Consider the following 44,930-nt stretch of genomic DNA (forward strand, 5'->3'; position numbering starts at 1 on the left):
ATGGTGCCGCGGCTGATTCCAAGCATTCTAGCGGCTTGTAGTTGATTACCACGTCGTTTTTCCATAACAGCTTGCAAAAGAGGCGGTTCAACTTCTGAGAGAATCATGTCATAAAGATCATCAATGGGTTTATTTTTATTCTCAGCTAAAAAACGCGTTACCAAACTATAAACCAGGTCTTGAAGACCTTGATCTTGTTTCACACTTTGAGAAGAAGAGGCTTGTGTATCAATGACATTCATCATAACTTCCTTATTCTAGTTAAATCATTCTATCCAAAATACTTTCATCATCATATGAAAGCAAAATTTATTGTACATGAAGGTTAATTGATAATCTAGAAGTAATCAAAAAAAGGCGTCTTATCCTGTTAATTCCTGCTTCACCAACTGTGCTAAACTGCAATCGGCTTTCTCATGGGAAAGGGAAAGTTTAAGTTGTTTAAGACGTGCTACCATACGTGCAATGACTTCATCATCTGTAAGCAATTCAGTGACTATTCGACTTAATTCCCGGGGGCTACAGTCATACTGCAAAAGTTCGGGTACAACCATTTCATTTTTTAATAAATTACATAGTCCTAAATATTTAACTTTTAACACTTGCATCGCCGCTATATAACTAATGAGTGAAGCTTTATAAATAATACACATGGGCTTTTCCAGTAGAGCGCATTCTAATGAGGCTGTGCCGGAAGCGACTATAACACAATCACTGCAGGCTACTACCTCAGTTGCTCTGCCTATCACAAAGGAAATACTTAAATTCGTTTTATTTTTAAAATAAGACGGTATGAGACTGGGCTTTAAGCTTTGTGCAATAGGAATGACAAAATGTAAATCGGTGTGTTGCTGAGTTAATATTTCAGCGGTTTCAACTAAAACCGGCATATGCTTTTCAATTTCATTCCTTCTGCTACCAGGTAACATGGCAATAATGCGTTTATTAGTGGGTAAATTTAAGTGTATCCGCGCTGTTTCCACATTATTGCAATGTTGGATTTTTTCAACGAGCGGATGGCCTACAAAAGATACTGGAACACCGGCTTTTTGATAAAGCGCTTTTTCAAAAGGAAGAATCACGGCCATTCTATCAATAGTTGCGCGAATGGTTTTAATGCGATTTGCCTTCCATGCCCAAATTTGCGGACTAATATAGTATAAAATACGAATACCCAATTTTTGTTTGGCAAATTTAGCCAGGCGTAAATTGAAGCCGGGATAATCAACCAAAATCAATAAGTCTGGCTTTATTGTTTCAAGATGATGTTTAATCGCGTTGAAGGCCTTTTTTATCACTTTAAGATGACGGATTACTTCAGTTAAACCGGTGACACCAAAGCGGGCCAAGTCACTTATAAGATGAACGCCTGCATTTTCCATATGACGCCCACCAATGCCACTAATTTGTAACTCTGGTTGCCACGTCTTAAGTTGATTCACTAAATGGGCCGCATGAATATCACCAGATTCTTCGCCGGCGATAATTACAACTCGTCTAGCAGAAGGCATTTCTTAGATCTAAATTAGTGTGAATTAAAGAGGTAATTTTTGCAGCAACCTCCAAGGCGTCACGCCCTTCTTCACCAGTCACTAAGGGCGTGGTATTATTTTCAATGCAGACTAGAAATGCCTTTATCTCTTCTAGCAAGGCATCACCTTTCTCAAAGACAGATTGATGCCTTGTAATCTCAGGAATGCCGGGAAACATTTCTCCCTCACCTTTTTTAAAAACGGCAAATTGCTTATTCTGATAATCAATTGAAATATAGGAATTGGGTTGGAAAATTCTGGTTTTACGTTCAGTTTTAAAACTAATACGACTGGCGGTGACATTAGCAACGCAGTGATTTTCAAACGTTAATCGAGCATTCGCTATATCGATGGATTTTGACAGAATAGGTGCTCCTTGCGCATCAATACTAATAATAGGACTTTTGACGATTGCCTGAATTAGATCAATATCATGAATCATCAAATCAAGGATGACATTGACATCTGTGCCTCGGGGATTAAAAGGAGCCAATCGTTGAGATTCTATAAATAGCGGATGTTCCAGGTGAGTGTCTAAAGCCAGTCTGGCCGCATTAAAGCGTTCAAGATGGCCAACTTGCAATTTAACTTGATGTTGTGTCGCCAGCGCAATTAACTCATTGGCTTGTGCAACAGTTTCTGTAATTGGTTTTTCAATTAAAACGTGGATGCCTTGTGCAAGACATTCTTTGGCTATTTCATAGTGTTTGTTGGTAGTTGCAGCGATACTTACTGCCTCTACTTTACCAAAGAGTTCGTGATAATCAAAAAAGGCAGGAACATTCAGTTCCTGGGAAACCTGCTCGCAAACCTCTCGGTTTACATCACAAATGGCAACTAAATCAGCATTGGGTAATATTTGGTATTTTTGAGCGTGAAAACGGCCCAGATAACCGACACCGATAACGGCACATTTAACCTTCTTCATAAGCACAATATTGACAATAATTTGTGCGAATGATCGCATTTCCTTACTAATAAATCAACGAATTCATGTTACAGCGGCGAGAGTATATGGTAGATTAAACCACCAAAAGATCAATAATTGTCCTATAAGTATTAATTATGCCCTTTTACAATTTTTTGGATGCCAAATCGAACTGGAATAGGTATCATCGCTCTTTTATGAAGGAAGGAGCTTTGGGGTGGAAATGTATATTGCAGGTGTTGATGAAGTCGGGCGTGGTCCTTTAGCAGGCCCTGTAGTGACTGCTGCAGTTATTTTGCATAAACCCATTGAAGGGATCACTGACTCTAAGAAACTTACTCCATTAAAGCGGCGAGAATTAGCGCTTAAGATTAAGGAAGAAGCCTTCTGCTTTGCCTATGGCCGCGCTGAAGTTGAGGAAATCGAAAAGTTGAATATTCATTATGCAACGTTGCTGGCTATGAAGCGTGCTATTGAAACTCTACCAATACAACCTCATGAAATTTGGGTTGATGGATTGTTTGTTCCTCAAGTTAACATCCCCTGTAAAGCGATTGTTGACGGTGATGGCCTAATTCCATCGATTGGTGCTGCTTCTATTTTAGCGAAGGTCTTACGGGATGAGGAAATGGAAAAAATGGATTTAATGTATCCCGGTTATGGCTTTGCCTCGCATAAAGGATATGCCACAGAGATGCATCGTAATGCTCTACTTGAGTTGGGACCTTGTGCGATTCATCGCAAGAGTTTTGCGCCAGTTATGGAACTTTTAGTCAATAGTGAAAGTTAAAACATTTATAGTCTTTATCGATTAAAAGACATGCTATTGAACAAAATGCGATGTGAGCTAATTGACATAAGAATCCCAAAACTAGTTAAAAAAGTAACCATTGCAGTGCCACCATAACTGACCAAAGGTAAAGGAATGCCAACGACAGGTAGAATACCCATCACCATGCCAATGTTCACAAATGCTGAGAGAAAGAATGTCATTGATAAGCTTGCAGCCAAAAGGCGAGTAAAACTTGTTTGCGCATTTCTTGCGATATAAAGGCCACGCAGCGAAATTAAAACAATCAGAGTAATTAAAATACTACTACCGACAAAACCAAATTCTTCGCCACTGACTGCAAAGATAAAGTCAGTCGCATGTTCTGGTAAAAAATTAAGATGGGATTGACTGCCTTCAAGCCACCCTTTGCCAAAAGCACCACCAGAACCAATGGCAATTTTTGATTGAATAATGTGATAGCCAGCACCCAACGGATCCTGCTCTGGATTAAGCAGAGTAAAGACGCGCTGTTTTGGTAATCATGCATGAAATGCCACAATAAAGGCGCTGCTCCAGCTATCATTACGACAAGCATTAAAAGGATTTTCATACTAATACCAGCAAGAAAAATCACACTTAGGCCAGCTGCGGCTACCATAATTGCCGTACCCAAATCGGGTTGCTTGGCAATAAGCAGGGCAGGGAAAAAAATTATCATTCCCGCAATTATTAATGATTTAAAATTAACGGATTGTGACTTACTATCAAAATACCAAGCAGTCATCATAGGAATAGCAAGTTTCATAATTTCGGAGGGTTGGAAACGAAATAAACCTAAATCCAACCATCGTTGAGCGCCTTTCCCAATTTTTCCCATTAGCATTACAGCAATCAGTAAACCTAATCCTATACCATAAATCCAGGGAGTCCAGACTTTATATTTATGAGGTGGAATCATCGCAAAAATCATCATCATCCCCATAGCAAATGCAAGACGCATGGACTGACGAAAAACCATACTCATATTTTGATTCGAAGCACTGTAGAGAACTAACATTCCAAAAATTATCAACATTACAAGCAAGCCTAATAGAGGCAGATCAGTATGAATGGATTTGGTAGTAAATCGATAGACAGGGCGTACAGAATGTGCTTTCATGATTTCTCTTCATTTTTCTTCAATTCAAAATAAGCATCCAACACTTTGCGTGCAACATTCGAGGCAGCAAAATCATTTTCAACAACTACAGCCAATGCAATTTCTGGCTCTTCATAGGGAGCAAAGGCAATGAATAATGAGTTGTCTCTTAAATATTCAGGAATCTCTTCATAGCGAACTTTGTCATATTGACGTCCACCGAAGACTTGAGCCGTTCCTGTTTTAGCGGCGACAGAATAGGGTGCAGTACGACCAAAACGATAACCCGTTCCTTCATTGCTTGTAATTACAGCCAGCATACCCTCAGCAACAGTGGTCCAATAATTGTCATCCTTAAGATGCATGGGATATTCTTCAAGAATTTTATATTCCTCAATTTTGCCATCATCGCTCTGAACTGCTTTCTGTAACAAGTGAGGTCGAAAGCGTTTGCCTTTCTGACTTAAAGAAGCTGTTGCGTTAGCTAGTTGCAAGGGGGTGGCTAACATAAACCCTTGTCCAATTGAGGTGATGACGGTATCGCCCGGATACCAGGAAACCCCCTTGTTTTGCAATTTCCAATGTTTATTAGGTACTAATCCCGGTGCTTCCTCATTTAAATCGATGTGTGTTAATTGGCCAAAGCCAAATTGTACAAGCATATCTTCAATAGCAGCGATACCTATTTTATGCCCAAGCTGGTAGAAATAAGTATCACAAGAAACGGTTATTGCTCGCTTAAGGTTAATGATACCGTGCCCCGTTTTTTTCCAATCACGATAAGCATGACTAACCCCAGGCAATCGGAACCAACCTGGATCATAAATACTATAACGGGCATCCACTGCTCCTTTTTCTAAACCCGCCAACCCCATAAATGGTTTAATGGTTGAGGCTGGAGGATATAATCCTCTTACTGCTCGATTATAAAGAGGGCGGTCGTGTGCTGTTACCAATTCTTGATATTCTTTGGCGGTTATTCCATTGACGAAAATATTGGGATTATAGCTGGGAGAGCTGACCATAGCGAGAATTTCACCGTTTTTGGTGTTGATAGCAACAACAGCGCCCCGTTTGTCTTTCAATGCCTCAAAAGCTGCCTGTTGTAAACGCGAGTCGATAGTTAGATATAGTTTTTCACCAGAGACCGGATTTTTTTTATTTAAAACACGCACCGTTCTACCACTTACATCAATTTCAACCTGTTGGTAGCCCACCTCACCATGTAATATGTCTTCATAAAATTTTTCAATACCTGATTTGCCAATAAAATTGGTCGCGCGATAATTGGTGAAATCTACCTGACGCAATTCTTGCACATTAATGCGTCCTACATAGCCTAAAATATGCGCTGCTACTTCACCTAAAGGATAAAAACGCATAAGTCTTGCTTTGATATTGACCCCGGGAAATTGGTATTGATTACTTGCAAAAACAGCGACTTCTTCCTGACTTAATTTAAGTTTTAAAGGAATGGGAACAAAGGAGCGATTTTGTTTTCGCGTCTTGTGAAAATTATCAATATCTTCTTCAGTAATGGAAGGAAGTAAATTCTTAAGTTTTTCCAATGTCTGTGTCATGTTTTTAACGCGTTCCGGAATAATTTCCAACACATAGACGGGAATATTTTCTGCTAAAACAATGCCGTTTCTATCAAGGATAATGCCCCTCGGAGGAGCAATAGGAATTACATTCATTTGATTTTTTAGAGACAGAGTCTGATAGCGTTTGAATTGAGAAACTTGTAAGTAAGCGAGGCGAGCAAAGAGGATAAATGATAATAAAATCATAAGAATTAACAGCAAATTTAATCGAAAGCATTGTAGCTGAGCGTCCCTCCGATCATTTTTTACAGATTTATTTAAACGCATATTAAGTTGCTGTGAGATAAAGAAATAAAACAGCACATCTTAGCGCAAAATCTCATCGATGGTAAGGGTGATTATGAAGAATCGACCAAGCCCTATAGAGCGCTTCCAATAAAACAATACGGACTAAAGGATGAGGAAGTGTTAACTTTGATAAAGACCATCGTTCTTGACAGCGGTTAAGCACTTCAGGAACCAGTCCTTCAGGGCCTCCAATGACAAAACACACATGACTAGCAATGTTTTGAAGCTGTTCAAGTCTTTGAGCCAAATTTTCACTACTAAAGGTTTCGCCTTGCATATCTAAAGCAATAATTCGGGCATTAGAGGGAAGGGCTGCGATAATTAAAGAAGCTTCTTTGTCTAAGATTCGGGCTAAATCACTGGCCTTTCCACGCTTGGTTAAAGGAATTTCAATAAGGTTAAAATTGGAGTAGTCCTGTAGACGTTTTGAAAATTCGGAAACCGCTTCATTAACCCAGACAGGCATTTTATTCCCACAGGCAATTAATGTGATTTTTATCATAATTATTTTATTTCAGGGTTTTGCCAGAGGCCTTCCAGATTATAAAAAGATCGAACATCAGCCTGCATCACATGAAGTACAAAATCACCGAAATCCACTAATACCCATTCACCAGTTTCCAAACCATTCTGGCTCAGTGGTATTAAATTTTCTGCTTTCATTTTTTCAATAACCAATTCGGCAATGGCTTTAACATGTCTTGAAGAGCGACCACTGCAGATAATCATGTAATCAGTGACAGACGTTTGTTGAGTCACATCAATAGTTATAATATCAATCGCCTGATTATCATCCAGGGTTTTCACAAGTTTCTTTAACAGTAAGGGTTGCTCAGACATAGTGGGTAAAAAATTTCTTCAAAGGGGATGAATAATACCAGTAATTCAATAAAGTCTCAAAGAGATTCAGGGTAAAATTATACTTATTCTAAATAAACAACAAGGTGTCATTCTGAGCAAAGCGCAGGATTCAATAGGTATCGGAGGTTCTACTTGCAGAAGCTCCTTCATGCGGCTTTGCCGCATTCTGGATGACGAAATGCAAAATTGTATTATAGTAGAGCTATAACGAAATGACATAAAAATAATTTATAGAAATTATTTATACATTGCCTGCATACGCCGCGCTAATTCTTCTTCAGAAACATCCTCTACATGGGTGGCAATGTACCAGGAGTGTCCAAAAGGGTCTTCCAGGCAACCACTGCGATCACCATAGAACTGATTCTCAACTTTGCGAACAAGTTTGGCCCCGTGTTTAACTGCCAATTCAGCCACAGCATCCACATCTTTTACATAGAGATGAAGACCCACAGGAGAGCCTCCAAAAGCTTCAGGACTCTTTGCATTCATTTCAGGACAAGCGTCAGCGAGCATAAATTTTGAGTCACCAATAGTTAGCTCTGCATGACCTATTTTCTTGTCAGGTGTTTCCATGCACATTGCAACGGTGGCTCCGAATACCGTTTTGTAGAATTCAATCGCTTTAGTGGCATTATTCACAATTAAATAAGGAGTAATTGTTGCATAATCGTCTGGTTTATAAGTAGTCATAATCTTTCCTTTTACATTAATGGTTTACTTTATTACCCTATTGGAAGCCTCATCAGAGGCACGCCATCTTACAATTGCAAGAAGGATAGCGCTTCCGGCCAAGCCTATGACAGCCAACAGCATAGGTAGTATGGCGCCTACCTGCGCAATTACGCCGGTAAAAATGGAGGTTAATCCGAAGCAAAGCGCCATGATAGATCCTGTTACACCCATCACCCAACCTTGTTCATTTTCGCTCACTAAATTGGAGAATATTGTCAATAGCACAGAGTAAGCAACAGAAAGACTCATGCCAATTACTAATGTGGCTACCCAGGCAACCCATGCCACAGGAATTGCTACTGTGAAAAACACGCTAGTTGCTGTGATTAGCAAACTAATGATAACAATAACGTCATAAGAATAACGTTTTGTGCAATAATCAACAATATAGCCGCAGCCAATGCTAAATCCCAATCCCATCAGTGCGAGAAAAAAAGAGTTCTGCAAGGCAGAATACTGGTAAGTTTGAAATAAATAAAAAGAAATAAAAGAAAAATAGTTAGACCATCCGAAGATCATAACCAGTAGAACTAACGAATATTTTTCTATCGCTTTATGTTTAAATGCTGAAATAAAAATTTGAATGGCATGGTGCCATTTAATTTTAATATTGTCGTGTGCTTTAGTAAATGTTTCGTCAAAGAAGTAATAAAGTGCGATAGCATTTATAAATGCTAAAAGGGAGGCAAAATAGAGAGGAGTTTGAAAGCCAAACCAGCTTATTATGCGATTATCCGATAATAAACCGCCAAAAATCGGTCCAAATACAAAACCAAGGGAAACTGCCAAGAGAATGAAGCCTATGTTTCTCGCCTTATGTTCTTCGGTACTTACATCAACGATGGCTGCTTGCGCAATTGGTTGACTCCCTGCTGTAAAACCGGCAATGATTCGCCCTAAAATGATCAGCCAAAAACTGTGTATGAGAATCGCAATAGCCGAGATTAAATATCCTAAAAATGAACCGATTAGACAAATCATTAGCGATTTTTTTCTGCCAACGCTGTCTGATAAATCTCCCAAAATGGCGGCCCCAAAAAACCAGCAAATCATAAAAATTCCAATAGTAAGGCCGTAATAAAAGTCACGTAATCCCATACTTAGATTGGCGGGTAAAAAACCGGATTGAGGTTCAATTAAAATAGTATTCAATATTGGAAATAATAATCCTAATCCCATTCCATCAATAAATAATACTAAAAATAAAGGTAGAATAGATTTTAATGATTTTGCATGAGCCATAATTTTTAACCTGAAGGCAAGTTTGCGAATGATGTCATATCTCTATTTGAGCGTCAATTTGGCTGTCCAGGATAAAAACTTTAATTTTAAGCACAAAGGCCTTTTTTTGCCTGCTTGCTGTGCTGTATATTTTTAAGTTATACAGAAACTTCAGCAGATGCGTCATAATTATTTAATAATGTTTTAATCGTACGATTTAGAATAAAACAAAGACAAGTAGCTCCTAGCAGTATAAATAAAAGAAGAGTAAATGTATGACTATAATGCGCTTTTAATTGGAGTACTGAGAGTGTTTCCGGTTTTATTGCAGTTAAATTAGCAAGTTTTCCGGATAGAAATGCGCCAATCCCCAGGGATACGAAAAAAATTCCCATCATGGTACTCACTTTTTTCCGGCTGGCGAGTACGGTAATGGCTGCCAATCCTACCGGTGATAATAATAATTCCGCAATAGAGATTAATAAATAAGCTGGAATAAAATACAGTGGAGATAATAGAGCTGTTCCGTGGCTACTTTTGGAAACTAGTGTAATTAACAAATAAGCCAACGTAATGAAAATCATCGCCAGCATGAATTTATTGCCGGTGGTGATTCCGCTGTGAGTTGCATTGATCTGTGGTCGCCGTGAAATAAAATAACCAAATAGAATCATACCGATACTTTGGATGCTCACATAATAAGGAGGGGGAAATAATATTCCAAATAATTTTGGCTCTACGACCCTTGAAATAAAGAGAGTTAATGATAAAAACATTTGGAAATAAAATGCCCAAAACATGACTGAAATTACACATAACAATCCAATGACTATTGTTTGTTTTGCTTGTTTTGGTGATTCTCGTTTTACAACATCGATTAAGTAAAGAAGAGATAAAGCAATCACTGCACCGAATGCTGTATCAGCCAATACTGGATTATGGAGAATGACATAGGCAATTGACCATAGTCCAAATAAAAGAAAGAAGGCTTTGATAATTTTAGGAATAGTGAGTTCAGAGGGATGATAATCAGCAATCTGATACCGACGAATGCCATAAACAAAAACGGTAAATGCAATGACCATGCCGAAAGCAGCGCTTGCAAATGCAACTGACCATCCAAAATAATAGTACAATTGGCTGGGCAATGTTGTTCCCAAGATAATACCTGTAGTTATGCCCATATAAAAAATAGTAAAGCCACTTTCACGTCGAGAAGAATTATCAGGATATTCATTTCCCAACAATGATGAGATATTTGGTTTTAGTAACCCTGTCCCTACTGCAATGCCTGCAAGGGCTGCAGAAAGCGCATTATCCGAAGTTAATACAAAAAGTGATAAATAACTAACAAACAAGAAGACAGCGCCGGTTAAAATCGCCTTTTTTTGTCCGAGTAAATGGTCGGCTATCCAGCCGCCTATAACGGGTGAGAGATAGGTTAATGCAGTAAATGTTCCCACCAGAGTGTAAACTCGCTCATCTTTCCATTTAAAATAAAAGGCAAGGTAGAGTGCTAACAAAGTTTGGACGACATAAAAACCATATCTCTCCCACATTTCGGTGGCAAAAAAAATACCAAGAGAGGGTGGGTGTTTTATTTGTGCATTGGTCACGATGAAATCTAAAAAGCAGACATTTCGTCAGTTTATCATGGTGCCGCTTATTTTGACAGTATGGCTTGTCATTTGATTGTATATCCAAGTATTATTGTCACTTGGAAAAATTCCAGGATGGATAAAAATGAACAAAAGTAACAAACGCTCTATTTCAGCGAAAAAAGGACTGCAGTTGGAGGCAAAAAGTTGGCTTACTGAAGCTCCGTTACGCATGCTGTGCAATAACTTGGATCCAGACGTTGCCGAAGATCCTGATTCCCTGGTTGTTTATGGGGGCATCGGCCGCGCTGCACGCAATTGGCCTTCTTTTGACAAAATTGTAGCTGTTCTAAAACAACTTGAGGCGAATCAAACGCTTCTGATTCAATCGGGCAAGCCGGTAGGTGTGTTTACGACTCATGAAGACGCTCCTCGTGTACTCATTGCTAATTCCAATCTGGTGCCGCGTTGGGCCAGCTGGGAGCATTTTAATGAACTCGATAAAAAAGGCTTAATGATGTATGGCCAGATGACTGCTGGTAGTTGGATCTATATTGGTTCCCAAGGGATTATTCAAGGGACTTATGAAACGTTTGGTGCCTGTGCGAAAAAACATTATCAGGGAGAGTTGGCTGGAGAGTGGATATTAACTGCTGGCCTTGGAGGCATGGGAGGCGCTCAACCTCTGGCTGCGGTTATGGCTGGTGCAAGCATGCTTGCCGTAGAATGTGACAAAGCACGCATTGAGAAGCGTCTGAAAACACGATACCTCGATAAATATACCCAAAATCTTGATGAGGCCTTGAGCTGGATTGAGAAGTCTTGCCAGAAAAAAACACCGTTGTCGGTTGGGTTACTGGGCAATGCAGCTGAAATTTATCCTGAGTTAATTAAGCGCAATATAAAACCCTCTCTGGTGACTGATCAGACTAGCGCTCATGATCCTTTAAATGGCTATTTACCCTTGGGATGGACTTTAGAACAAGCCGAAGAGTTGCGAAAAACAGCACCAGAAAAGGTTGTTACTGCAGCAAAAAAATCGATGGCGGTGCAGGTCGAAGCAATGCTTGCTTTTCAAAAACTAGGTATTCCCGTGTTTGATTATGGGAATAATATTCGTCAAATGGCTTATGAAGAAGGTGTCAGTGAGGCGTTTACTATTCCAGGATTTGTACCCACGTACATTCGTCCACTATTTTGTGAGGGTATAGGTCCTTTCCGATGGGTGGCTTTGTCTGGGGATCCTGAGGACATTTATGCAACAGATGAGAAGGTAAAGCGCTTAATGCCAGAGGATAAGCACTTGCATCGTTGGCTTGAGATGGCTCGAAATAAAATTGCTTTTCAGGGGTTGCCCGCCAGAATTTGCTGGGTGGGCCTGAAAGATCGTGCTCGTTTGGCGTTAGCATTTAATGAAATGGTTAAAAATAAAGAAGTAAAAGCCCCTATTGTCATTGGTCGCGATCATTTGGATTCAGGGTCTGTCGCCAGTCCAAATCGAGAAACAGAGGCAATGTTGGATGGCAGTGATGCAGTTTCTGATTGGCCATTATTGAATGCCTTATTAAACTGTGCGAGCGGGGCTACCTGGGTCAGTATTCACCATGGAGGAGGGGTAGGTTTAGGGTTTTCCCAGCATGCTGGCATGGTGATCGTTGCTGATGGGACAGACAAAGCTGCCGAGAGGCTCAAACGCGTTTTACATAATGATCCTGCAACCGGTGTAATGCGACACGCGGATGCTGGATATGAATTAGCAAAGCAATGTGCTAAAGCGAATAATTTATGGTTGCCTATGGAGTCAATTGGAGGACCACTGTGACAGAAGCATTTACCCTTACTCCCGGACAGTTAACACTTAAAGAAATTAGGCAACTACTGGAAGAGCAGCAACCCATTACAGTGGATGAAAGTTTTTTTCCATACGTGGAAGCTTCTTGTAAAGTCATTCAAAAAATTCTTGATGACAAGAAGACTGTTTATGGAATAAACACAGGATTTGGCTCCCTGGCAAGACAGTCCATTTCTGCCGAGCACTTAAAGCAACTACAGCGTAATATTGTTTTGTCACATGCTTGTGGAACGGGGGAGTTGTTATCAGATAAACAAGTTGCACTTATTCTGCTTCTTAAAATTAATAATTTGTGTCAAGGGTATTCTGGCGTCAGAAAAGAACTTATTGCTGCTTTGTGTGAACTTTACAATAAACAGGTTTTTCCTTGCATTCCCGCAAAAGGCTCAGTTGGGGCATCAGGTGATCTAGCTCCGCTTGCTCATTTGGCTCTCCCATTATTAGGTGAGGGGCAGGTGCGTGTCGAGGGTAAAGTTATTAGTGCTCTGGAGGGTTTAAAGAGAGCAGGATTAAAGCCTTTGGCGCTGGCACCTAAGGAAGGATTAGCCTTGCTGAATGGATTGCAGGTTTCCACTGCTTTGTGCATGGAAGCTTTTTTTTACAGTGAGAGGCTTTTTGAAACCGCCATTATCACCGGAAGTTTATCTGTGGATGCTGCAAGTGGCAGTGATGTGCCTTTTGATGATCGTATTCATAAAGCACGTGGTCATCAAGCACAGCGTGATGTCGCTGCTATGTATCGGGAGCTTTTGGCAGAAAGCTCAATCAGAGAGGCTCATAGAGATTGTTCGCGAGTTCAAGATCCTTATTCACTAAGGTGTCAGCCGCAAATTATGGGTGCGATTTTGCACCAGATGCAATTTGTGGGTCAAACTTTGCAGGTTGAAGCGAATGCCGTTTCCGATAATCCCCTGGTATTTTTTGAGCAGGGTGACATTTTGTCAGGAGGAAACTTTCATGGTGAAATTGTTGCCATGGCTGCTGACAATTTGGCATTGGCTATTGCCGAAATAGGGGCGAATGCTGAGCGGCGAATAGCGTTGCTTATTGATAAAGATTTCAGTGGCTTACCTGCCTTTTTGGTTAAAGAAAGTGGTTTAAATTCAGGGTTTATGATAGCGCATGTAACGGCTGCAGCTTGTGCGAGTGATAACAAAGCATTGGCACACCCCCATTCCGTTGATAGTATTCCTACCTCCGCCAATCAGGAAGATCATGTTTCTATGGCAACCAATGCCGCAAGAAGATTAAGTGCAATGGTTGACAATACAGCAACAATTCTTGCTATAGAATTACTTGCAGCTTGTCAGGGATTAGAGTTTCATAAACCATTAACCACATCACCCCGTTTACAGAAAATTTATAATCAAGTAAGGAGTCAAGTGGCACCTTATGATAGCGATCGTTATTTTGCTCCTGATATTGCAGTGATTAAGGAAATGATTCTTAATGGAGAATTTGCTATTTCTCAAATTCATTGACGCTTGATTATCTATGCATCAATATTGTTGCTGGCATATTCACATTTTTTACAAGAGAGATTTAAATGGAATTAGCTCTTCTTTTCGAACAACTGAAGGGACATTTTTTAACAAATCCGTACCCCACTATAAAAGAAAGGTGCGACAATTTAATGAGCCTTCGCAAGTTGTTGCAAATTAATGCGGAAGAGATTGCCAGGGTTGTTAATACCGATTTTTCTCATCGAGCTCGCTATGAGACGCTATTATTGGAAATTTTTCCGGCAATAAATGCTATCAATTATTGCTTAAAAAATATTAAAAAATGGACAAAAATTCGTAAACGCCATGTCTCTTGGCTATTTAAACCTGCCTATGCCTACTTATTGCCACAACCCTTAGGCGTTGTAGGCATTATTGTTCCCTGGAATTATCCGATTCTTCTAGCAATAGGACCTCTTGTCTATGCTTTGGCTGCGGGTAATCGCGTGATGATCAAAATGTCTGAAGTAACGCCTGAAACAGGACATTTATTAGATAGATTAATAAGATCTTCCAGGCTCGAAAACCAGGTTGTAATTGTGAATGGCGATGAACAGGTCGCACAAAAATTTACAAGGTTGTCTTTTAGACATCTTCTTTTTACTGGTTCACCAACTATTGGTAAGCTGGTTATGAAAGAGGCGGCTGAAAATCTGACTCCAGTTACACTGGAGCTTGGCGGAAAATCACCTGCATTTGTTTCCATGTCTGTCGATGAACGGCATTTTAAACGACTTTTTATGGGGAAAATGGCTAATGCGGGTCAAACTTGTATTGCACCTGATTATTTATTAATTCCTGAAAATTGGGAAAAGCGGATTGAAAAAGGGGCTGAAGAATTTATTAATACTCATTATTCGCGCTTGTTAGACAATCAGGACTATTCAAATATTATTTCTGCGAAACATCAAGAACGGTTGATGACGCTTATTGACGATGCTTGCGAAAAAGGGGCACGATTAGTGCAAATGGGGGGCAATGCTCAGCAAGGTCGCCTGCCATTTTTTTTGCTTTTCAATGTTGATAATACAATGCGAGTAATGCAAGAAGAAATATTCGGTCCCATTTTACCGGTTATGCATTACAAGTCGCTCACTCAGGCAATTCAAACAATTAACACTTACCCTAATCCTCTTGTGATTTATTATTTTGGGAATGATTCAGAAGAGATAAAAATAATTAAAAAAAATACTTTGTCAGGAGCGCTGACCATTAATGATACCTTAACTCATATTGCCATAGATTCTTTACCGTTCGGAGGTGTAGGACACAGTGGCATGGGCCATTATCATGGACAAGAAGGTTTTGATGTATTTTCAAAATTAAAACCTGTATTCGTTCAGAGACGCTTTGCTATAACAACATGGTTTTATCCACCGCATGGGAAACTAGTTAATTTTTTGCTGAGCTGGGTTGCAGGCATTCATCTTAAGGAGAAGAAATGACCAAGGTAGTATTTATAACAGGTGGTAGTCGTGGGATAGGAAGGGCGATTGCTCATCGTTTTGCTCGAGAGCGCGCCTGTATTGTTATTGCTGCTAAAACAGATAAGCCCCATCCAAAATTGGAAGGAACTATCCATAGTGTCGCTGCTGAAATTAAAGAATTAGGTGGTGAAGCGCTTCCTTTAATGGTTGATGTTCGAGATGAAGAGCAGATTCAAAGAGCGATGCAAAAAGCCGTAGATACATTCGGTAAATTGGATGTTTTAATCAATAATGCCAGTGCAATTAGTTTAAGCAATACCGTTTCCACGCCCATGAAGCGCTATGATTTAATGCAAGCAGTAAATACAAGAGCCACTTTTGCTTGCTCACAAGCCGCGATCCCGCATTTAAAGAAATCGTCAAATCCTCATATTCTAACTTTATCACCTCCGCTAACCATGAATAGCAAATGGTTTGCACCTCATCTAGCTTATACCATTAGTAAATATGGAATGAGTATGTGTACCTTGGGACTTGCTGAAGAATTAAGACCGTTAGGGATTGCAGCTAATTCATTATGGCCGCGGACTACAATTGCTACAGCAGCAATACAAGTGCATTTCCCGGAGGAAATTTACAGAGCGAGCCGAAAACCTGACATCGTCGCTGACGCTGCTTACTGGATTTTAACTCAGTCTGCAAAACAAGTAACCGGTCAATTTTTTATAGATGAAGAAGTATTAACAAATGCTGGCATTACTGATTTTTCAAGGTATGCTATTGATCCACATGTTGAGCCTTATCAAGATCTGTTTATATGACTGTTGAAATTTTTACGGATGGGGCCTGTAAAGGCAATCCGGGTGTAGGGGGATGGGGGGCATTATTACGTTATAATGGTCATGAAAAAACATTGTATGGAGCCGAAGCACATACCACTAATAATCGTATGGAGTTAACAGCTGCCATAAAGGCACTTGAAACGCTAAAAAGACCTTGTGAGGTAAATTTATATACTGACTCTCAATACTTACGTCTTGGGATGACGACTTGGCTTGTTCAGTGGAAAAGAAACGGCTGGCGCAACTCAAAAAAAGAAGCAGTAAAAAATGCTGATTTATGGCAACAGCTCGATGCATTAACCAGTATTCACTCTATTCACTGGCATTGGATAAAAGGTCATGCGGGACACCCTGAGAATGAACGCGCTGATGCCTTGGCAAATCAGGCAATAATTGAACTTATAACCTCTTGATGGTGCATTCAAGTTCCTGGTAATTTACGATAAAATACCTCTTTTCTATTTACGGGTCTTACATGCGCCAGGTTGTGTTGGATACTGAAACTACAGGTATCGGTCATGAAGTGGGTCATCGGATTATTGAAATAGGGTGCGTTGAATTAGTTGACCGAAAACTAACCGGAAATCATTTTCATATTTATCTTAATCCTCAACGCAGTGTTGATGAAGGTGCCTTTCGAGTTCATGGAATTAGCAACGAATTTTTGCAAGACAAACCTCTTTTTAAAGAGGTGGTCAATGAATTTATAGAATTTATTCAAGGCTCTGAATTAATTATCCACAATGCTGTTTTTGATGTGGGCTTTCTAAATGCTGAACTTAAATTGTTAAATTGGCCTTTACTAATCAATGATTATTGTGCCGTTTTGGACACGCTTATTCTTGCAAGAGAAAAACATCCAGGACAAAGGAACAGTCTCGATGCGCTTTGCAAACGCTATGAAATTGACAATTCCAACCGCAGCCTCCATGGTGCTCTATTAGATGCGGAAATTTTAGCATCTGTTTATTTAGCGATGACAGGTGGTCAGGGGATGTTGTTTGCCAATGAGGAAGAATTGACAACGACAAATCTGCACCATGTTGAGACTAATCTGGAAGTATTAACAAGTCGCTCACCGATTATTCGTGCCACTGAAGAAGAACGCCAAAAGCATGAAGAATTTATTACCTTTTTAACGAAGAAAGCAGGAATCAATTTATGGAGTGTGGATGAGGAAATTGTATAAAATTTGAACTATAGTAAAAAAAAGCTTACCTCGTTTTAGGAGCTGTCATGGAAGAAATAAAAACTCGCAAGTACGGGCCTTTAGCTTTGATCAGCTTTATTCTCATTTATTTTGGCACTTCAAACGATACTTTTGCCACAAATATTGTCTCTAAAGGACCTTATCTCACTCTCGCATCAAATACCTTTATTTTTAACCCCCGATCCCTGACATGGAAGGCTGTTAAAAATGGAAAAGTGATAAGAAGCGGGAAAGCTTCTGGTGGAAGTAAATACTGTAAAGACGTAGGGCGCTCCTGTCGTACACCTTCAGGCACTTATCGAATCATCAGCAAAGGTAGTGAAAGTTGCCGCTCCAGTAAATATCCGTTACCCAATGGTGGCGCCAAAATGCCTTACTGCATGTTTTTTAGCAAAAATTATGCGATTCATGGTTCCTATGATCTGCCAAATTACAATGCTAGCCATGGATGTATACGTGTAAGACCTAGTGATGCACTATGGTTACATCGCAATTTTATTAAAATTGGAACCAAAGTAATTGTGCAGCCTTATTAATGTTTAGAAAGTATGATGTAGTTTACAATCTGCGGAATACTTATTCTATTCATCATCATCCATACTAAACGAGGATCCGCAACCACAAGTTGTTTTAGCATTGGGGTTGCGAATAACAAATTGCGCCCCTTGAATATTTTGTACATAATCAATTTCAGCAGCATTCAGATATTGATAACTCATTGAATCAACAAGTAACTTCACTGAGGATTTACCATCAGAGCATGTTTGCTCAATAATGGTATCATCTTCTTGAATAGTTTCATCAAAAGTAAAACCGTACTGAAGTCCTGAACAACCTCCGCCTGTTACAAAAACACGCAGGTTTAAATTTGGATTTTCCTCTTCAGCGATTAATGAGGCAACTTTATCAGCTGCACTTACTGAAAAATGAATACTCGAGACAGAAGGAGAGACATCAATTGCGGCCATTTTTACTCCAAAAAATTAATTCCAGATAATTTATCTCTAATTGTACAATACTATCGAATGATTTGTTCAATAGTGGCTCCTCCTAGACATTGATTTTTTTCATAAAATACAATGTATTGTCCGGGAGTCACTGCTCGTTGTGGTGTTGAAAACATTACACAATGCTGATTATTACTGGTTGGTGAGACTATACAAGCCTGTTCAATCTGGCGATAGCGCGTCTTTGCATGGCAAGTTAAGGGCAGTTGTTCGCTATATTCAGCTAGCCAATGTATTGGCCCACAAATTAAACCTTGGGAGTAAAGCATTGGATGATCACTGCCTTGTGCCACTACTAAAGTATTGGTTTTGATTTCTTTGTCTACGACATACCACGGCTCTTCGCTGGCAGATTGACGACCACCGATACCCAAACCTTGTCTTTGGCCAAGTGTATAGAACATTAATCCCTCGTGTTGACCTAATAATTCACCTGTACTACTTCTAATTTCACCTGGTTTTGCCAAAATAAATTCTTTAAGAAAGCTTTTAAACCGCCTTTCCCCAATGAAACATATACCAGTAGAATCTTTTTTATTATGAGTAACTAAACCTAGCTGCTTTGCAAATTCCCGAATTTGCAGTTTGTGATAGTCGCCTATTGGAAAAAGAGTTTTCCCCAGTGCCTCAGGCTCAACCGCATGCAGGAAGTAAGTTTGATCCTTCTCGCGGTCTTTTGCTTTAAACAATCCACCAATGCCATTATTGCAACGGACTTTAGCATAATGGCCGGTTGCTATATAATCAGCGCCTAAAGTAAGTGCATGATTTAAAAAAGCATTAAATTTAATTTCCTTATTACACAGAACATCCGGGTTAGGTGTTCTCCCTTGTTGATACTCATTAAGAAAATGAGCAAAAACCCTATCCCAGTATTCCTGAGCAAAGTTAACGCTATGCAAAGGGATCCGCAATTGATTACAAACTGCCTGAGCATCTGCCAAATCCAAAGCAGCAGCACAATAGCCTTCAGTATCATCTTGCTCCCAATTTTTCATAAAAAGTCCTTCAACCTGGTAACCTTGTTCACGCAATAACCAGGCCGCGACAGAAGAGTCGACTCCACCGGACATACCAACAATAACTTTGGATTTCATAGCTTATGAAGATGTATAAAAAAAATATAATTCTACGCTATAATAGCCTAATTTAAAATTTTTTGGGCATAGAAATCAGGGCAACATCATACTTTATCTAACTTATAAACAACAAGGCGTCAATCCTGAGCAAGGTAAAGGATTCATATGGAGTTCTACTTGCAGCAGATCCTTCATGTGGCTTTGCCGCATTCTGGATGACGAGATGTAAAAAATATAAAAGACTCTAACACACGTCATCCTGAAAGCGACGCTTGAAGGGAGCTTCTGCAAGCAATTCGCTCCATGAAAGAAGCCCTTCTTCACCAGGATTGACGGTATTTAAATGACATATTGGTGTATTATTTATAATGGAACAATATTTACAATTTTAAGTGAAAGCTATGTTGATTAATGTAAAAACTGTAGCGGCAAAAGCTGCTCCTGAATTGGTAACTTTGCAGTTACACGACAGATTGCCTGCTCATATTAACTCAGACTGTAAGATTACTTGTCAGTTTGCAGTAGAAAATCAAAACAATTACTATGTGTTAACCTTAGACGTGAGTTCTAATTTGACTATCACATGTCAGCGTTGTTTAAAAAATTTTAATTACCAGCATAATAATGTAACTCACCTGGCCATCTGCTCCTCTGATGAAATGGCAGAAAAGTTGATGAGCCAATATGAGTCGGTGATTGCGGTGAATAATGAAGTGGATCTAGCGGAATTAGTGACAGATGAGTTACATCTATATACACCGGAATTGCATGCTGAGATTACTGATTGTGATACTGAAATGAATCATTTTATTGGTGCTGAACGCACATAAAATCGTAAATTATCATTATAATACTTGGATTACCATTAAAAAATCGGTAATATTCCGCCCCAATGAATGCAAATTGCTTAGGAGTAATACACAATGGCTGTACAACAAAATAAGAAATCACGCTCAGCGCGTGGTATGCGTCGTTCCCACGATGCTTTAAAAAAACCCACATTATCTGTGAATTCTACTACTGGTGAAACTCATTTACGCCACCACATTACACCTGATGGGTATGATTGTCATGGTAGAAAGGTTCTAGATACTGATAACATTTACGAAGAGAAAGAGTAAATCGCTTGAAAAACATCACCATTGCTATTGATGCGATGGGCGGGGATCACGGTTTGAAAATTGTGATTCCTGCTTGTGTTCGTGCTACTCGACGCAACCCTGATTTAAAGTTGTTGTTGGTGGGTGATCAAAATCAGGTAAATACGCATCTTAAAAAATTCGGCGTAACTAATAGCAATCAATTCTCTGTGGTTCATGCCTCAGAAGTGGTTGCTATGGATGAGTTGCCATCACATGCAATGCGCAATAAAAAAGATTCGTCGATGCGTGTTGCTATTAATTTGGTGAAGGAAGGCCGAGCCCAGGCCTGCGTGAGTGCAGGAAATACCGGGGCTTTAATGGCGACTGCCCGTTTTGTTTTAAAAACTCTGCCTGGTATAGACAGACCAGCCATTATCGCTGAATTACCAACCATGCAAGGTAAGACGCGCGTGATTGATCTTGGCGCCAATGTGGATTCCTGTGCGGAACACCTTTTCCAATTTGCTGTCATGGGGTCGGCTCTCATTCAGGCGGTGGATAAAAAACCAAAGCCTAAAATTGCATTGCTTAATATTGGTGTTGAAGAAATTAAAGGCAATGATCAAGTGAAGCGTACTGCTCACATGTTGGCAGAGTGTAGCTTGATGAATTATGTAGGTTATGTCGAAGGCGATCATTTTTATTCTGGCCAGGTGGATTTGGTGGTTTGTGATGGTTTTGTTGGGAATGTGGCTTTAAAAGCAAGTGAAGGCTTGGCAAAACTGATGATTTCGATTCTTAAAGAATCCTTTTCAAAAAATATCCTGAGCAAATTAGTAGGATTGGTAGCCAAACCGGCTCTGGGCCATTTAAAAAAGCGCATGGATCCAGCCCGCTATAATGGCGCAAGTTTGCTGGGTTTAAATGGTATAGTAGTTAAGAGTCATGGTGGCGCTAATGAGCTAGCCTTTCAATATGCGATTGAAGAAGCCATGCTTGAAGTAAAAAACAATGTGGTCGATTTAGTTCGAGACCAAATTACTGACTTTATGAATCAAGGTTTGTTGCTATGAAGAATGCCGTTATTAATGGAACAGGCAGTTATTTACCCGAGCGCTCGATTACTAACAAAGAGTTAGAAGTTAGTTTAGATACTAGTGATGAATGGATACGTACCCGAACAGGTATTAGCAGCCGACATGTTGCTTCCCCACATGAAACAACCTCTTATATGGCTTCTCAGGCTGCACTGAAAGCGCTGGAAGCTTCCAATATTGAGGCTGACGAGATTGATTTAATTTTAGTAGCTACTTGTACACCTAACCATTTCTTTCCCAGTATGGCCTGTCATGTGCAACATGCATTAAATATAACTCGACCTATTCCTGCATTTGACGTCGGTGCTGCTTGTAGCGGCTTTGTCTATGCTATGGATATTGCCAAGCAATATATTAACGCAGGTACAGCCAGCCACGTATTGGTTGTCGGCAGTGAAAGCATGTCAAGAGCTCTGGATTGGACCGATCGATCCACCTGCGTATTGTTTGGTGATGGTGCGGGGGCTATTGTTTTAAGCGCCAGTGATAAACCTGGTATATTAGCGAGCACACTTCATGCCTCGCATGATGTGGATGCACTATTAACTTTTCCAAATTATGCTACACTTGAACAGCAAGCTTTTATTGGTATGCGCGGTAATGAAGTTTTCAAAATTGCTGTAAATATAATGGGAGATATTGTTGATGAGATTCTTCAATCTTGTCATCTGCAAAAATCCGATATTAATTGGCTAATTCCTCATCAAGCAAATATTCGCATTATTCAGGCGATTGCCAAAAAATTAAATATGCCCATGTCACAAGTTATTGTAACCATTGAAAACCAAGGTAATACTTCAGCTGCTTCTATCCCTCTGGCTTTGGATTTTTCCATTAAGGAAAAACGGATTAAGCGAGGTGATCTACTCCTTCTGGAGTCTTTTGGTGGCGGCATGACTTGGGGCGCTATGGTTATACGTTATTAGATATAGCTTGTTGGAGCTTTTTATTAATGAATAAATTAGCATTTATATTCCCTGGTCAGGGGTCACAATCAGTTGGTATGTTAGCGGATTTTGCCAGTAGCTATCCTCTAGTGCGTGAACTATTTTCTGTAGTTTCTGATACAGTAGGATATGATGTTTGGAAACTGACACAGGAAGGGCCTGAAGCAAAATTAAATCAGACTGAGCATACGCAAGTGGCAATGTTGACTGCTGATGTTGCTGTTTTTAAATTGTTAGAAGAGCAAGGAGTCGCTCGTGCTCAAATGATGGCGGGACATAGTCTTGGCGAGTATGCGGCACTTGTATGTTCTGAAGCTGTTACGCTTGCTGATGCAGCAATGCTTGTGGCTAGACGAGGCCAGTTAATGCAAAAGCATATCCCTTTGGGCCAAGGTGCAATGGCTGCGATAGTAGGTTTAACCGATGAGCAAGTGGAGCTTTTATGCAAACAGGCTAGCAGTGCTGATTATCAAGTCACTGCCGCAAATTATAATGCTATAGGACAAGTAGTTATTGCCGGACATACAGTTGCTGTTGAAAAAGCAGTACAGATTGCAGAAACAATGGATGCTCGCATGGCAAAAGTTATTCCAGTCAGTGTACCTTGTCATTGCTCTTTATTGCTTGAAGCAGCCGATGCTTTTGAAGAATATTTGGCTCGTGCAAATTTTAAATCACCCAAAGTTGCTGTTGTTTCAAATGTTGATCTGAGCATCTATAAATCACCTGAACATATTCGCACACTATTAAAAGAACAGCTTTATCGCCCGGTAAGATGGGTTGAGACTATTCAACTCATGAAAAATAGAGGAATAGAGCGCATTGTGGAATGCGGGCCAGGCAAAGTCCTTTCGGGCTTAATCAAGCGTATTGATAAAACCTTGACTGCAATGAGTGTTAATGACAATGCCAGTTTGGAACAGGTTTTATCACAGTTAACTGAACAATCGTATTGAGGATTTTTGCATGGCAAATTTACAGGGGAAAATTGCGCTGGTTACTGGTGCTAGTAGAGGAATTGGGAAAGCAATTGCTCTAAATTTAGCGAAAAAAGGAGCCTATGTAATAGGTACTGCGACTACAGTTGACGGAGCGGAGAGTATTACAAAAGAATTTGCTCAAGAGAATTTGAGTGGTGAAGGTCGTGTTCTTAATGTAACGAGCAAAGAAGATATTGATAATTTAATGACCTATCTCTCTGATGAAGAGAAGCTACCTTCCATTTTAGTTAATAACGCAGGAATTACTTGTGATAATTTATTATTAAGAATGGATGACGAAGAATGGGAAAAGGTTATAAATACTAATTTAAGTGCTATATTTCGATTAAGTAAGGCTTGTCTTAAACCAATGTTTCGGGCACGATGGGGTCGCATTATAAGTATTGGTTCTGTCGTAGGTGCTAGTGGTAATTCTGGTCAAGCGAACTATACAGCGGCTAAAGCAGGTGTTGTCGGATTTTCAAAATCGCTGGCTCAGGAAATTGGCAGCCGCAATATCACTGTTAATGTTGTTGCGCCAGGGTTTATTGATACTGATATGACAAATGCTTTACCTGAGATGGTAAAGGATGAAATGCTTAAAAGAATTCCTATGAAACGATTGGGTAAGGCTGAAGATATTGCTGAAACAGTTGCCTTTTTAGCATCTGATAGTGCAAATTATATTACTGGTGAAACCATTCATGTGAATGGCGGTATGTATATGGATTAAATAGGCTTGCGTTCTTTTTATAATTGAATAAACTAGCCTACAGGATTTTTTTAACCGAAGAGGAAAGACAAGTTATGAGTACAGTTGAAGAACGAGTTCGCAAGATTGTTGTTGAGCAATTGGGCGTTAAAGAAGAAGAGTTGAAGAATGACGCATCGTTTGTAGATGACTTAGGTGCTGACTCACTTGATACTGTTGAATTAGTGATGGCTCTTGAAGAAGAATTTGAAACAGAAATTCCTGATGAAAAGGCTGAAAAAATCACTACAATTCAAGAAGCAATCGACTACATTGAATCAAATCTTAACAAAGAAGAAGCTTGATAACTTCGAGGAGTTTTTCATTGATTAAGCGGCGTGTTGTTGTTACCGGCCTGGGAATGCTAACTCCGGTCGGTTTAAATGCAGAGCAAACCTGGCGTAATATTCTAGCGGGTAAAAGCGGTGTTGGCATGGTTGAAGGTTTTGACACTACTGACTATCCCACTAAAATATGGGCTAAGGTAAAAAACTTTAATATTGAAGACTATGTGCCGCTCAAGGAAGCTCGGAAGATGGATGTATTCACCCAATACGGTATAGTGGCCGCAGAGGAGGCCCTTGCCGATTCGGGATTGGTTATTGATGAACAGCTTTCTTTAAGAGCTGGTGTTGCGGTTGGTGCTGGAATCGGCGGTATTGAAACCATTACCAACAATCAAGATAAGTTGGTGGCTGGCGGACCACGTAAAGTATCGCCATTTTTTATCCCTGCAGGCATTATCAATATGGTAGCAGGGCAGATTTCAATTAAACATCAATTAAAAGGACCTAATATTTCCGTGGTTACTGCTTGTACCACTGGAACTCACAATATTGGTTTGGCCGGACGTATGATTGCTTATGGGGATGCTGATGTTATGGTATGCGGTGGTGCAGAAATGACGACTACCCCTCTATGCTTGGCCGGATTTTCAGCAGTTCGCTCTTTATCCAAGAGAAATGATGAACCCGAAAAGGCTTCCCGTCCGTGGGATAAGGATCGTGATGGGTTCGTAATGGGAGAGGGTGCAGGTATTTTAATCCTTGAAGAATATGAACACGCTAAGGCGCGTGACGCCAAAATTTATGCAGAATTAGTTGGATTCGGTATGTCTGGTGATGCTTATCATATCACCGCTCCCGATGAGGATGCTGATGGTGCTACTCGTGCTATGGAAGCTGCAGTAAAAGATTCTCATATTGATGTGAGTGAGATTGATTATATCAATGCACATGGCACTTCAACCTACTTAAATGATTTAAATGAGACAAAAGCAGTAAAACGTCTTTTTAAGGACCATGCCTATAAGTTGGCTATTAGTTCAACAAAATCGATGACAGGACACTTGTTAGGTGCTGCCGGTGCAGTAGAAGCTATTTTTAGTGTGCTTGCTATTAAAGATCAGATAGCGCCTCCAACAATTAATCTGGATAATCCTGACGAAGGCTGCGATTTAAATTATGTGCCTCATCGACCTCAGGAAATGCGTATCAATTACGCATTAAGTAATTCCCTGGGCTTTGGTGGTACTAATGGAAGTTTAATATTTAAGCGAGTGTAAATGAAACACTGGCTTAAGACAATTATACTGGGGGGTATTATTCTCAGTTTAATTAGCTTCTCATTAGTCGGTTCTTATCTTTATCTTTTACTTAAAAAACCCATGATGACTGGTAATCTGCCAGTCATTGTGTCAGTTAATAAAAATACTTCTGCAGCCTCTTTTATTCATACCCTGCAATCCAAACATTTAATAGATTCCGGTCGTCTATTGTTAACATTTATTCGCATAAGGGGTTTGGCGCCGCATTTAAAAGCAGGAATTTATGAAGTACTTCCAGGTGACACTGTGCAACAATTTCTTAATAAAGTGGTTGCAGGACAAGTTCTGATTGCATCATTCAGTATTATTGAAGGAACTACAGTTAGCCAGATAAAAGCTAACCTAAATAGTGCCCAGTTTTTAAATTATAACGACAGTGACTGGTTAAAGATTGAGGGTAACTATGCTAATCCAGAGGGTTTATTGCTTGCCGATACCTATAATTACGCTGCGGGTAGTGATGCCGCACAGCTACTCAAGCTTGCAAATCAGAAATTAATGCAGTATTTGGATAACTGCTGGAATAACCGTTCTCCAGGGTTACCCTATAAATCTCCCTATGAATTACTTATTGTCGCCTCTATTCTAGAAAAAGAAAGCTCCTTACCCGCAGAAAGAAAACTGATTGCAGGTGTTGTAGTTAACCGTTTGAAGAAAAATATGCCTTTACAGATGGATCCAACGGTTATTTATGCATTAGGAATCAATTACCAGGGGAAATTAACCCATGCGAATTTAGCAGTTAACTCGCCCTACAATACTTATCGCTATCGCGGCTTGCCTCCCACACCTATTGCAATGGTGGGTAGAGATGCTATAGAGGCAGCAGCGCATCCACAATTTACCGATTATCTCTATTTTGTTGCAAAGGGTGATGGTTCACATCAATTTTCAGTCAGTTATGAGGAACAAAAGAAAGCTATCGCTCGTCTAAAAACCAAAGGATTATCATGACAAAACAAGGGCGTTTTATTGTGGTTGAAGGCCTTGAGGGAGCCGGAAAATCCACGGCCATTCAAACGATTAAGCGATATTTGGAAAATCATGTTCCTAATGTGCTGCTAACAAGAGAACCAGGGGGTACTCGTGTTGGAGAAATGATTAGAACAATCATTAAGGAAGAAGTTGATGGTGAGATACTCGACTCTCGTGCCGAATTACTTTTACTTTATGCAGCTAGAGTGCAATTAGTCGAGCAAGTGATACGACCTGCCTTAAATCAAGGTTACTGGGTTCTGGCTGACCGATTTGAATTATCAACATTTGCCTATCAAGGTGGCGGCAGACACCTTGATGAAGACATGATTTCAACCTTATCTACATTCTGTTTACGAGGATTTAAACCAGATTTAATTTTCTTTCTGGATATTGAGCCAGAACAAGGTCTCAATCGTGTACGACAACGTGGCGCTTCTGATCGCATGGAGCAAGAATCACTTCTATTTTTTACGAATGTCTATAATAGTTACCAGCGTATGATTAAGGCGATGAACAATGTAGTTTGCATTGATGCTAGTCAGCCAATGAATATCGTGCAACAATCCATAATCACACAACTTGAAACATTTATAGCCCACAATGCAAGTGTTTAACTCTTCGGAAGTAGATTCGCCTCTCGCGTTTTGGTGGGAGCAATTTCGTACTATTTATGAAAGACAATATTTACCGCATGCGCTTTTATTAATTGGTCCACAGCATGCAGGTTTAATTGCTTTTTCTTACAAGATGGCGTCTGTTGTATTGTGTTCTCAAGATAATAAACCTTGTGGAAAATGCAAATCCTGTCGCTTGCTGCAGGCAAAAGAGCATCCCGATGTCACTCAATTGCAGCCTGAAAAAGTAGGCGGTGTGATTAAAATTGATCAAATCCGTGATCTACAAACGGTAGCGTTTACCTCACCTCAGTTAGGTGGCAAAAGGATAATTATTATCCATCCCGCCGAGAAAATGAATGTTGCTGCGGCAAATGCTTTATTAAAACTGTTAGAAGAGCCGCCTTCTTGTTTGCTTTTTATATTAATTGCTGAGCAAGTTAGTACGGTATTGCCCACTATATTAAGTCGTTGCCAACAGTGGCGATTTTCCAATAATGAAAGCACCAGTATAGATGACCTGACTATAGGCGAACATTATCACTCTGAAAGTGAACGAGGAAAAATTTTTAGCTACCTTACGACAATACTGCAAGATTTATTGGATTTGAAAAATAGAACAACTTCCGTCTGTAAGATAGCTACTAAATGGCTAACGTATGAATTTAATGAGTTAATCTGGCTGCTTTATTTGCTAAATTCTCAGCTTATTCAGACGCGATTGGCTGGAAGTTTGCCCGAGAAAAGTTGGTCTTCACAAGTTTATCAGCTCTCCCAATGCTTTCATCCTGTTTGTCTGTTTCATCAGCTCGACGAACTGAACCACATAACAAAAAAGTTGAACCAAAACATTAGCATTAATCAAACCCTGGTGTTGGAGCATTTGTTATTGGGGTATACGCAGTGCTAAAATCACTATATCGACCTATATACAATAGAAATTATGCTCGTTGATTCTCATTGCCACCTCAATTTTATTGATTTGACAGAATTTAATAATGATTTAAAAAATGTATTTGCTGCGGCACGTGATAATGATGTTGAACATTTTTTATGTGTGTGTGTAGAACTGAATGACTATCCTGCACTTCGCAACATAGCAGACAATTATCCTGACGTAAGTATTTCAGTAGGTATTCATCCAAACAGTGCCATTGCTCAAGAGCCGGATGCAAGCTCTTTGTGTGAACTATCGAAGCATTCTGCCTGTATTGCTATTGGTGAGACGGGGCTTGATTATTATCGAACTGAAGAAGTAGCAGCCCAGGAGCAACAAAGAGAGCGTTTTCGTAATCACATACAAGCAGCTATCGCTTCATCAAAGCCCTTAATTGTTCATACACGCCAAGCGGCTGAAGATACGCTAAAACTCATGAGAGAGGAAAAAGCGGATGAAATAGGTGGGGTAATGCATTGCTTCGCAGAGGATTGGGAAATTGCCAAACGGGCTCTGGATTTAAATTTTTATATTTCTCTCTCTGGAATTATCACCTTTAAAAATGCTACTACCCTTCATGAAGTGGCAAAAAAAGTACCTGTAGACCGTTTACTCATTGAAACAGACTCCCCTTATCTTGCACCGGTTCCATTCCGAGGGAAGCAAAATCATCCTGCACTCGTAAAGCATGTAGCAATCGCGTTAAGTGAACTACGTCAGATAAGCTACGAGGAAATTGCGTCTCATACGACGGCTAATTTTTATAAATGCTTTAGGTTTGATCGATAACCTTGTAATGAATTGCTTCTTGCACGAACAAATAACCTCTGTTGCTATTGCAAAAAATTCTCGACTTTACTCGTCCATATAAAAACTGCACAACATGCAGATTGAGGAGCAAAAAAACAAGCCTAGTGCTAAAACACTGGTGTTGAAAGCAACCAAAATACCAGTAACTCCACCCACTATCGCTGAACAAGTCATTCTTATTGTATTTAAGAGCGCAGTGGCAGTGCCGGCTTCATGGGGATAATCGGTTAATGCTAGTGCAAATGCCGGGGGATTTGTCAAACTGACACCCAAGTTGACTAACAGAGTAGGAGCCAGAGCCGCTAAGGTTAAGCCCTGGCTATAAAATATTGCAATCATTAAAGTAGAGCTGGAACTCATTATTAAACTGCCTAAGCGAATATTCCAAACCAACGATTTTTTTTCGCGTAATTTAATCCCAATATAGTTGCCCAAAATAAGAACAACTCCATTGCTTCCAAAAAGAATTGAAAAAAGTAGGGGCGAAAAGTTTAAATTATCAATAACGATGTAGGCAGCATTAATTACGACTATCATCACACAGGAATAAGAAGCAGTAACAAGTATAATGCAAATCCACAATCGTCGATGAGATAATATTTTTTTATAATTATTAAGAGAAGTCTGCCATAAAAAGCCGATGTCTGTTTTTCTCCAATGCGCTGATTCTCGTAGCGTTTTTTCTGCGAAGATAAAAATAAAGATAGCTATAAGCTCCATAAGAATAAACGTGGCTTGCCATCCATAATGAATAAAAATCAGTGAGCCAAGTAGCGGGGCAAAAATAGGGGAAACGGAAACGAGCATGGAAATATGAGACAATACTCTTGCTCTATCGGTACTATCCTCTTCATCCCTCGAGGCAGAAAAAGCAACAATATATGCACAGCAAATTGAAAATCCTTGCAGTACACGAGCAGCAATTAGCATTTCTATGTTTACTGAAATAATACAACCAAGGGTGGCCAGGAAAAAAAGAATTAGGCTAAGCCGTAAGGTGATTCTACGACCGAAATAATCAATGAGTGGTCCCCAAATTAATTGCGAAAATCCAAAAACGAAAAAAAATAAACTCAAGGTTAACTGGCCAAGTTCATGAGTCGTATTGAAGTAGCTGGTTATCGCAGGAAGTGCTGGTTGATACAAATCAAAGGTCAATAAAGAAAATGTTGAGAGACTTCCTAAAAGTAAAAAAGGTGTTTTCTTATATTCTTTATCCTGCATTAGAAATTACTTGAATGATTGTGGTTGTAGCCAGCTTAATAAGCCTCTGTTAAGATTTCAATTATATTTCATTAATTGAATAGGTTTAAGATTAGTTTTCCCTGCAGTTGGCAAGAAGAACCCGCTATTCCTATCCTAAGTAAGTAAATCATGAACCCAATTAGTAAAAAGAGAAGAAAATATATATCGGCCTGATGTCTGGCACCAGTATGGACGGTATAGATGCAGCAATGATTGATTTAGAGTCAAATTATTTTATTGCAGGAATTACCCAACCTTATAGTCGGAGAGTGAAGGATTTTCTTGAGCAGATATTTCAGGAAAAATTACACGCTTTATCGGCATTCAGCCAATTAAATACCCTTTTGGGAAGAGAATTTGCTCAAGCTGCACTGGCATTAATTGAGCAAGTCAATTTACCTTGTTCCAGTATTCAGGCAATTGGTAGCCATGGACAGACGGTATGCCATGATGCTACAGCAGACATTCCTTATACGGTGCAATTAGGGTGTGGGCATACAATTGCTGAACTTACGGGGATTACTGTAGTCGCAGACTTTAGAACGCGTGATTTAATTGTGGGGGGGCAAGGAGCACCGTTTGCTCCTATTTATCATCAAGCTTTGTTTAAGCATTACTCATTTCCTTTGGCCGTGGTGAATGTGGGTGGTATTGCCAATTTATCTTATCTTTCTGAAGAATTAACAGTGCATGGCTACGATACAGGGCCAGGGAATTGCCTGATGGATGCCTGGATAAAAAGGCATTTAGGACACGCGTTTGACAAAAATGGTGAATGGGCTACTTCAGGAAAGGTTATTGAGCCCTTGTTAACTGCTCTATTGCAGGATTCTTATTTTGAAAAGATACCCCCTAAAAGTATTGGGAAGGAATATTTTTCTCTGGCGTGGCTTGAACATTATTTACAACCGCAATATTCAACTGTTGATATTCAAGCTACTCTGCTAATGCTAACAGCGCATACTATTGCTCATGCTGTTGCTTTGGAAAAAATGCCCCCGTCACAACTCTTAATTTGTGGTGGAGGGGCACATAATCTGGCTCTAATAAATACCTTGAGCTCGCTACTACCAAATATGTCTGTAAAAAGTACAGAGGCTTACGGTATTAATCCTGATTTTATAGAAGCTTTAATGTTTGCCTGGTTAGCCAATAAGACGCTTACTAATGAAGCATTGGATATGCGTTCAATTACAGGCGCCAAGCGCGCTGCAATATTAGGTACAATCTATCCTGCAGGCATTGACAAACGAAATTGGCTTAGGGTGTAATGTGCATTTTAATTGTTAAGATAGTATTTTGAACGCATATCAATCAAATTATCAACACCCTGGCAAGTTCACCGCATACATCATTTTTCTGCTGTCTGCTTCTTTTTATTTGTACGAATTTGTGTTGCAAGTAGCACCAAGTGTAATGGCTGAATCAATGATGAAGACATTTAATGTTAGTGCGGCGGGGTTTGGTATTGTTTCAGCATTTTATTTCTATGCGTATGCTCCTATGCAGTTGCCTGCCGGATTACTATTTGATCGGTATGGGCCCCGCAAACTAATGACGTTTGCTTTGATACTATGCGCCGTAGGGTCTTTCTTTTTTGCCTCAACAGATAGTCTATTTACTGCCGCGTTGGGTCGCTTTCTTATTGGTATTGCATCAGCATTTTCCTTTATTGGTGTTCTAGTCCTTGTTTCACGCTGGTTTCCACCGCAGCAGTTTGCTTTTTTAGCCGGTATTGCGCAGTTGATGAGCTCTGTAGGTGCCATGTTTGGTGAAATGCCTTTGGCAGCCCTGGTTGGACAAGTCGGGTGGCGAAATGCCAGCTTCATTCTAGCATTGATAGGTTTGGCTTTAGGAGCCCTTATCTGGTTTGTCATTCGTGATTATCCTAATCAACCCACACAAAGTCCTCCAAAGCGGCAACTTATCGAGGAATGGCATCGTTTGGTGAATGTGTGTAAGCGTTCTTATACCTGGCTGACAGGTGCTTATGCATTTGCTATATGGACACCAATAGCGGTTTTTGCTGCGTTATGGGGAGTACCTTATTTGCAACAAAAATATCAGATCAGTGTCATTATGGCTTCGGGCATGTGCAGCATAATATGGCTAGGCATTGGGATTGGTAGCCCTTTATTGGGTTGGATTAGCGATCGTCTCTATAGTCGTCGCTTGTCATTAGCACTTAGTTCAATATTCGGTCTTCTGGCTACCCTTTTATTATTGTATGTACCAAATGTATCAATTAACTGGATGTATGCTGTTTTGTTTATTCTGGGGTTTGGTGCAGGTGGGCAAACCGTTAGCTTTGCGGTGGTGAAAGATAATAATCCTCCTGAGTTAGTAGGAACCGCTTCGGGATTTAATAATCTATCGGTGCTTATAGGTGGCGCTATTTTTCAGCCTTTAGTCGGTGTCATTTTACATCACAGTTCTGATTGGTCCACTGTCAATGGCATTCCTGTCTATCCCATAGAAAGTTATAACAAAGCCTTATTGGTAATGCCGCTTTGTTATTTGGTAAGTTTGATAATTGCACTATTTCTTCTAAAGGAATCTCATCCAGGCCATACAGAATCCGATTCAACGGATTAATATTTGCATCTGTCTTCATTATCTGTGATAGTAAATTTTTAACCTTTGAGATCGGAACATGCCGGAACTTACCCAATACTTAGGAGCAATTGGAGTAGAGTTAACTCAAGAAGCAGTTCTACCTGATTTAACGTTGTTAAATCAAATTATAGCAGCTCATCTTAAACGTTTTCCTTACCAGAATACTGCTCTCTATATAGCTGGTACGAAGGGCGTTGGACAACGAACAGTAAATAGTTTAACGGCCGATGCCCTCTATACGCAATTAATTACTAATAAGCAACCTGGGTATTGCTTTCAAAATATTGAGCTATTAGCTTGGGCATTGACATCACTTGGTTTTCAGGTAAATCGCCATTTAGTAAAATTAGTCAATAAACTTGATGACCAAGTTGCGTTCGAGCTGCTATCTAAAGAGGAGTTTTCTCATGAATGTCTTATTGTGGAGCTTGATAATCACCAATGGCTAATCGATACCGCTTATGCAAATAACAGCTTGCGGACAGCGTTAAAAGTTATACCCGAACAGCAACACATTGGACAAGAACAGTATCGATTTATTTTTGATGAGAATAATTTTTATCTGGAAACTCGCACTAAAGAGGGGTGGTTTTGCCTCTATGTTATTGATAAACAACCTAAGACAAAAGAGGAAATACAAGTGGCTCATCAAAATCTGATTATAAGTCCCAAAAAATTTCCTATTCGAGATAATTTTTTAAAAATGGGCAAGGTGACGGATGAGAAACGAAAAACTCTTGTTTTTTTTAAAGAAAATAAGCAAGGATTTTTTAAATCCATAAATAATTCTTACTATAAAAATAAAGCCGTTTCTTCAATTGAAGAGTTCGCAATAATTGCCAAAGAAAAATTCGACATAACAGTGGACGATGAAGTTAAGGGGCTTTTCGTTTAAGAGAACATGAACTCTCTGTATATACTTCACTTAAATAGGAGTAGCAGGGGTGTTTTTTAAGAGTTTTCAGCAGCTTATAAGTGTTTGTTTCCTCTGCAGATCTAGCACTTGTATTGATAGAAAAGAAATTGAAAAAATTAATGCACGTCGGCCTAGGTTTAATAAGGTTTTTATAAATCTCATTGTGGGGATCGGTCAGAATCTGCATAAGCGCTTCTCCTTCCAAATTTTCTGCAGCTTTAATAAAATCATTTAAAGCCTTTATTTTTTGAGCCAGGATAATACATTGATTACCTCGGATCTGTTTTTGTGTTAAAGCATTTCGGTAGGATTTTATTTCTCTCATAGCTTGAGATTCGGTAAATTTGTTAAAGTAATACAGTTTTTCTTGTTCATTAAAATTACTATGGTACGCGTCTGGGTTATTGATATTTTGACAATCACCAAAGACAAAGTACTCTGTCTCAGCGCTATAAGGAGAGGTGCCAAATTTCATAACCGCAGGAGTTGCGACAAGGATTGGCTTACCATTTGAACTTTTTCGATATTTTACTGCATAGATGGGTAATGTTTCTTGTGTATTACAATTATAGAAATGGACATCAAGCCTATGAGGTTCTCCCATATCGACGTATTTCTTATCAATATTGTCTTTATAGGAAGCATTAAGTATATAAAAACAAGAATGATTAAAGTGATCTCCTACATATAATATTCTTGCATTTTTGGGCTTAAAGGTATCCGAGGATATGAAAGATGATGACCGAGTAGTGTTAGGCATACACTTTCCTTAACAAAAATGAAACAGCAATTAACAAATTTATTGCATTGTACATTTAAAAATTAATATGAGCAATAAATTTTCAATTAATAGAATATAGAATAAAGACATTTATTAACACTTGGAATGCACGAAAACTTTTATCGCGATCTTCAGGGTAAATAAGTTGTTTCATAGAGAAGAATCACCGACACCAAACTTAAATCTCAAAAGCTGCTAATCTTTTATTACGTAATTTTTTTATCTTCACTATGAAAACACAACGAGGTTTAGCCGTTACTACGGATTCAGTTCAGGTTATTGAAAGTATCAATAATTTTCATCATCAAATACTTGGTTCTGGAAATAATGCCATTGCTATTCTTGATGCAGCAAGAGAACACCCTGAAAATTTGTTGTTGCAAACTTATGCTGCTGCATTTTATTTATATGCACAGGAAGACACAGCCACCTCAATAGCAATAAACTATCTTTTACAGGCAGAAAAATTATTAGGCAACAGTAACTTAAGGGAAAAATTAACCTATCAAGCTATTAAGGCATGGCAACGATTGGATTATGATGCGGCGCTTACCTTATTTTATAGTTTGCTAGCACTTTTTCCTCGCGATACCTTGGCTTTAAAATTTGTTGAATGGCTTTTTTATTGTACCGGACAAGCCTATCATGCGCAGCAATTTCTAGAGCTCTGCGAGAAATGTGCTCCAGTTAATCAAGATGAATCTCACTTTTTAGCCACTCATTCTTTTGCTTTAGAGCTTTGTGGGAAATATTCCCAGGCAAAAGCGATGGCTGAGGAAGCAGTGAGCCTCGAGCTTGTTACTCCTTGGGCCCATCACACCTTGGCCCATGTTTACTTGTTAGAAGGTGATATTCAAGGTGGAATCGAGCGGTTGCAAACGCTTAAGAACAGTTGGGAGGGTATTTTGCCCTTATTAAGGGGACATAATACCTGGCATTTAGCCTTGTTTCATTTAGCAAATCGAGATGAAATCAAGACAATGGCGCTTTTTCCTCAGATTTTTGGTACTTTGCCGGATAATTTATTGGAACAGCTTGATGCAATTTCTTTATTATGGCGAATGGATCTTGCTGGATTGCCGCAGGGCCCATTGTTTAATGCCATTTTAGCCCATGTAGGTTCACATCCATTCGAGCATTATATTGGGTTTAATAATGCCCATTTTGTCTATTGCTTATCTAAAACCGATCCTACTTATGCTGAACAAGCTCTTATGGCCATGGAGTTTCATATTAATGCCCTTCCTAATGGTAAGACCAAAGATTTATGGATAAAGACATTTTCTTTATGCCGGGGAATTAAAGCCTTTGTTCAAAACAATTATCAACTCGCTGCTGAACTACTGGAACCTGTCATAGAAGACTGTTTTCAATTAGGTGGAAGTGATGCTCAGGTGGAGCTTTATACACAAACCTATTTGCTTAGCTTGCTTAAAACCCGTCAGACGAATCAAGCGAACCGATTCTTTTTGAAATATTTATCGCATTACCAGAATACTGCTTTAGCAAATTACTGGTTTCATGAGATGAGTTAGCGTTTAGCGGTTTCAAACGATAATTCCGAGCGCACCAAAAAAGCTTTTGCAAGTTGGTTTAAGTTTTCTAAAAGCCAATTTGCCATGGCTTTTTCCTGGTTTAAAATCTGCTGACAAATTTGTTGGGTTTCAGCGTCATCGGCATTTTCAGCAGCGGTAATTAATATTGTATAAGTGGCTATCTCAAGATTTTCAAACACAAAACTGTCAATTGCACCTTGTATGACTTCATCACAAGACAGCATATTTCCCGCAACCTGCCCTAAACCGATAAGTTTAGCTGAAAAATCTTTGAGAAAAGAGTAATGACTTCCTAGATGTTTGATGCATTTTTCAAGCTGGGCTTGTTGAAAAATAGTCTCTTCCAAGTGAAGTTTCATATGTTTTTTCAAACGAGGGTAGTTCTCCAGGCGAAAAATCTGAGTCTTTAGCATTTGTTCGGATTGTTTTTCCATGGCGTGAGCATCTTTCAGCCAGTGTAATAGAATTCCCTTTCTTAAAGTCATTGAACTCTCCTTCGCTCTATCTAATTAATGAGAAGTGGCTATTGCTACATTCTCAGTTGTTATTGCCTCATATCCATTGAGGGCTAAAAAGGAGTATAAATAACTTATCGATAATTATAGATTATTTTTTTGCACTAATTGTCTATTTGCTATACTTTAAAAAATGGATATGACTTAGCCAGTATCCAGACACTGACTATTAATGAATAGGGAGATCGATAATGGACACAAAAAGTTCACAAGCATCATCACCTCGAAGAGTATCAGAAGATTTTAATGCTTCTCCAAGAAATTCAAGAGAATCTCATCTTGGAGAGGCTGCTAGCGTGCTGTTAAATGATAGTAAGAAGGTAGCCAATGAATTGTATGAAGAAGGAAAGCATCGCATCTACGAAGTACAAAGCAATATCAAAAATTATTCAAATAGAATTGCTGACAGAGTACATCATAGACCCTTTATATCGTTATTGGTTGCAGGTGGAGTAGGATTTATTTTGTCTGCTTTGTTTCGACGCTAGAGTGCAAAACCTTGATTACTCAGTGGTAATCAAGGTTTTATATTTAAGCTCTAACTGATAACGAGGTTGAATGACTTATTATTCCTCATGGCTGTCTTATTTTTCATCCACATAGGTAAAAGGTATCCCTGGGTTAATTATTTTTCCATAAAAGATAAAGCACTACATTAATCAAAGCATAGATAAATATTGGTTTAATAATAAAATTAAATAATAAAATTAATTGCAGAAAATGGTCTTGTGAAAACCATAAATAATTAAAAAGCTGGTAAAAACTAAATTCCTGATAAGGCTTAACATATAAAAGAAGCGTAAATTTTTTAATGAGTAAAATCGCGCCTATCATGCAGATTAAGCTATGGCATGACGAGCAACAAATAAAAAGATAAAAAATCTTTTCCGTTTCATTAGTTACATCTGTTTAATGAGCTTGCCATAGAGAGTTAATAAAATATTTTTTGGAGTCGCTATAATTTTTAATAATTTCAAAACCGCTCTCTTTCGCAAGTTTTTTTATTTGTGGGGCAGAATATTTGTAAGAGGATTCAACACGAATGGGTTCAAATTTTTTAAATGTAAAGGATTTTTTCAAAGCACTAATATGAACAATTTGATCTTCCAAGCTAATTAAATAACTTTCCATAGCTCCGGTGTGCGGATTGTAGATTCCATAATGGTAAAATGAATCGAGGTCAAAATTACTCTGTAATTCATTGTTGATACGTCTTAGAAGATTTAAATTAAATTCGCGAGTTAACCCGTCACTATCATTATAGGCACGTAAAAGTATATTAATCTCCTTACGTAAATCAAATCCAATTAAAAAATAATCCCCTTCGTGCAATGAATTTCTTACGTTTTGTAAGAATTTTTTTGCAGCCGGAATATCAAAATTACCAATGCTTGAGCCTAAAAATAATAAAAAATTTCGTTTACTTGAATTCAAACTTAACCATTCAATTCCAGCGATATAATCCGAATTTAAGGCGACAACATTAAGCTGAGGTAGTTTTTGCTTGAATTGATTTACAAGATTATCCAGATATTTTTTGGAAATATCGACGGCATAATAAGTAAACGACAAGTGATCCTTGAGAAACTGGTTAATTAAAATATTGGTTTTTAAACCTTCTCCAGGGCCGAATTCAACAAGATTAAATTCTTCATCTTTTAAAAGATCCGATAATTCCTTTTTATGATGTTTAAGGATTTCCAGCTCACAACCTGTTAGATAGTAATCTGGGTGATGAGTAATCTGGTTAAATAGGCTAGACCCCACTGCATCATAAAAATACTTTGAAGAGAGTTGCTTATTTTTACGAGATAAACCAACCAAAACATCTTGCATAAACTCTTTATTATCCAGAGAGTTATTCGGGTATTTTTGCAGCGTCTGAATTTTAGCGCTCATTATTTATTCTCCTTTAAGATTTGCAGCCAAACGGAGGCCGCTAAACTGCCAGCGCTTTTCGGGTTGAAAAAAATTGCGATAACTTGCTCTAATGTGACTTTGTGGTGTTACGCAACAGCCACCACGTAAAACAAGTTGATTTGCCATGAACTTACCATTGTACTCACCCAACGCTCCTGTCATAGGTTTATAACCTGGATAAGGAATATAGGGGCTGGCCGTCCATTCCCAAAGGTCACCAAAAAATTGCCCTGCATCTTCGCAATGAGCAGGTTGAGGATGATAGAAACCACTCTCAAGAAAATTTCCTTGTTGAGGAGAAATAGGATGACTTGCAACAAAGTATTCCCACTCTTCTTCGGAAGGTAAACGATAACCTCGCCATCTGGCATAAGCATCTGCTTCGTAATAACTAATGTGCGAAACAGGTTCGGCCAGATCTAATAAATTTAAACCATTTAATGTAAATATATACCATTCATTATTAATGTGGTGCCAGTATAAAGGGGTTTTTGCAGTCTGTTGACAAACCCAATCCCAACCGTCAGATAACCACCATTGCGGGTCGTCATAGCCTTTCGCCTCCATAAATTCTAAATACTCACCGACTGTTACTAAGTGTGAGCAAATTAGATAAGGGTTTAGAATTTTTTGGTGAGATGGTAACTCATTGTCAAAGCAAAAATCGCTACCCTGATATCCAATTTCCACGATACCTCCGGGTACTTCAATCATCTTTGGATTGCCTTTTAATGGATTTTTGTCTTTTGCGGTTGAAATTGTCTGATAGGAAGGAAAATCAGGATCGCGCGAAAAATTATATTTGATATCCATCAATAGCAGCTCTTGATGCTGTTGTTCGTGTTGTAATCCCCAGTTGAGTAAATTGGTAAATGTTCCTAATTCATCCTCAGTTAGTTGCTCAATGAATGAAAGAATGGCGTCATTAACGTAGTCACGATAGGCATACACCATTTCGGTTGTAGGTCGTGAAAGCAGGCCACGTTCGGCTCGTGGATAAGGTTTATTGATGCTTTGATAATAAGAATTAAAGCGATAATTAAAAGATGGGGCGAATATTTTGTAGGATTTGAGCATAGGCTGCAAAATGAACGTTTCAAAAAACCAGGTAGTATGTGCTAGATGCCATTTGGGAGGACTCACATCGCTCATACTCTGAATGACATAATCCTCAATAAAAAGAGGTTGACACAGCTTAACTGTTTTTTGACGTACCGTTTGAAAACGGCAGGCAAGCTGTTCTCTATTCATCAAAATAATCCTTTATTTTGTAAGCGCTCTAAAACACAATTATAGTTGAAAACTTTTAAAAACGAATTTGCAACAGAACGGTCTGGTTGCTTAAAAAAATGTTTAATTAATGTTCATGTTATGATATAATCGCTCATCCAAAAAAACCTATAACTCACGACTAGTGTATAGGGGGTTGAGATGGGCCAGTTTGTAAAAGCACGTAATCAGGAATTCATTGAAACTGATAAAGCAGCTTATTATCGCGAGCAATATCAGTCTTATATGACAGGTCCTGAATGGCGTAATGTCGAGATGGCGGAAGAGTATGGTAAGTTCTTACAAGAAGGGCAATCCCTGTTTCATTTCCCCTATTTTCGACAAGTTTACGATCTTTGGCGTGTAATTTTTAATTCCTATGCTGCTGCTAGAAGATATAACAGCCGATCGGAAATATTCTTTTCTGAATACATGTTAATGGATTTGTTCATTGGTTTTTTTACTACATTAGAACTCATTCCCAAAGGCATCCTATCTCTCTTTCTTGTCCCCTTTGTCAATAAAGATAATAAGACGCAAATGCAACAGCATTTAGCTGACTATTATAAAGAATATGCAGCAAATTTAGAAACCATTCCTTTTTACGATCACAAATACAAAGAAAATCGTGAGAAACTCGCGCAAGCTTACAAAGAGTGTACCGATAAAACTTGGGGCGATTGGTTTAGTTGGAAATGTGTATCATTTGAATTATGGGCAAGACGCTGGATTTCTAAACCGTTAAGTTACTGGTTTCATCAAGAAGATAATATAGTTGCGCCGACTACAGATATTCTAGTGAAGATGAATGTAGAGGGAATCGAGGATCCTGAATTAATAAAAACAAATTTTAAGCAAAGGCTTTCTAATCTGGATAGTAGTCTTGTTTCAATAATCAAGGATAAAGAAAACAAGGAGTCTCTCTACGTAAAAGAAAAAAATCCTGAGAAAACCTACACTTCTGTTTATGCCAGATTAAGAGTTCCTCGTTATGCAGCATTTCAACCTGTGCTGCGACAATTAGCTGCTCAGGAAATTAAACTTCGAAAAATCGCCGGTCAAGATCAGGTACAGGTCAAGTGTCTTATCAATGCAGATAATGAAACTAGTTTTCATCTTCGTGAAGAGAAATTAAATCGTATTTCTCATGCTCAACCTTTGTACAGTTATAGTGATCGTATTCATAATTACCGGAAAATTTGCCTGTTTGATGTTCCTGTGAAAAAGCTTTCTAAGGTAGTCATGGAAATAGATAAATGCAGAGAGAGCACTGAAGATTCATCCACCAAAGATGTCGAAGTCAAATTCATTCATAATTTTTAGAGGTAAAACTAATGCCCAAAGCTAAAAAATTCACTGACAGTCTTCCGGAACTTGGTCGCTTTACGTCTATTCCTACTGCCATTATTGATCGCTCTTATCTTAACGAATCAAAGACTTTTTTAGGCAAAACTTGGAATTTTTTCTTCACTCGATTTATTTACCTGACATTATTTCTGCCTCTTGCAATTGTTGATTTATTGGTAGCTGGAGCGTTAGGTTTCCGTTATGCGTTGGGCTCTTTTTTTGTTGCAGATGAATTACAGGAAAAACGCCTTGGCCAACAAAAGAAATATGCCACCATTTTTAGTAAAAACCTTTATGCCCTGGTAGCTTTTCTGGTTGGTTTGTTTAATCCGAAATTAGTTGCTTTTTACTTTACGCCTGAAAAAACTTCAGAAAATGGTATTACTGCTGGTGGTAGTTATTATCGCGATGAGCACGCCGAAGTTTTGACACCAGAAACTCCTGAAGAAATTCAGCATATTATTCGCGGAGCCATGGAAAACGAAGTAAAAATAATGCCTGTGGGTGCAGGACGCAGCCAGGGAAAACAATTTTTACCTGAGGGTGGTAACAAGCATGTTGTACTCGATATGAGCAAGTTTAATACAGTCGAAATCGATTCGACTAAGAAAACTGCTACTGTCGGTGCTGGGGCACGTTGGATCGATATTCAGAAGAAAGCCAATGAACATAAGTTAGCATTAAAGGTAATGCAAGCTTCCAATGTTTTTTCTGTGGGTGGTTCTGTAGGTACTAATATTCATGGTTGGGATCATATTACAGGTGTTTTATCGAATACGATTCTTTCTATGGATATCATTACTCCTACCGGAGAGCTGAGAAAGAATGTAACCCCCGAGGATCCTTTATTCCATCAAGTTGCAGGCGGTATAGGGTTATTTGGGACCGTTGTTAGTGTCAAATTGCAACTAACAGATAATGAGCTACTGAAGGAAGTAGGAACAAAAGTTGAGATTAAAGACTATGTGGAACATTTCCGTAAAAATGTAGATGCAAAAGACAATATTCGCATGCATTTATACCGGTTATCTTTGGATCCAAATGGTCTATTAAAGACAGGAGTAGCTGTTGATTATGTCCGTGAGGGAGACGAGGTTACACGCGTTGTAACTCCTAATGTAACTGAAGAGGCACATCAAGGTACACGATTTAATCAAATCATGCTCAATTTGGCTCGACGCCTTGGTTGGATTAGAAAAAAATATTTTGATAGTGAAGCCGCTCGTTTGTTAGCGAATAACTCGCCTGCTATGAGTATTAATGAAATCATGCGGCCCCCTGTCAATGCCTTGTTTAATCCCTCCGTCAGTGAAGCTGAGTGGTTACAAGAATTTTTTCTTCCTGGTGAAAGCTTGTCCGAGTTCTTGGAAAAACTAGGACAATTGCTGATGGACAACAAGGTTATTTTACTAAACGCCTCCGTACGTTTCGTTAAACAACATGATAAATCACCTTTGTCGTATGCGCATGATGGTGATCGCTTTGCAGTTGTATTATGTTTTAATCAATCATTAGCTCCTGATGAAATTATCAAAGCAAAAAAATGGCTTCGTAAAGCCCAAAATTTGGCTGTGGAGCAGGGTGGAACCTATTATTTACCTTATCAACATGTTTCATCACCTGAGGATTTTGATAAAGCTTATCCTCATGCTCAAGTAGCACAACAAGTGAAAGAGGAGGTAGATCCCCATCAGGTATTTACCAGTGGTTTCTATCAAAAATATATGGTTCCCAAGCCAGGAAAAGTGAATTACTTTAAAGAGTTAATGCAGGATGAGAAACGGAAAAAATTGTTTGAAGGCTTTCTGGATAATGTATTGCAACGTGTTGATAAGGAAAAACTCTATCATTTACTCACCGAGATTATGGAATATAATGATACTCATGAGGAAATTTACACTGAGCTTTGCAAAAGATTGCCTGAGGTAATGCCTTCTGCGTTGAGTGGGTTTCGACGTATTCTTAATTCCCTCGCAAGTATTAAGGAAGATTTGGCCTCTCAGGCAAAAGCATTGTTATCCAATGTCACCACAATTAATGGCTTAGTGGAAATAGGTTATCCCGGCCGCTTTGTTGAAGGTTTTAAAAAGAACTTTAAGGTCGTTGGTAATATTGCCGCAGTTTATGAAGGTCAATCAGTAACTGATTATATTCAAACCGGTTTTCCAAGACCTTATCACCAATTTGCCAAACTCGATTACAATAAACCAAACTTGAGCACGCTTAAAGATAAAAGTGCGGATGTCATTACTTGTTATGTCGGGCTTCATCATTTTCCTGAAACAGAACTTGATCATTTTTTAGCGGAAGTCAGAAGAGTATTGCGCGATGGAGGCCAATTTCTGTTGGTAGACCATGATGTAAATGATGACCCTCACAGTGATTCAATGACGATGGCACACATGGCGCATACAATTTTTAATGCTGTGACGGGTGCGAGTGTGAAAGAAGAACTTCAAGAAACCAGAAATTTCCATTCCATGAGTTATTGGATTCAAAAGCTGACAGAGCATGGTTTGTCCTGTGGAATTGATGAGTCAGTTAAACACATTAGAGTGGGTGATCCGAGTCTCAATCGAATGATCAGTTTTGTGAAGAAAGAACCTCAATTACAAAACAAGCATGAAGCAGCAAATGAAGTACTTGAGTGTGTCGAGAATCCTTCCCCAAGCAATACTCCAGTAGTAGGTCATTGGAGAAAAGCTACTGAAACAATCTCTATCTCTGAATATAAGGATACTTTATTTGCAAGGGAAGATACTGATTCCCCATCAAACGATACTGCAGGTCTTCAATTAACCCGTTTTTAGTTTTTATGCTTCAGTGAATCTCAGAGCAAGATCATCCTATTTTGAATTAATTTCACACGATTATCTTGCACAATTACCGTCCTCCTGAGCAAAGCCCGTCCTCCTGAGCAAAGCCCGTCCTCCTGAGCAAAGCCCGTCATCCTGAGCAAAGCCCGTCCTCCTGAGCAAAGCCCGTCCTCCTGAGCAAAGCCCGTCCTCCTGAGCAAAGCCCGTCCTCCTGAGCAAAGCCCGTCCTCCTGAGCAAAGCCCGTCATCCTGAGCAAAGCGAAGGATCCCCAGCAGATAAAAATCCCGCTCTTTGAACGAAGAGCTCCTTCGCTTTGCTCTGGATGACGCCTTGTGGCTAATTTAGATAAAGTATGATTTTGCCCTGCAGTGAATCTGAAGCATAAACCTTACTCACTTGACAGATTTGTTTTTCCATCCATACTTTAAAAGGTTCCTACTAAAAAGTGGTAAAAAATTTTGTAAAAATGTCATGATTTTCACAAAAACAACTTGACTAAATTTTAATCATGAACTATAGTTATAGAGTTGCATTCAAGAGATGTAATTCA

At 39.1% G+C, this 44,930-nt stretch carries 43 protein-coding genes and 1 pseudogene (1 of these 44 only partly in view); 27 read left to right on the forward strand and 17 right to left on the reverse strand.

Annotated features, from left to right (window positions below; all coding sequences use genetic code 11):
• From clem_RS06080 to clem_RS06090, 3 genes are all read right to left on the reverse strand, one after another.
• Nucleotides 1–242, reverse strand: partial view of a helix-turn-helix domain-containing protein gene (locus clem_RS06080; protein WP_058448872.1) — the 5' portion only. 58 nt of this gene lie to the left of the window's left edge; only the first 242 of its 300 coding nucleotides appear in the window; its start codon is at nt 240–242; its stop codon lies beyond the left edge, outside the window.
• Between the two features lie 120 nt (nt 243–362).
• A complete protein-coding gene (gene lpxB, locus clem_RS06085) occupies nt 363–1,511 on the reverse strand; it encodes a lipid-A-disaccharide synthase (protein ID WP_094090818.1) in 1,149 nt (382 codons plus the stop codon).
• Nucleotides 1,498–2,460, reverse strand: a complete 963-nt coding sequence (locus tag clem_RS06090) for a Gfo/Idh/MocA family protein (protein WP_094092286.1) — start codon at nt 2,458–2,460, stop codon at nt 1,498–1,500. Before clem_RS06090 ends, lpxB begins: the two co-directional genes overlap by 14 nt.
• 223 nt (nt 2,461–2,683) lie before the next feature.
• Here clem_RS06090 and rnhB point away from each other — a divergent pair, with 223 nt between their 5' ends.
• Complete coding sequence (gene rnhB, locus clem_RS06095) at nt 2,684–3,250, forward strand: ribonuclease HII (protein WP_094092287.1); 567 nt, start codon at nt 2,684–2,686, stop codon at nt 3,248–3,250.
• A 14-nt stretch (nt 3,251–3,264) separates the two neighbouring features.
• Here the strand turns inward: rnhB and rodA are convergent.
• The 7 genes and pseudogenes from rodA to clem_RS06130 form a co-directional block, all read right to left on the reverse strand.
• A pseudogene (gene rodA, locus clem_RS06100) lies at nt 3,265–4,391 on the reverse strand (rod shape-determining protein RodA).
• Entirely contained in the window at nt 4,388–6,241 is a 1,854-nt protein-coding gene (mrdA, locus tag clem_RS06105; RefSeq protein ID WP_094090819.1) for a penicillin-binding protein 2, read from the reverse strand. The pseudogene rodA and the gene mrdA overlap by 4 nt, the downstream one beginning before the upstream one ends.
• Nucleotides 6,242–6,293: 52 nt before the next feature.
• Nucleotides 6,294–6,764, reverse strand: a complete 471-nt coding sequence (gene rlmH / locus clem_RS06110) for a 23S rRNA (pseudouridine(1915)-N(3))-methyltransferase RlmH (protein ID WP_094090820.1) — start codon at nt 6,762–6,764, stop codon at nt 6,294–6,296.
• Between the two features lie 2 nt (nt 6,765–6,766).
• A complete protein-coding gene (rsfS, locus tag clem_RS06115; RefSeq protein ID WP_094090821.1) occupies nt 6,767–7,102 on the reverse strand; it encodes a ribosome silencing factor in 336 nt (111 codons plus the stop codon).
• 258 nt (nt 7,103–7,360) lie between these two features.
• Entirely contained in the window at nt 7,361–7,816 is a 456-nt protein-coding gene (locus tag clem_RS06120) for a VOC family protein (protein ID WP_094090822.1), read from the reverse strand.
• Nucleotides 7,817–7,840: 24 nt separating this feature from the next.
• Nucleotides 7,841–9,100, reverse strand: a complete 1,260-nt coding sequence (locus tag clem_RS06125) for an MFS transporter (protein WP_094090823.1) — start codon at nt 9,098–9,100, stop codon at nt 7,841–7,843.
• Between the two features lie 137 nt (nt 9,101–9,237).
• Nucleotides 9,238–10,695: a peptide MFS transporter gene (locus clem_RS06130; protein ID WP_456298571.1), complete on the reverse strand. Its 1,458-nt coding sequence runs from the start codon at nt 10,693–10,695 to the stop codon at nt 9,238–9,240.
• A gap of 127 nt (nt 10,696–10,822) precedes the next feature.
• Between clem_RS06130 and hutU the strand changes: the two genes are divergently transcribed.
• From hutU to clem_RS06165, 7 genes are all read left to right on the forward strand, one after another.
• A complete protein-coding gene (gene hutU / locus clem_RS06135) occupies nt 10,823–12,499 on the forward strand; it encodes a urocanate hydratase (RefSeq protein ID WP_094090824.1) in 1,677 nt (558 codons plus the stop codon).
• Complete coding sequence (hutH, locus tag clem_RS06140) at nt 12,496–14,010, forward strand: histidine ammonia-lyase (protein ID WP_094090825.1); 1,515 nt, start codon at nt 12,496–12,498, stop codon at nt 14,008–14,010. Before hutU ends, hutH begins: the two co-directional genes overlap by 4 nt.
• A gap of 152 nt (nt 14,011–14,162) precedes the next feature.
• On the forward strand, nt 14,163–15,476 hold the full coding sequence (locus tag clem_RS06145; RefSeq protein ID WP_232505576.1) for an aldehyde dehydrogenase family protein: 1,314 nt from the start codon (nt 14,163–14,165) through the stop codon (nt 15,474–15,476).
• Nucleotides 15,473–16,279 (forward strand): SDR family oxidoreductase, encoded by an 807-nt coding sequence (locus clem_RS06150; RefSeq protein WP_094090827.1) that lies wholly within the window; start codon nt 15,473–15,475, stop codon nt 16,277–16,279. The genes clem_RS06145 and clem_RS06150 overlap by 4 nt, the downstream gene beginning before the upstream one ends.
• A complete protein-coding gene (rnhA, locus tag clem_RS06155; RefSeq protein WP_094090828.1) occupies nt 16,276–16,713 on the forward strand; it encodes a ribonuclease HI in 438 nt (145 codons plus the stop codon). Before clem_RS06150 ends, rnhA begins: the two co-directional genes overlap by 4 nt.
• Before the next feature lie 62 nt (nt 16,714–16,775).
• Nucleotides 16,776–17,489 carry a DNA polymerase III subunit epsilon gene (gene dnaQ / locus clem_RS06160; RefSeq protein WP_094090829.1) on the forward strand — a complete coding sequence of 238 codons (714 nt, stop codon included), beginning with the start codon at nt 16,776–16,778 and terminating at the stop codon, nt 17,487–17,489.
• 47 nt (nt 17,490–17,536) lie between these two features.
• Complete coding sequence (locus tag clem_RS06165; protein ID WP_094090830.1) at nt 17,537–18,046, forward strand: L,D-transpeptidase; 510 nt, start codon at nt 17,537–17,539, stop codon at nt 18,044–18,046.
• Between the two features lie 45 nt (nt 18,047–18,091).
• Here the strand turns inward: clem_RS06165 and erpA are convergent, their stop codons facing one another.
• Nucleotides 18,092–18,478, reverse strand: coding sequence for an iron-sulfur cluster insertion protein ErpA (gene erpA / locus clem_RS06170; RefSeq protein WP_094090831.1), 387 nt, complete (start codon nt 18,476–18,478; stop codon nt 18,092–18,094).
• 50 nt (nt 18,479–18,528) lie between these two features.
• Nucleotides 18,529–19,614: a tRNA 2-thiouridine(34) synthase MnmA gene (mnmA, locus tag clem_RS06175; RefSeq protein ID WP_094090832.1), complete on the reverse strand. Its 1,086-nt coding sequence runs from the start codon at nt 19,612–19,614 to the stop codon at nt 18,529–18,531.
• 383 nt (nt 19,615–19,997) lie between these two features.
• Between mnmA and clem_RS06180 the strand changes: the two genes are divergently transcribed.
• The 12 genes from clem_RS06180 to clem_RS06235 all read left to right on the forward strand — a co-directional run bounded on the left by clem_RS06180 (nt 19,998) and on the right by clem_RS06235 (nt 29,377).
• Nucleotides 19,998–20,426, forward strand: a complete 429-nt coding sequence (locus clem_RS06180; RefSeq protein ID WP_094090833.1) for a YceD family protein — start codon at nt 19,998–20,000, stop codon at nt 20,424–20,426.
• A 93-nt stretch (nt 20,427–20,519) separates the two neighbouring features.
• Nucleotides 20,520–20,717: a 50S ribosomal protein L32 gene (gene rpmF / locus clem_RS06185; RefSeq protein ID WP_094090834.1), complete on the forward strand. Its 198-nt coding sequence runs from the start codon at nt 20,520–20,522 to the stop codon at nt 20,715–20,717.
• A 5-nt stretch (nt 20,718–20,722) separates the two neighbouring features.
• Nucleotides 20,723–21,751, forward strand: coding sequence for a phosphate acyltransferase PlsX (gene plsX / locus clem_RS06190; protein WP_094090835.1), 1,029 nt, complete (start codon nt 20,723–20,725; stop codon nt 21,749–21,751).
• The gene (locus tag clem_RS06195; protein WP_094090836.1) at nt 21,748–22,701 is read left to right on the forward strand and encodes a beta-ketoacyl-ACP synthase III; all 954 of its coding nucleotides are present in this window, start codon (nt 21,748–21,750) and stop codon (nt 22,699–22,701) included. Before plsX ends, clem_RS06195 begins: the two co-directional genes overlap by 4 nt.
• Nucleotides 22,702–22,727: 26 nt before the next feature.
• The gene (gene fabD, locus clem_RS06200) at nt 22,728–23,678 is read left to right on the forward strand and encodes an ACP S-malonyltransferase (protein WP_094090837.1); all 951 of its coding nucleotides are present in this window, start codon (nt 22,728–22,730) and stop codon (nt 23,676–23,678) included.
• Between the two features lie 10 nt (nt 23,679–23,688).
• A complete protein-coding gene (gene fabG, locus clem_RS06205; RefSeq protein WP_094090838.1) occupies nt 23,689–24,435 on the forward strand; it encodes a 3-oxoacyl-ACP reductase FabG in 747 nt (248 codons plus the stop codon).
• 74 nt (nt 24,436–24,509) lie between these two features.
• Nucleotides 24,510–24,758: an acyl carrier protein gene (acpP, locus tag clem_RS06210; protein WP_003631752.1), complete on the forward strand. Its 249-nt coding sequence runs from the start codon at nt 24,510–24,512 to the stop codon at nt 24,756–24,758.
• 20 nt (nt 24,759–24,778) lie between these two features.
• Complete coding sequence (fabF, locus tag clem_RS06215; protein ID WP_094090839.1) at nt 24,779–26,017, forward strand: beta-ketoacyl-ACP synthase II; 1,239 nt, start codon at nt 24,779–24,781, stop codon at nt 26,015–26,017.
• Nucleotides 26,018–27,013, forward strand: a complete 996-nt coding sequence (mltG, locus tag clem_RS06220) for an endolytic transglycosylase MltG (protein ID WP_094090840.1) — start codon at nt 26,018–26,020, stop codon at nt 27,011–27,013.
• On the forward strand, nt 27,007–27,651 hold the full coding sequence (gene tmk / locus clem_RS06225) for a dTMP kinase (RefSeq protein WP_198333263.1): 645 nt from the start codon (nt 27,007–27,009) through the stop codon (nt 27,649–27,651). The genes mltG and tmk overlap by 7 nt, the downstream gene beginning before the upstream one ends.
• Nucleotides 27,638–28,561: a DNA polymerase III subunit delta' gene (gene holB, locus clem_RS06230; protein WP_094090842.1), complete on the forward strand. Its 924-nt coding sequence runs from the start codon at nt 27,638–27,640 to the stop codon at nt 28,559–28,561. Before tmk ends, holB begins: the two co-directional genes overlap by 14 nt.
• Nucleotides 28,562–28,594: 33 nt before the next feature.
• Complete coding sequence (locus clem_RS06235; RefSeq protein ID WP_094090843.1) at nt 28,595–29,377, forward strand: TatD family hydrolase; 783 nt, start codon at nt 28,595–28,597, stop codon at nt 29,375–29,377.
• Nucleotides 29,378–29,443: 66 nt separating this feature from the next.
• Here the strand turns inward: clem_RS06235 and clem_RS06240 are convergent, their stop codons facing one another.
• A complete protein-coding gene (locus clem_RS06240) occupies nt 29,444–30,622 on the reverse strand; it encodes a multidrug effflux MFS transporter (RefSeq protein WP_094090844.1) in 1,179 nt (392 codons plus the stop codon).
• Between the two features lie 209 nt (nt 30,623–30,831).
• Between clem_RS06240 and clem_RS06245 the strand changes: the two genes are divergently transcribed.
• The 3 genes from clem_RS06245 to clem_RS06255 all read left to right on the forward strand — a co-directional run bounded on the left by clem_RS06245 (nt 30,832) and on the right by clem_RS06255 (nt 34,154).
• A complete protein-coding gene (locus clem_RS06245) occupies nt 30,832–31,914 on the forward strand; it encodes an anhydro-N-acetylmuramic acid kinase (protein ID WP_232505577.1) in 1,083 nt (360 codons plus the stop codon).
• Between the two features lie 157 nt (nt 31,915–32,071).
• Complete coding sequence (locus tag clem_RS06250; RefSeq protein WP_408606882.1) at nt 32,072–33,238, forward strand: MFS transporter; 1,167 nt, start codon at nt 32,072–32,074, stop codon at nt 33,236–33,238.
• Nucleotides 33,239–33,296: 58 nt separating this feature from the next.
• Nucleotides 33,297–34,154: an arylamine N-acetyltransferase gene (locus clem_RS06255; RefSeq protein ID WP_094090846.1), complete on the forward strand. Its 858-nt coding sequence runs from the start codon at nt 33,297–33,299 to the stop codon at nt 34,152–34,154.
• Here the strand turns inward: clem_RS06255 and clem_RS06260 are convergent.
• Nucleotides 34,135–34,935: a hypothetical protein gene (locus tag clem_RS06260; protein ID WP_094090847.1), complete on the reverse strand. Its 801-nt coding sequence runs from the start codon at nt 34,933–34,935 to the stop codon at nt 34,135–34,137. The genes clem_RS06255 and clem_RS06260 overlap by 20 nt on opposite strands.
• A gap of 251 nt (nt 34,936–35,186) precedes the next feature.
• Here clem_RS06260 and clem_RS06265 point away from each other — a divergent pair, with 251 nt between their 5' ends.
• Nucleotides 35,187–36,491 (forward strand): tetratricopeptide repeat protein, encoded by a 1,305-nt coding sequence (locus clem_RS06265; RefSeq protein WP_094090848.1) that lies wholly within the window; start codon nt 35,187–35,189, stop codon nt 36,489–36,491.
• Here clem_RS06265 and clem_RS06270 read toward each other — a convergent pair.
• Nucleotides 36,488–36,997, reverse strand: a complete 510-nt coding sequence (locus clem_RS06270) for a ferritin-like domain-containing protein (protein WP_094090849.1) — start codon at nt 36,995–36,997, stop codon at nt 36,488–36,490. The genes clem_RS06265 and clem_RS06270 overlap by 4 nt on opposite strands.
• A gap of 221 nt (nt 36,998–37,218) precedes the next feature.
• Here clem_RS06270 and clem_RS06275 point away from each other — a divergent pair, with 221 nt between their 5' ends.
• Entirely contained in the window at nt 37,219–37,515 is a 297-nt protein-coding gene (locus tag clem_RS06275; protein ID WP_094090850.1) for a hypothetical protein, read from the forward strand.
• Between the two features lie 421 nt (nt 37,516–37,936).
• On the opposite strand, the gene egtD is transcribed toward clem_RS06275, so the two are convergent.
• Together egtD and egtB are read right to left on the reverse strand one after the other, a co-directional pair.
• Nucleotides 37,937–38,926 carry an L-histidine N(alpha)-methyltransferase gene (gene egtD, locus clem_RS06285; protein WP_094090852.1) on the reverse strand — a complete coding sequence of 330 codons (990 nt, stop codon included), beginning with the start codon at nt 38,924–38,926 and terminating at the stop codon, nt 37,937–37,939.
• Between the two features lie 3 nt (nt 38,927–38,929).
• Complete coding sequence (egtB, locus tag clem_RS06290) at nt 38,930–40,198, reverse strand: ergothioneine biosynthesis protein EgtB (protein ID WP_094090853.1); 1,269 nt, start codon at nt 40,196–40,198, stop codon at nt 38,930–38,932.
• 180 nt (nt 40,199–40,378) lie between these two features.
• Here egtB and clem_RS06295 point away from each other — a divergent pair, with 180 nt between their 5' ends.
• Both clem_RS06295 and clem_RS06300 read left to right on the forward strand, forming a co-directional pair.
• Nucleotides 40,379–41,539, forward strand: a complete 1,161-nt coding sequence (locus tag clem_RS06295; RefSeq protein WP_094090854.1) for a hypothetical protein — start codon at nt 40,379–40,381, stop codon at nt 41,537–41,539.
• An 11-nt stretch (nt 41,540–41,550) separates the two neighbouring features.
• Nucleotides 41,551–44,373 (forward strand): FAD-binding protein, encoded by a 2,823-nt coding sequence (locus clem_RS06300; protein WP_094090855.1) that lies wholly within the window; start codon nt 41,551–41,553, stop codon nt 44,371–44,373.
• Nucleotides 44,374–44,930: the final 557 nt, after the last annotated feature.

It is taken from the genome of Legionella clemsonensis, from assembly GCF_002240035.1.
GTDB classification, from domain to species: Bacteria; Pseudomonadota; Gammaproteobacteria; order Legionellales; family Legionellaceae; genus Tatlockia; species Tatlockia clemsonensis.

Coding starts and splice junctions, on each gene's coding strand:
- clem_RS06260 (WP_094090847.1), bottom strand. CDS start 34,935: ATGCCTAACACTACTCGGTCATCATCTTTCATATCCTCGGATACCTTT.
- mnmA (WP_094090832.1), bottom strand. CDS start 19,614: ATGAAATCCAAAGTTATTGTTGGTATGTCCGGTGGAGTCGACTCTTCT.
- clem_RS06300 (WP_094090855.1), top strand. CDS start 41,551: ATGCCCAAAGCTAAAAAATTCACTGACAGTCTTCCGGAACTTGGTCGC.
- clem_RS06195 (WP_094090836.1), top strand. CDS start 21,748: ATGAAGAATGCCGTTATTAATGGAACAGGCAGTTATTTACCCGAGCGC.
- clem_RS06240 (WP_094090844.1), bottom strand. CDS start 30,622: ATGCAGGATAAAGAATATAAGAAAACACCTTTTTTACTTTTAGGAAGT.
- clem_RS06270 (WP_094090849.1), bottom strand. CDS start 36,997: ATGACTTTAAGAAAGGGAATTCTATTACACTGGCTGAAAGATGCTCAC.
- egtB (WP_094090853.1), bottom strand. CDS start 40,198: ATGAATAGAGAACAGCTTGCCTGCCGTTTTCAAACGGTACGTCAAAAA.
- acpP (WP_003631752.1), top strand. CDS start 24,510: ATGAGTACAGTTGAAGAACGAGTTCGCAAGATTGTTGTTGAGCAATTG.
- fabD (WP_094090837.1), top strand. CDS start 22,728: ATGAATAAATTAGCATTTATATTCCCTGGTCAGGGGTCACAATCAGTT.
- clem_RS06275 (WP_094090850.1), top strand. CDS start 37,219: ATGGACACAAAAAGTTCACAAGCATCATCACCTCGAAGAGTATCAGAA.
- clem_RS06250 (WP_408606882.1), top strand. CDS start 32,072: ATGATGAAGACATTTAATGTTAGTGCGGCGGGGTTTGGTATTGTTTCA.
- rnhB (WP_094092287.1), top strand. CDS start 2,684: ATGTATATTGCAGGTGTTGATGAAGTCGGGCGTGGTCCTTTAGCAGGC.
- clem_RS06245 (WP_232505577.1), top strand. CDS start 30,832: ATGGACGGTATAGATGCAGCAATGATTGATTTAGAGTCAAATTATTTT.
- clem_RS06165 (WP_094090830.1), top strand. CDS start 17,537: ATGGAAGAAATAAAAACTCGCAAGTACGGGCCTTTAGCTTTGATCAGC.
- rpmF (WP_094090834.1), top strand. CDS start 20,520: ATGGCTGTACAACAAAATAAGAAATCACGCTCAGCGCGTGGTATGCGT.
- clem_RS06150 (WP_094090827.1), top strand. CDS start 15,473: ATGACCAAGGTAGTATTTATAACAGGTGGTAGTCGTGGGATAGGAAGG.
- clem_RS06295 (WP_094090854.1), top strand. CDS start 40,379: ATGGGCCAGTTTGTAAAAGCACGTAATCAGGAATTCATTGAAACTGAT.
- clem_RS06255 (WP_094090846.1), top strand. CDS start 33,297: ATGCCGGAACTTACCCAATACTTAGGAGCAATTGGAGTAGAGTTAACT.
- lpxB (WP_094090818.1), bottom strand. CDS start 1,511: ATGCCTTCTGCTAGACGAGTTGTAATTATCGCCGGCGAAGAATCTGGT.
- hutU (WP_094090824.1), top strand. CDS start 10,823: ATGAACAAAAGTAACAAACGCTCTATTTCAGCGAAAAAAGGACTGCAG.
- clem_RS06235 (WP_094090843.1), top strand. CDS start 28,595: ATGCTCGTTGATTCTCATTGCCACCTCAATTTTATTGATTTGACAGAA.
- dnaQ (WP_094090829.1), top strand. CDS start 16,776: ATGCGCCAGGTTGTGTTGGATACTGAAACTACAGGTATCGGTCATGAA.
- egtD (WP_094090852.1), bottom strand. CDS start 38,926: ATGAGCGCTAAAATTCAGACGCTGCAAAAATACCCGAATAACTCTCTG.
- rlmH (WP_094090820.1), bottom strand. CDS start 6,764: ATGATAAAAATCACATTAATTGCCTGTGGGAATAAAATGCCTGTCTGG.
- holB (WP_094090842.1), top strand. CDS start 27,638: ATGCAAGTGTTTAACTCTTCGGAAGTAGATTCGCCTCTCGCGTTTTGG.
- clem_RS06145 (WP_232505576.1), top strand. CDS start 14,163: ATGAGCCTTCGCAAGTTGTTGCAAATTAATGCGGAAGAGATTGCCAGG.
- fabG (WP_094090838.1), top strand. CDS start 23,689: ATGGCAAATTTACAGGGGAAAATTGCGCTGGTTACTGGTGCTAGTAGA.
- erpA (WP_094090831.1), bottom strand. CDS start 18,478: ATGGCCGCAATTGATGTCTCTCCTTCTGTCTCGAGTATTCATTTTTCA.
- mltG (WP_094090840.1), top strand. CDS start 26,018: ATGAAACACTGGCTTAAGACAATTATACTGGGGGGTATTATTCTCAGT.
- clem_RS06090 (WP_094092286.1), bottom strand. CDS start 2,460: ATGAAGAAGGTTAAATGTGCCGTTATCGGTGTCGGTTATCTGGGCCGT.
- clem_RS06125 (WP_094090823.1), bottom strand. CDS start 9,100: ATGGCTCATGCAAAATCATTAAAATCTATTCTACCTTTATTTTTAGTA.
- rnhA (WP_094090828.1), top strand. CDS start 16,276: ATGACTGTTGAAATTTTTACGGATGGGGCCTGTAAAGGCAATCCGGGT.
- mrdA (WP_094090819.1), bottom strand. CDS start 6,241: ATGCGTTTAAATAAATCTGTAAAAAATGATCGGAGGGACGCTCAGCTA.
- clem_RS06180 (WP_094090833.1), top strand. CDS start 19,998: ATGTTGATTAATGTAAAAACTGTAGCGGCAAAAGCTGCTCCTGAATTG.
- clem_RS06120 (WP_094090822.1), bottom strand. CDS start 7,816: ATGACTACTTATAAACCAGACGATTATGCAACAATTACTCCTTATTTA.
- clem_RS06265 (WP_094090848.1), top strand. CDS start 35,187: ATGAAAACACAACGAGGTTTAGCCGTTACTACGGATTCAGTTCAGGTT.
- rsfS (WP_094090821.1), bottom strand. CDS start 7,102: ATGTCTGAGCAACCCTTACTGTTAAAGAAACTTGTGAAAACCCTGGAT.